We start from the raw sequence: 57671 nt of genomic DNA, 5'->3' as shown, positions 1-57671 counted from the left end.
GTACCGCAGCCCATCGTACGTCCGTCGACGGCCGCTGCCACCCGCCGGGTGGTGGTGGTTCGTCCCGGCCGGTGAAGTCTTGACCAACGCGGGACGTCCCGTCAACCATCTGCCGCAGGATCGTTCCTGCGTGAACCGGAGCGGTTCGCGCAGGAACCGGGCACCGATCGATCAACCGCCGCGTTTCGCCTTGATCACGGCCAGCCGCCGCTGGGTGGTGTCGAGCTGCTCCTGGAGAGCCTCCGCCCGCGCCTGGAGGGTCTCGGCGGTCTCCCGCAGCGCCTCCGCCTCGGTCGCCCGGCGTTGCAGGGCGACGGCCGCGCGACGCAGCCGGGGCAGCCGCGCCAGCACCGGCCGCAGGGCCAGGGCGAACACGACGAGCGCGAACAGCACCACCGCGAGCACGATCCACTTCACCACGGCGGCCAGCCTACTGCGTGCCCGCGGTGACCGCCGGGTCGGCCGGGGAGACCGCCCGCGCCGGGTCCGGCCCGCCGACGGGCACGGGTGGCGCGGCCGGCACCGGCGAGGCGTACGCGTCGAGGGCGGATACCGCCGCGGCCCGCACCTGCTCGGCCAGCTCGACCGGGGCGACCACCGCCACGTCCGGGCCCAGGCCCAGCACGAACCGGCGGGCCCAGCCCAGGTCGGTGACGCGCAACGACACCAGCCACTGGTCGCCGCCGCCGGCCTCGACCCGCTCGCACGGGTAGTACTCGGTCAGCCACCGCTCGCCCCGACCGATCCGCAGGGTGATCAGCGGCAGGTCCGGCGACGGGCGGAACACGCCCTCCGTGAGGTCGTGCGGGCGGGCCTGCGGCGGCACGACCGCCCGCTCCTCCAACTCGGCGACGGCATCGATGCGGTCGGCCCGGAACAGCCGCACCGCCTCCGCCCGGCGGCACCACGCCTCCACGTAGGCCCGCCCGCCGACCATCAGCATCCGCAGCGGGTCGACGACGCGGTCGGTGGTCTCGTCCCGCGCGGCCGTGTAGTAGGTGATGCGCAGTGCCCGACCGCTCTCCACGGCCGTCCGCAGCTCCGCCACCCGCCGGGTGTCGGCGGGCAGCCGGACCTCGACCGGCGCCGCCACCAGGTCGCCGGCAGCGTGCTCGATCTTCGCGAGGGCCCGCTCGACGGCCTCCCGGTTGGTCACTCCGGGCGTCTCGGCGAGCATCCGCAGCGCCACCACCAACGCGAGGGCCTCGTCGGGGGTGAGCCGCAGCGGCCGGTCGATGCCGGCGTCGTAGGTGATCGTCACCCGGTCGCCGTCGAAAGCCATGTCGATCAGGTCACCGGGGCCGTAACCGGGCAACCCGCACACCCACAGCAGCTCCAGGTCCTCGCGCAGCTGCCGCTCGGTGACGCCCAGGTCCCCGGCCGCCTCGGCGAGCTCGATGCCGGGCCGGGCCAGCAGGTAGGGCACCAGGTTCAGCAGCCGGGCCAGCCGGTCGGCCGACGCGCGGGAGCCGCCCCGGGCGGCGGGCCGGGTCACCGGACACCCCCGGCGACCGCGAGGTCGTCGTGCCGGGCGGCGATCTCCTTGAGCCGCTGGATCACCGCGTCGCGCACCTCCGGCGGATCGAGGACCCGCACGTCCGGGCCGTAGCCGACGAGCTGACCCGCGAGGACGTCCGCGTCGGCGTAGGGCAGGACGAGCCGGTCGCCCTCCGGGCAGGCGGTGACGTCGACGGCCCAGCGGCGCAGCCCGGCGGCGCGTCCGGCGGCGACCAGCACGGTGGCCCGCCCGGTGCGCTCCGCCGGCCCCGACCAGCGGGCCACGTGGCTGATCAGGTCGACCCCGGCCGGCGGCTCGTAACCTCCGGGAGCGCCGGTAGACCGGACCGCGCCGACCACCCGGGACAGCCGGAAGCAACGGGTCGCCTCACGGTCGAGGTCGTGCCCGACCACGTACCAGCGGCCCCGCCAGCAGACCACGCCCCACGGCTGCAGGCGGCGGCGGGTCGAGTCGTCGCGGTCGGGCACCCGGTAGTCGAAGCTGACCTCGCGCCGGTCCCGGGCCGCGGCGGTGAGCGGCGCGAACGCCGGGTCCACCGTGACCATCGGCTCCAGGCCCAGCGTGGCCTGCGGGTCCACGTCGACGCCGGCGGCGCGCAGCTTCGCCAGCCCGGAGGAGGCGGCGGCGGCCAGGCCCGCGTGCTGCCACAGCCGGGCGGCGATGCCGACCGCGGCGGCCTCGTCCGGTTCGAGGGGGATGTCGGGCAGCGCGTACTCCCGGTGGGCGATCCGGTAGCCGGGCTCCGCGTCGAAGACGCTCGCCGTCCCGGTCTCCAGCGGCACGCCCAGCTCGCGCAGCTCGGCCTTGTCCCGCTCGAACTTGCGCTGGAAGGCCTCGTGGTCACGCGCGTCGTCCGGATCGTGCTCGTAGCCGGGCACGGTCGCGGCGATCTGCGCGGCGGTCAGGAACCGCCGCGTGGACAGCAGGCAGATAACCAGGTTGACCAGGCGTTCGGTGCGGGTCCGCGACACGCGGTAGACGCTAGCAGCCCACCCGCCGCGCCCGTGCACCCACGCGGGCAGGACGTGCCCCGCGTCGCGCCCGGCCGGTTCACCGGTCGCCGGGCGGGCGGCCACCGACGACCCTACAGTGACGTGGTGGCCCAGCCGGAGGTCGGGACCGAGAGCGTCGCCACCGTCGTGGTGGCGGGGGCCGCCAACCTCGCCATCGCGGTGGCCAAGCTCATCGCCGGGGTGATCTCCGGGTCGGCGGCGATGCTCTCCGAGGCCGTGCACTCCGTCGCCGACACCACCACCGAGGTGCTGCTGTACCTCGCGTTGCGCCGCGGGGCGCGGCCCGCCGACGCCCGGCACCCGTTCGGGTACGGCAAGGAGAGCTACGTCTGGGCGTTCCTCGCGGCGCTGTTCACGTTCGTCGCCGGCGCCGGCTTCGCGATCACCCACGGCGTCACCACCATCCTGGTGCACGAGCACAGCGGCGAGTACCTGGTCACCTACATCGTGTTGGCGGTGTCGTTCGCCATCGAGTCGGTCTCCCTGGCCCGCGCCGTGCACCAGGTCCGCGCCGAGTCCCGGCGCTGGCGCACCACGCCGCGCCGGTTCCTGCACCTGACCTCCGACACCCCCCTGAAGGCGGTGTTCCTGGAGGACAGCGCCGCCCTGATCGGGCTGGTGCTGGCCGCCGCAGGGGTGGCCCTGTCCCAGCTCACCGGGGACGAGTTCTGGGACGGCGCCGCCTCCGTCCTGATCGGCGTGCTGCTGCTCGTGGTGGCCGCCGTCCTGGCACACAGCAACATCTCGCTGCTGGTCGGCCGCTCCGTACCGGAACGGCTGCGCGGCGAAATCACCGAGGCACTGGCCGCCCTGCCCGCCGTGCGGCGCATCGACACGCTGCTGACGATGCAGCTCGGCCCGAGCGACGTCCTGGTCGCCGCGAAGGTGGACTTCGACGACGACGCGAGCGGCGCGACCATCGAGGACGCCGCCGACCAGGCCGAGCGGCGCCTCACCGCCCGTTACCCACAGATCCGGTACGTCTTCCTCGACCCCACCCGCACCGGCGACGCCCCGCAACCCGGCGGCCCCGACGGCTGACCGCCGACCCGCCGCACCGCCCCGGGCGCGCCCGCCGCGGACGGCGACGCTAGCGTGCCGGGCATGGTGCGATGGCGGTCGGGAACGGTGACGGCGCTGCGGCGGCAGTGGACCGGGGCGGTGGAACTGGACGTCGACCTGCCCGACGGCGGCACCGTACGTGCCCTGGCCTATCCCGCGCTCGTCGGGCGGCCCGAGCCCGGCGACCGGGTGCTGCTCAACGCCGGCGCGCTGCTGATGGGCCTCGGCACCGGCGGATACGCCCTGGTCGTGGCGCTGCCCGACCGGCTGCCCCCGGACCCGCCGCAGGCCCTCGACAGCCGCGACGCCGGCCACCTCGTCAAGGCCCGCTACACCCCGCTGCAGCCGATCCTGCTCGGCGTCGACGAGGAGGCGTCCCCGCACCGGGCGGTCATGGAGGCCGCCGACGACCTGGCCGGCCTGCCCGTCGTCACCGCCGACCTGCACTCCGCGCTGCCGGCCGTCCTGGCCGGCATCCACGCCGACGCCCCCGCCACCCGGGTCGCGTACCTGCTGACCGACGGCGGGGCGCTGCCGGCCTGGTTCTCCCGCACCCTCGCCGCGCTGGGCGACCACCTCGTCGGCACGGTCACCGTCGGCCAGGCGTTCGGCGGGGACCTGGAGGCGAGCACCGTGCACAGCGGGCTGCTGGCCGCCCGGCACGTGCTGCGCGCCGACGTGGCGATCGTCGCCCAGGGACCGGGCAACCTGGGCACCGGCACCCGGTGGGGCTTCTCCGGGGTGGCCGTCGGGGAGGCCGTCAATGCCGTCGCCACGCTGGGCGGGCGCCCGGTCGGGTCGCTGCGGATCTCCGACGCCGACCCCCGGCCCCGCCACCGGGGCGTGTCGCACCACAGCCTCACCGCGTACGGCCGGGTGGCCCTCGCCCCCGCCGAGCTGGTCGTGCCCGACGGCCTGGCCCCGGCGCTGGCCGGCGAGGTGGACGCGGCGCTGGCGCCCCTCACGGCGCGGCACACCGTCGTCCGGGTCCCGACCGACGGGCTGGACGCCGCGCTGCGGGACACCCCGGTGACGCTGTCCACCATGGGTCGGGGCCTCGACGCCGACCACGCCTACTTCCTGGCCGCCGCCGCGGCCGGCCGGCACGCCGCGCGCCTGCTGTCCTGACCCGCCGGTCAGCTCGCCCCGTAGCCGTACCGCACGATGCGCTCCGCGGCCATCTCGTACACGGCCGGGTCCTCCGGGGCCAGCGTGCCCAGCCCGTCCACGTACCGGTTGAACATGCAGAACGCCGCCGCGATCAGGACCGTGTCGTGGATCTCCAGATCCGTCGCGCCGGCGCCCCGGGCGACCTTGACCAGGTCCGCCGTCACCTCCCGGCCACTGCGCTGCACGGCACCGGCGATGTCCAGCAACGCCCGCAGCTTCTCGCTGACCTCGGCGGCCGCCGGATCGGCACGGACCTGCTCCACCAGCCGCATGCCCGAGGGCAGCTGCGCCGCCGCGAACGCAGAGTGCGAGGCACAGCAGAAGTTGCAATCGTTGAGCCCCGACACGTACGCCGCGATCAGCTCCCGCTCCCCCGCCGTCAGCGTGGGGTGCGGAGCGCGCAGCAGCGCCTCCGCCAGCTCGCCGAGCGGCTTGGCCGTCTCGGGACGGAACCGCAGCGGGCCGTTGATGCCCGGATGCTCCCGCTCGTCGAGGCCGAGGTCGATGTGTGCCATACGGTCACCCTCCCTGCCGCGACCACGCAGCGCGCGTGGCCCGTCACCGACAATGCCGAACGGGCACGACGGTTCCAGCTCAGCCGGGACGGCACAACTTCCAGAGTGCGGCGTCGCCCATGGCCTCGGCGGCGGCCGGACGCACCGCTTCGTGGCCGCCGGGGAGACCCGGTTCGGTGTCCAGCGGGAAAGCCGACCCGGCTCGTGGCGTCCGTCCGCGCCGCCGGGCGAGGTCAGACCAGGAAGATGAGGGCGAGCCAGGCGCCCACGATCAGCACCAGCGCGAGCGCCAGCACCCAGGTGGGCACCGTGTACTCTCCGCGCCGGTTGCGCTCGATCTCGGCGCGGATCTTCTCGCGGCGGCGCTCGGCCCAGTTCTGTCGCTGCTGGCCGCGCTCGGGGGGTTCGGAAGTCGTCATGGCGCGGTCAGCCTACCGGCCCGGACGGCCCGGACGGCGATCGCCACCGCACCGGGCCGGCGTCACATGCTGGCGATCAGCCGTTCCACCCGCTCGTCGTACGCCCGGAACGGGTCCTTGCAGAGCACCGTGCGCTGCGCCTGGTCGTTGAGCTTGAGGTGCACCCAGTCGACGGTGAAGTCGCGCCGCTTCTCCTGGGCGTGCCGGATGAACTCCCCGCGCAGCCGGGCCCGGGTCGTCTGCGGCGGGGTCTCCTTGGCCTCGAAGATCTCCGGATCGGTCGCCACCCGGTCCACCTCGCCGCGCCGCTCCAGCAGCCCGTAGAGGCCCCGACCCCGGCGCAGGTCGTGGTAGGCCAGATCCATCTGGGCCACCCGCGGGTGCGACAGCGGCAGGTCGTGCTTGCGCTGGTAGCGCTCGATGAGCCGCAGCTTGGTCACCCAGTCGATCTCCCGCGACACCGGTTCCAGGTCGCCGGTCTCCACCGCGCGCAGCACCCGGCCCCACAGCTCCACCACCCGCTTGGCGGTCTGGTCGCCGCCGCGCCGCTCCACGAACTCGGTCGCCTTGGCCAGGTATTCCTGCTGGATCTCCAGCGCGCTGACCTCCTTGCCGGAGGAGAGCCGCACCTTGCGGCGGCCGGTGATGTCGTGCGACACCTCGCGGATCGCCCGGATCGGGTTCTCCAGCGTCAGGTCGCGCATCACCACCCCGGCCTCGATCATCCGCAGCACGATGTCGGCGGTGCCGACCTTCAGCAGGGTGGTGACCTCGTTCATGTTGGAGTCGCCGACGATGACGTGCAGCCGCCGGTAGCGCTCCGCGTCCGCGTGCGGCTCGTCGCGGGTGTTGATGATCGGCCGGCTCCGGGTCGTCGCCGACGAGACGCCCTCCCAGATGTGCTCGGCCCGCTGCGAGAGGCAGTAGACCGCCCCGCGCGGCGTCTGCAGCACCTTGCCCGCCCCGCAGATCAACTGCCGGGTGACCAGGAACGGGATCAGCACGTCGGCCAGCCGGCCGAACTCCCCGTGCCGCGACACCAGGTAGTTCTCGTGGCAGCCGTACGAGTTGCCGGCCGAGTCGGTGTTGTTCTTGAACAGGTAGATCTCGCCCGCGATGCCCTCGTCGTGCAGCCGCTTCTCCGCGTCGACGAGCAGACCCTCCAGGATCCGCTCGCCGGCCCGGTCGTGCGCGACCAGGTCCACCACCGAGTCGCACTCCGGGGTGGCGTACTCCGGGTGCGAGCCGACGTCCAGGTAGAGCCGGGCGCCGTTGCGCAGGAAAACGTTGCTCGACCGGCCCCACGACACCACACGGCGGAAGAGGTACCGGGCGACCTCGTCAGGGGACAGCCGCCGCTGCCCGCGATAGGTGCAGGTGACGCCGTACTCGGTCTCGAGGCCGAAGATTCGCCGCTCCATGATGAGACATTAGCCGCCCGAGGCCCCAGATGGGCAGCGCACACCGTGCCGGTCTCACACGGGATCGGTGACGGTCGACCCAGGGCACCGCAGCGCCGGTCCCGGCGGGCGCACGGCGGCCACGGCCGCTCGTCCGTACGCCTGCGGGTCGGATGCGGCGCGCCACCCACGCCGCACTTCCGCGCGAGGCGTCCCGGTTGGACGCTCCGCGCCATGGATCCGCGACGGGCGGGCAAGGTCCTGCACGGCGGCGGCGAAGGCCCCTGAGACGCCCGAGAGCGTGGGCGACGACCCTTGAGGCGGCCGGGAACAGTGGCGGCGGGCGCGGTGGGGTTGTACGACGGCTTCGGCGGCGCGCAGCCGTACGGCAACTCGGCGCGCGGGCCCCTGCCGACCCGCAGCCATAGCGGGCCCCGGGCTGGGCGGTCGGGCGTGTCCACGCCCGACCGCCCAGCCGGGACGTGCCCACTACGCCTCGGTGGTGTCCCGGCCCTCCAGGTCCGCCGAGCCGGCCGACGTGGTGGGCTTCTTCGCCTCCTCGGTCGGCGAGGTCGGCGTCTCCGGGCGGGCCGACACCGGCTCCTCGGCCTTGTCGCCGTCGAGCAGCGCGGTCAGCGCGGCCCCGGTGATCCGGCGGAACGTCCGCCCCACCCGGCGGCGGTCCAGGACCGCCACCTCCAACTGGTTGGCGGCGATGGTCCGGGCGGCGCCGCCCTCTCCCCCGACGCTGCTCAGGGCCTGCACCGCGACCTTGACCGCCTCGCCCAGCGACATGTCCGGACGGTGGTGGGACTTCAGCACGCCGGTGATGGCCTCGGCCTGCCCGCCCATCGCCATCCGGCCGGGCTCGTCGTTGACGGATCCGTCGTAGGTGAGCCGGTAGAGCTCGTCGTCCTCGGCGGTGGTGCCGACCTCGGCCACGCAGATCTCCACCTCGAACGGCTTCGACTGCTCGGTGAAGATGGCACCCAGGGTCTGCGCGAAGGCGTTCGCCAGGGCCCGGCCCGTGACGTCACGCCGGTCGTAGCTGAGGCCGTTCAGGTCGGCCATCCGCACGCCGGCGCGGCGCAGGTTCTCGAACTCGTTGTAGCGGCCGACGGCGGCGAAGCCGATCCGGTCGTAGATCTCACTGACCTTGTGCAGGGCGCTGGAGAGGTTCTCGGCGACGAAGAGCACCCCGCCCTCGTAGCTCAGGACCACCGCGCTGCGGCCCCGGGCGATGCCCTTGCGGGCCAGCTCGGAGCGGTCGCGCATGATCTGCTCGGGCGAGGCGTAGAACTGCATGGCCACGGCGGCGGTTCTCCTTAGGGCGCTGTGCTGACGGCTGCTGACTGGTACGGGCGGGAGCGGATCAACCGCCCGGGTTCTCCATGCGGCCGGAGACCACGCTCTCGGCGATCGCCGACATCTCCTCGTCGGTGAGCCGGTGGGTGCCCTCCGCCGTCGCCGTCATCACCACCGGGTAGATCCGCCGGATCAGGTCCGGGCCGCCGGTCGCGGTGTCGTCGTCGGCCGCGTCGTAGAGCGCCTCCACCGCGAGCCGGACCGCCTCGGCGACGGAGAGCCCCGGCTGGAAGCGCTTCTTCAGCGCGGACTTGGCGAAGAGCGAGCCGGAGCCGATCGCGTCGTAGCCGGTCTCCTCGTAGGGGCCGCCGGTGACGTCGAAGCTGAAGATGCGCCCGGCCCGCGCCGGGTCCTTCGCGGCCAGGTCGTAGCCGGCGAAGAGCGGGATCACCGCGAGGCCCTGCATCGCGGCGCCCAGGTTGCCGCGGATCATGGAGGCGAGCCGGTTGGCCTTGCCGTCGAGCGAGAGCATCGCGCCCTCGATCTTCTCGTAGTGCTCCAGCTCCACCTGGAACAGTCGCATCAGCTCGATGCCGATCCCCGCCGTGCCGGCGATGCCGACCAGGGAGTACGCGTCGGCCGGGTGGACCTTCTCGATGTCGCGCTGGGCGATCAGGTTGCCCATGGTGGCCCGCCGGTCGCCGGCCATCACGACACCGCCGGCGGCCGAGATGGCCACGATGGTGGTCGCGTGCGGCGCCATGTCGGCGGCCATACCCGGCGGCAGCGGCCGGCGGCCGGGCAACATCTCGGGGGCCACCCTGCTCAGGAACGAGGTGAAGGAGGACGTCCCCGCGTTGGTGAACACATCTGGTAGACGCCCGGATGGATCAAAACCCGCTGCCACGTGGTTCCTCTCAGATATGTGATCGCCCCGGCCAGCCGCGACCGATCGTCACGGAACTGGCCAAGGCCACCGTTGCAGTTGAAGCACAATATCCCGCGCACCCACCCGGTGCGATGATCGTGGTCGAGATGTTGGGGGTCCGGTGTGCCACAGATCGCGCACACCCCGCCCTGCTCGGCCAGGAGCTCCTGGAACTCCTTCTCGCCGATGCCGTAGCGCCGCCGCAGGTGGTACTCGCGACTGCCACCGTGGAGCCGTGTCCGCGACTCCTTGCCCTTCTCGTTGTGGCAGGGCTTGCAGTATCGGCCGTGGCCGCCTCGGCCGGATCGGTTACGAGGGAAGTCCGCCAGCACCTTCACCGCATCGCACGCCGGAGACCGGCGATACCCCTCCGGCACCGCCGGTAGCTGACGCACCTCACGCCCGCCACGTTCCCGGACGCGCTTCGCGTAGCTGGCCTTCGAACGCGCGTTGAAGCACGGTTTGCAGTAGCTGCCTCGACCGTCCGGTCGCCTGCTGTTGGCGCAGAAGTCCGCTAACGGCTTCCACACGCCGCAGTCGCGGCAAAGACGCTCACCGTTTCGGTCATCCCACCGTCGAGACATGTCCGAATCGCCGGATAGGCCCTATTCACCCCCTTTCTGGACATAGCCCCTGACGAACTCCTCGGCGTTCTCCTCGAGGACGGAGTCGATCTCGTCGAGCAGGTCGTCGACGTCCTCGGTGATCTCGGCGTGCCGCTCGGCGACCTCCGGGTTCGCCTCCGTGGTGACGTCCTCGATCTCCTCGCCCTGACGCGACTTGCCCGACTGCGACTGCCCGCCGCTGTCACGAGTGGCCATTGCTGCCTCCTCCACGATCGCCCTGCGATCAACTTACCTCGCGGAGGCGACGAAAAGCCCGCCGCGCGCCGCGTTCGGCACCCGACGGGCAATCGTCGACCCGGTCAGCCGCCGGTGAGGGTCTCCAGCAGGTCCTTGGCGCTCGCACAGCGGTCGAAGAGCGCCCCCACGTGCTTGCGGGTGCCGCGCTCCGGCTCCATCATCGGCACCCGCACCAGCGACTCCCGGCCCACGTCGAAGATGACCGAGTCCCAGCTGGCCGCGACGACCTCGGAGGCGTACTGGGCCAGGCAGCGGCCACGGAAGTAGGCCCGGGTGTCCTCCGGCGGCTCGGTCATCGCCGTACGCGTCTGCTCGTCGTCGAGCAGCGTCTTCATCGCGCCCCGGGAGACCAGCCGGTGGTAGAGGCCCTTCTCCGGGCGGACGTCGGAGTACTGGAGGTCGACCAGTTGCAGCTTGTGCGAGCCCCAGCCGAGCTGCTCGCGCTCCCGGTAGCCCTCCAGCAGCCGCAGCTTGGCCACCCAGTCCAGCTCGTCGGCGCAGAGCATGACGTCACGGCCCAGCCTGTCCAGCACGCGCTCCCAGCGGGCGAGCACGTCGAGGGTCTGCTCGTCGGCGTCGGTGCCGTACCGGTCGTCCACGAAGGACCGGACCCGCTCGTAGTAGGCCCACTGGAGGTCCAGGGCCGTCAGCCGCCGCCCGTCGCGCAGCCGCATCCGGTGCGTCAGGGACGGGTCGTGGCTGACGGCGCGCAGCTCGCTGACCGGGTCGGCGATGCCGAGATCGGGGCCGAGCGCCTTCTCCTCGATCATCGTGAGGATCAGCGCCGTGGTGCCGACCTTGAGGTAGGTGGAGATCTCCGACAGGTTCGCGTCGCCGATGATCACGTGCAGCCGGCGGTACTTGTCCGCGTCGGCGTGCGGCTCGTCGCGGGTGTTGATGATCGGCCGCTTGAGGGTGGTCTCCAGGCCGACCTCGACCTCGAAGAAGTCCGCACGCTGGGAGATCTGGAAGCCGCTCTGCCCGCCGTCCTGGCCGATGCCGACCCGGCCGGCGCCGCAGACGATCTGCCGGGTCACGAAGAACGGCGTCAGGTACGCGACGATGTCGGCGAACGGCGTCTGCCGGCGCATCAGGTAGTTCTCGTGCGAGCCGTAGCTGGCGCCCTTGTTGTCGGTGTTGTTCTTGTAGAGGTGGATCGGCTGGGTGCCGGGGATCGTGGCGGCGCGCCGGGCCGCCTCGGCCATCACCCGCTCCCCCGCCTTGTCCCAGCGCACCACGTCCAGCGGGTTGGTCACCTCTGGTGTGGAGTACTCCGGGTGGGCGTGGTCGACGTAGAGCCGTGCGCCGTTGGTGAGTATCACGTTGGCCAGCCCGAGGTCCTCGTCGGCGAGCGCCTCGGCCGGGTCGTACGCGGCGCCGGAGTAGGTGAAGCCGCGCGCGTCCCGCAGCGGCGACTCCTCCTCGTAGTCCCAGCGGGCGCGGCCGCCCCGGTTGAGTTCCGGGCGCGCCCCGTAGGCGTTGACCACCTGGGAGGAGGTGACCATGGGGTTGGCCCCGGCCTGGCCGGGAACGGAGATGCCGTACTCGACCTCGGTGCCCATGATCCGTCTTACGCTCATCGACCTACCCGCTTCGCTCGCCCGACCCGGTCCCCCGTCACGTCGAGCGTAGTCGGCCGCGCGGCGGATGGGGGCGCGGCGGACCGGGGCGGCGGGGGCGGAGAGGCGGGCACCAACGGGACGGGGCCCGTGGCGCGTCGCGCCACGGGCCCCGTGCGGGTGTCCGTCAGAGGTACTGGCCGGTGTTGCTGGCGGTCTCGATGGACCGGCCGGCCTCCGCGCCCTTGCCGCCGGAGACGAGCGTGCGGATGTAGACGATCCGCTCGCCCTTCTTGCCGGAGATCCGGGCCCAGTCGTCGGGGTTGGTGGTGTTGGGCAGGTCCTCGTTCTCCCGGAACTCGTCGACGCAGGCGTCGAGGAGGTGCTGCAGGCGCAGGCCCTTGCGTCCGGAGGTGAGGAACTCCTTGATGGCCATCTTCTTGCCCCGGTCGACGATGTTCTGGATCATCGCGCCGGAGTTGAAGTCCTTGAAGTAGAGGACTTCCTTGTCGCCGTTGGCGTAGGTGACCTCGAGGAAGCGGTTCTCCTCGGTCTCCGAGTACATCCGCAGCACGACCGCGTCGATCATCGCCGCGACGGTGGCCTGGGGGTCGCCGCCGTGCTCGGCCAGGTCGTCCGGGTGCAGCGGCAGCCCGGAGAGGATGTACTTGGAGAAGATGTCCTTGGCCGCCTCGGCGTCCGGCCGCTCAATCTTGATCTTGACGTCGAGTCGGCCCGGCCGGAGGATCGCCGGGTCGATCATGTCCTCCCGGTTGGAGGCGCCGATGACGATGACGTTCTCCAGCCCCTCCACGCCGTCGATCTCGCTGAGCAGCTGCGGGACGATGGTGTTCTCCACGTCGGAGGAGACGCCGGAACCTCGGGTCCGGAAGATCGAGTCCATCTCGTCGAAGAACACGATCACCGGGGTGCCCTCGCCGGCCTTCTCGCGGGCCCGCTGGAAGATCAGCCGGATGTGCCGCTCGGTCTCGCCGACGTACTTGTTGAGCAGCTCCGGGCCCTTGATGTTGAGGAAGAAGCTGGTGTGCTTCTCCTTGCCCTCCCGCTCGGCGATCTTCTTCGCGAGCGAGTTGGCCACCGCCTTGGCGATCAGCGTCTTGCCGCAGCCGGGCGGGCCGTAGAGCAGGATGCCCTTCGGCGGGCGGAGCTGGTGCTCGCGGAACAGGTCGGCGTGCAGGAAGGGCAGTTCCACCGCGTCGCGGATCTGCTCGATCTGCGAGTGGAGGCCACCGATGTCGGTGTAGTCGACGTCGGGCACCTCCTCCAGGACCAGTTCCTCGACCTCGCTCTTCGGGATCCGCTCGTACGCGTACGCCGAGCGGGGCTCGATCATGAGCGAGTCGCCGGCCCGGATCGGCGAACCGATCAGGGTGTCGGCGAGGTGCACGATGCGCTCCTCGTCGGAGTGCGAGACCACCAGGGCCCGGTCGCCCGGGCTACCGTCGGGACCCGCGAGGATCTCCTTGAGCATCGCCACTTCGCCGACCCGCTCGAAACCGAACGCGTCGACGATGTTGAGCGCGTCGTTGAGCAGGACCTCCTGGCCGCGCCGCAGCTCGGCGACGTCCAGCGAGGGCGAGACGGCGACACGGAGCTTGCGTCCGCCGGTGAAGACGTCCACCGTGCCGTCGTCGTGCCGCGCAAGGAAGACGCCGTAACCACTCGGCGGTTGCGCGAGGCGGTCGATCTCCTCCTTGAGCGTCACGATCTGCGAGCGAGCCTCCTTGAGGGTGCTCACGAGCCGGTCGTTGTTCTCGGTCAGCCGCGCCAACTGTGCCTGGGTGGCCGCCAGCCGCTCTTCGAGCTGCCGGACGTGTCGGGGGCTTTCGGTCAACTTGCGCCGCACCAGAGCGAGTTCCTCTTGAAGGAACGCGACCTGCGTGGAGAGATCGTGGGCCTCCTTCTCCCACCGTGCGGCGCGCGAGTCCGCGTCGTCGCTGCGTGCCACGTCCCACCTCCCCGGGGGGCTTGAACGTTCTGCCCTAACACTAGCCGCTATGAGGCCGATTCGGTCCCACGCAACGCGCTCGTCACCGAACCTTGATCGCGAAGGGTGGCCCGGGGGGCCGGTACGGGCGTTCGGGTACCGTCGGGGCGTGGGACGGGAGAACATGGGGGGTGCGCCGTGGCGGAGGTCGTGACGGACGAGTTGCAGGTCTGGGTTGACCAGGATCTCTGCACGGGCGACGGGCTCTGCGTGCAGTACGCGCCCGAGGTCTTCGAGTTCGACGTCGACGGGCTGGCGTACGTCAAGGGCCCCGACGGCGAGCTGCGGATGGCGCCGGGCAGTCGGGTCGACGTGCCGGAGCACCTGCGCCTCGAGGTGATCGACTCGGCGAAGGAGTGCCCGGGCGAGTGCATCCACGTGGTGCGCGGCAGCGACGGCGTCGAGGTGGCCGGCCCGGAGGCCGAGGAGGACTGACGGCCCGGCCCTCCCGCGCCGTGGCGCGGGAGGATCGAGACGTCCGGGAACGCCGCCTGCGCGGCCCACCCGGGCGTACGGCTCAGAGCATCGGTCGGCCAACCACCGAGGCGACCAGGCGGGCGAACTCCTCCAGCCGGGCGATCTGTCCGGCGCCGCCGTCGTCGAGGGTCTTGCCGAAGCGCAGCGCGTCGTGCCGGGGCCCGCCCACCGCCTCGTCGCTGGGCGGCGCCTCGTCCAGCGAGGTGAGCAGCAGGTAGACGTCGATGCTGTCGACCCGGATCCCGCCGTCCTCGGCACGGGTGAGCCGGCGCCGGCAGCCGACCTCGGTCACCGTGGAGACCGGCACCACCCGCAACGACGAGGTCATCGAGCCCGGCGGCCCGTCCTCCGGCGGCACGTCCTCGCCGTGCCAGAGGACGAGGCGGCTGCCGTCGCAGACCACGACCTCCTGCCACACCCCGTTGACCTCGTTGACGAAGCGTTCCAGGGTGAAGCCGAGCACCGAAGCGCCGCGCAGCACCCCACCGAGCGCCTCGAGCGCGACGTCGGGGTCGCGCAGGTACGCCCGGGCCGCCGATTCGAGGTCCTGGTAGGGCGACCAGTCCGGAAACACCGCCGGCAGGTCACCCCCGCCGAAGCCGGGCCGGCTCATGCCACCTCCCCGTGCCCGGCCCGCCGGCACGCACCGACGGGCGGGATCCGTCCGTTCACTCCTCGTCGCCCCGCTGCGCCGTCACGGTCGTTCCGTGTCCTCGGCCGCCTGCTGCGCCGAGGCGGCCGCCGCCTGCCTGGCGGCCTCGGCCTCGCGCAGCGCCTGGCGGCGTTCGGCGTACGCCTCGGCGCCCTTGCTGGGCTTGCGGCGCCGCGGTGGTGCGGTGACGCCGGGGGCGAGCTTACGCGCGGAGACGAGGAACGCGGTGTGCGCGATCATGCGGTGGTCCGGGCGCACGGCCAGCCCCTCGGCGTGCCAGTCGCGCACCAGCGACTCCCAGGCCCGCGGCTCGGTCCAGCCGCCGCGCTCCCGCAGCGCCTCGACCAGCTCGGACAGCTGCGGGGTGGTGGCGACGTAGCCGATGAACACGCCACCGGGCACCAGCGCCCGCTCGACCATGTCGAGGGTCTCCCACGGGGTGAGCATGTCGAGGATGATCCGGTCGAAGCCGGTCTCGGCGCACCCGGCGACGTCGCCGACGTGCAGGTGCCACGCCGGGTGCGGCCCGTTGAAGAACGCCTCGACGTTGCGCCGGGCGATCTGGGCGAAGTCGTCGCGCACCTCGAACGAGTGCAGCTCGCCCCCCGTGCCGACCGCGCGCAGCAGGGAGCAGGACAGCGCGCCGGAGCCGGCGCCGGCCTCCAGGACCTTGGCGCCCGGGAAGATGTCGCCCATGGCGACGATCTGGGCGGAGTCCTTCGGGTAGATCACCTGGGCGCCGCGCGGCATCGAGAGCACGTAGTCCGACAGCAGCGGTCGCAGGGCCAGGAACGCGGTGCCGCCGCCGGTGGTGGTGACCACGCTGCCGTCGGGCAGGCCGATCAGCGCGTCGTGCTCCAGGATGCCGCGGTGGGTGTGGAACGCCTTGCCCGGCTCCAGGGTGACCGTGTGCATCCGCCCCTTGGGGTCGGTCAGCTGCACCCGGTCGCCGATCCGGAACGGGCCGCGGTGCACGGGAGGCAGCGCCGGGGTGTCGGCGGGCACCGGGGTGCCCGGGTCTGCCGGGGCGACGGGGGGAGTTGCGGTCACGTGTTCATCTTCCGTTGAGGTTCGAGGAGCTGAGCCAGATCCGCGATGTGCAGAATGCCCACGACATCTTCGCCTGAGGTCACCACGTACTGCGCGCCCGGGTGGGTCTGCACGGTCTCCATCACGCGTTCCCCGTCGAGTCCCACCGGCATCGTGGGCAGGTCCGGCAGGGATCGGGCGACCGCGTCGACGGCCAGCCAGGGGCGGCGTTCCACGGGCACGGCGTCCGCCGCCGCCGGATCGACCAGGGCGACCGGCCGGCCGGCGGTGTCGGTGACCACGAGGGCGGCGCCCGGGGTGCTCCCGTCGGCGCGCCGGCGCTGCGCCTCGGCCAGCGGCGTGCCGGTGGGCACGGCGAGCACGGGCCGGGCCAGCCGGGACAGGTCGATCAGCGGGAAGCGGCGACTGATCCGGGCCATCCGGATCGACTGCCCGGCGCCGCGCCACAGGGTGAACGCGACGAGCAGCATCAGCGGCAGCGCCAGCGGCGCCAGGTCGCGGGAGAAGGTGAGCAGGGCGACCAGCGCGGCGGTGCCGACGGCGACGACGCGTCCGACCCAGCCGGCGACCTCGGTGCCGCGGTGCCGGTCGCGGGTCACCGCCCAGACCGCCGCCCGCAGCGCCCGGCCGCCGTCGAGCGGCAGGCCGGGCAACATGTTGAACAGCGCGACGATGACGTTGCTCACGGCCAGTTGGAAGGCGAGCTGGTTGGCCAGGGTGCGGTCGGGCAGGGCGAGGGTGGCGGCGACCGCGAGCACGCCGAGCACGGCGGAGACGGCCGGGCCGGCGAGCGACACCAGCAGGTCGATCCGGGGCGTCGGGGCGTCGCGGTCCATCTCGGTGTAGCCGCCGAGCAGTTCCAGGGTGATCCCGCGCACACCGATGCCGTAGCGGCGGGCGGTGAGGGCGTGGCCAAGCTCGTGCAGGAGCACCGAGCCGAGCAGGGAGACCACGAAGCCGAAGCCGATCAGGTAGCCGGCGAGTTGGGACAGCTCGAGCTGGCGGCGGGCGAACTCGGCGTAGAGCACGGTCACCAGCAGGGTGAGCAGCACCATCGAGCCGTTGAGGTGCAGCGGCACCCCGAACACCCGGCCCACGGTCAGGCCGCCCCGCGCGTCGGGCCGGCGGCGCGGTCGCCTCGTCTGCTCCATCGGATCGATGCTACGCGGCGGAGATCATGCGCCGGCGTGGCGACGGGGACCGGACGCCGGCGCGGCGCGGCGGTCGTACACCGTCCGGGCGACGCGATCATGCACCGGTGCGGCGACGGCGGTGGTGTCACACCGGTGCCCTAACCTTCCGGGCATGACGGCGGAACCGGTGACCACGCAGCACTCCCCGACCCCGGCCGAGGTCCCGGCGACGGTGCGGGCCTCGCTGTCGCCGTCACGGGCGGCGGATTTCAAGACCTGCCCGCTGCTCTACCGGTTCCGCAGCATCGACCGGCTGCCCGAGCGGCCGACCGTCGAGCAGGCCCGGGGCACGCTCGTGCACGCGGTGCTGGAGCGGCTGTTCGACCTGCCGGCCGCCGGGCGCACCCCGACGGCCGCCGGCGACCTGGTGGTCCCGCAGTGGGACCGGCTCGTCACCGAGCAGCCCGAGCTGGCGGCGCTGTTCGCCGACGGCGACCCGGCGGCGACCGAGTTCCTCCGCTCCGCCGCCGGGCTGCTGGAGGGCTACTTCGCGGTGGAGGACCCGCGCCGGCTGGAGCCGGCCGAGCGGGAGAGCCTGATCTCGGCGGTGGTCGACGAGGAGCTGCTGATCCGGGGCTACGTCGACCGGCTCGACGTGGCACCCGACGGGGCGCTGCGAGTGGTCGACTACAAGACCGGCGGCGCGCCGCGCGAGGCGTTCGAGGCCCGGGCGTTGTTCCAGCTCAAGTTCTACGCGCTGGTGCTCTGGCGCACCCGGGGCGTGGTCCCCCGGGTGCTGCGGCTGCTCTACCTCAAGGACGCGGAGGTCTGCGACTACGCCCCGGACGCCGACGAGCTGCTGCGCTTCGAGCGCACCGTGGTGGCGTTGTGGCGGGCGATCGAGCAGGCGACCGCCCAGCAGGATTTCCGTCCCCGCCCGAGCCGGCTCTGCGACTGGTGCAGCCACCAGGCGCTCTGCCCGACCTTCGGGGGCACCCCGCCGCCGTTCCCGACGCAGGCGGCACCGGATCCGCTGCGCGACGCCCGGTCCCGCCCGACGCCTCCCGGCGCCGACGAGTGACCGGCTGACCGGCGCACCATCCCGTCGGCCGCCCCGACGGGACGAGCTGCTCTCCTCCTGAGGGATGAGGCCGGGCTCACCGCCGGCGACGATCAATCGGCCGCCACGGCGGATAGCGTCGCGGGTATGACTTCGGGCCCCCGGGAGTGGCTGCGCCGGCACCCCCTCGCCGCCGACGTGCTGCTCGCCGGCGGGCTCGTCGTGGCGGAGGTGGTGCTCACCGCGTTGACCCCCCGCGAATACTGGCCGGGGCGCCTGCTGGCGGCGCTGGGCTGGAGCGTGGTCTGCGCCGCCCCGGTGGCGTGGCGGCGGGTGGCGCCGTGGGCGGCGGTCGCGCTGGCGGTGGCGACGCTGGCGGTGCCCCTGCTGCTCGGCCCCGCGCCGACCACGCAGGGCATGACCTTCATGGTGCTCACCTACACGGCGGCCGCCGCCGGGCCACCGCGTACGGCGGTCGTGGCGGCGCTGGTGCTGTGGATACCGGTCGCCGCCACCAGCGCCCTCGCGCCGCCGCCCGACGAGCTGCTGGCGAACGTCAGTCCCGCCTACCTGGTGCTGAACAACCTGCTGGTGGGGGCGGTGTCGTACTCGGTGGGACGTGCGGTGCACGCCCGTCGGGCCTCCACCGAGGCGCTGCGGGAGCGGGCCCGGGCGGCCGAGGAGAACCAGCGTTCGCTGGCCGAGCGGGCGGTCGCCGACGAACGCCGCCGCATCGCCCGCGAGCTGCACGACGTGGTCGCGCACCACGTCAGCGTGATGGGGGTGCTGGCCACGGGGGCCCGCCGCGTGCTGCCGAAGGATCCGGGCGCGGCCGACGGGGCCATCGCCACCATCGAGGAGACCAGCCGGGCGACGCTGCGGGAGATGCGCCGGCTGCTCGACGTGCTGCGTACCGACGCCGAGCCGGCCGCCGAGCTGGCTCCGCAGCCGGGGCTCGCCGGCATCGAGGCGCTGGTGGAGCAGGTGCGTGACGCCGGCCTGCCGGTGACCCTGCGGGTCGAGGGCACCCCGGCGGCGCTGGAGGAGGGGGTGGCGCTGACCCTCTACCGGATCACCCAGGAGGCGCTGACCAACGCGCTCAAGCACGCCGGCGCGGCCACCGCCCAGGTGCTGCTGAGCTTCGACGGGGACACGGTCGACGTGGAGATCGCCGACACCGGGCGCGGCCCCGGGCCCGACGGCGACCGCGTCGGGCACGGCCTCGTCGGGATGCGGGAGCGGGTCGCCCTCTACGGTGGTGTCCTGCGTACCGGGGCGCGCCCGGGCGGGGGCTTCCGGGTGTCGGCGAGGATCCCGGTGGAACCCCGGGACGCGGCGGCGTGACCGGGGATCGGAACGGGGGAATCAGGTGACCGACGCGACGGTGCCGGCACGGCCGGTACGCATCCTGCTCGCCGACGACCAGCCGCTGCTGCGTACCGGCTTCCGGATGGTGCTGGGCACGGAGGACGACCTGGACATCGTCGCCGAGGCCGCCGACGGCCTGGAGGCGGTGGAGCTGTCCCGCCGGCTGCTGCCCGACGTGGTGCTGATGGACATCCGGATGCCACGGATGGACGGGGTCGCCGCGACCCGGGCGATCGTCGACGCCCGGCTGCCGGTGCGGGTGCTGATCCTGACCACCTTCGACCTGGACGAGTACGTGGTCGGGGCGCTGCGGGCCGGGGCGAGCGGCTTCCTGGCCAAGGACGTGCCGGCCGACGACCTGGTGGCGGCGATCCGCACGGTGGCCGCCGGGGACGCGGTGGTCGCGCCACGCATCCTGCGGCGCCTGCTGGACCGCTTCGCCGACGCGCTGCCCGATCCCGCGGCCGCGCCGCCCCGCACGCTGAGCGCGCTGACCGAGCGGGAGCGGGAGGTGCTCGTGCACGTGGCCCGGGGGCTGTCCAACGCCGAGATCGCCCGGGCGTTGTCGGTCAGCGAGACCACCATCAAGACCCACGTCGGGCACGTGCTGACGAAGCTGGGGCTGCGCGACCGGGTGCAGGCCGTGGTGCTGGCGTACGAGTCGGGTCTGGTCCGCCCGCGGGCGTAGCGCCTCGTCGCCGGCCGGCGCGGCCCGCGTACCCGGGGATGCGCCACGGCACGCGGCGCGGTTGCCGCCGTCACCTACCGTGACCGGTGACGTCGCCGCGCGGTTGACCCTGACGCGGCGTCACTGTGCAGGATCGGTCCCGGCCGGCGGAACGCCTCCGACCGGCCGCACTCAGGGGCAACCCTGAGTCGGCATTGGGGGGCACCCGCAGCGCGAAATCCGCCACGGCTCCGACCGGAGTCGGAGGGATCGGGGCCGGCGAGCACAGATGATGGGACTGCCGTGCCGGACCAGCGGGGGCGGCGCGGAGACGAAGACAGACGGAAGAGGTAGATGACGTGACCGCGACGGTAGGCCAGCAGGCGCAGGCCGCGGCCCGGGCGAGCGACGTGTGGAAGGTGTACGGCAGCGGCGAGGCGCAGGTCGTCGCGCTGCGGGGGGTCAGCGCGGAGTTCGAGCGGGGCCGGTTCACGGCGATCATGGGGCCGTCGGGCTCGGGCAAGTCGACGTTGATGCACTGCCTCGCGGGCCTGGACTCGGTGACCCGGGGCACGGTGTCGATCGGCGACACGAAGGTCACCGGCCTGGGCGACGCGGGCCTGACGAAGCTGCGCCGCGACAAGGTCGGCTTCATCTTCCAGCAGTTCAACCTGCTGCCGACGTTGACGGCCAAGGAGAACATCCTGCTGCCGCTGTCGATCGCCGGACGCAAGCCGGATCCGGCCTGGTACGACACGGTGATCGCCACGGTCGGGCTGCGGGACCGGCTGGACCATCGGCCGGCGCAGCTCTCCGGCGGCCAGCAGCAGCGGGTGGCGTGCGCCCGGGCGCTGGTCGCCCGACCCGAGGTGATCTTCGCCGACGAGCCGACCGGCAACCTGGACTCGCGGGCCGGCGCGGAGGTGCTGAACTTCCTGCGCAACTCGGTGCGCGAGCACGGGCAGACCATCGTGATGGTCACCCACGACCCGACCGCCGCCGCGTACGCCGACCGGGTGGTCTTCCTCGCCGACGGGCAGATCGTCTCCGAGCTGATCGAGCCGACCGCCGACACGGTGCTGGACACCATGAAGAAGCTGGACACCCCCGCCGAGGTGACGCGCTGATGTTCCGCGCGACCCTGAAGAGCCTGCTGGCGCGCAAGGTCCGGCTGATCCTCTCCGGCCTGGCCGTGGTGCTGGGCGTCATGTTCGTCTCCGGCGCGTTCGTGCTCACCGACACCCTCGGCCGCTCGTTCGACGCGATCTTCGCCGACGCGTACGAGGGCGTGGACGTCAACGTCGCCGCCAAGCCGAAGATCGACATCGGCGAGACGGAGGGCATGCCGGTGGCGGCGCCGGTGCCGGCGGCCACCCTCGACAAGGTCCGGGCGGTGCCCGGTGTCGCCGAGGCCACCGGCGTGGTCGGCGTCGACGGGGCCCGGCTGATCGGCGCCAACGGCAAGGTGGTCGCCTCGTTCGGCCCGCCGCAACTCGGCGAGAACTGGACCGGCGAGAGCGACCTGGTGCGGCTTCGCGAGGGGCGGGCCCCGCAGGCCGACGACGAGATCGTCATCAACAAGGCGCTCGCGACGGCCGGCAAGGTGAAGGTCGGCGACCGGGTCGGCGTGCTGACCCTGCAGCCGAAGCAGGAGTTCACCATCGTCGGCGTGTTCGGCTACAGCGGCGGCCGGGACTCCATCGGTGGTGCCAACGAGATCATGTTCACCACGCCGGTCGCGCAGAAGCTGATGCTCGGCGCGCCGGACACCTTCAGCAACCTCTCGGTCACCGCCGCCGACGGGGTGTCCGACGAGGCGCTGCGCGACGCCGTGGCCGCCGCGGTGGGCGCCGACTTCGAGGTCAAGACCGGTACGCAGCTGTCCGAGGACGCGGCGGCGGGCATGAAGGAGGCGCTGTCCTTCTTCAACCGGATCCTGCTCGGCTTCGCCGCGGTGGCGCTGCTGGTGGGCACCTTCCTGATCCTCAACACCTTCTCGATCATCGTGGCGCAGCGCACCCGCGAACTGGCGCTGATGCGCGCCGTGGGGGCCAGCGGCCGGCAGATCATCGGCTCGGTGGTGCTGGAGGCCATCGCGGTGGGCCTGGTCGCCTCCGTGCTGGGCCTCGGCGCGGGCATCGGCATCGGCGCGCTGCTGGCGTACCTGTTCAGCACGTTCGCCGGCGGGCTGACCCTGGCCGGGATCGGCGTGCCGCTCTCCGCCGTGGTCGGCGCGTTCTCCGTCGGTCTCGTGATCACCGTGGTGGCGGCGCTGCTGCCGGCGCTGCGGGCGTCGCGGATCCCGCCGATCGCGGCGATGCAGGACGTGGCCACCCCCGACCGCCCGCTGACCAAGGTCACCGTGGCCGGCGCGATCGTCACGGCCGTGGGCGGCGCGCTGCTGGCGCTGGGGCTCACCGTCAACGCCGGGGGCAACACCCTGGCCACCATCCTCGGCGGGGTGCTGTTCGCCTTCATCGGCGTGGCCCTGCTGACGCCACTGATCAGCCGGCCGGTGGTGAGCCTGCTCGGCGCGCTCTTCGCCTGGTCGGTGCCGGGCAAGCTGGGCCGGCTCAACTCGGGGCGCAATCCGCGCCGCACCGCCATCACCGCCGCCGCGCTGATGGTCGGCATCGCGCTGGTCACCGGCGTGACGGTGATCCTCGACTCGGCGAAGAGCAGCATCGGCGGGCTCGCCCAGGACAGCCTGAAGGCGGAGCTGGTGATCGCCGGGGCGCAGAGCGGCCCCCGGCCGCCGAGCTTCGACCCGGCGGTGCTGGAGAAGGCCGCCGCGATCCCGGGGGTGCGCCTGGCCGACGGCGAGTACGGCGACCTGGCGATGGTCGGCGGCGAGCGCACCTGGGTGGCGGCGAGCAGTGACGTCGCCGCGCTGCGACAGATCTTCGGGGCCGAGCCGACCGCCGGCGACATCGACCGGTTGGCGCCCGACGGGATGCTGGTCAGCTCCGACACCGCGACGGCGCGCGGCCTCTCCGTGGGCTCGAAGGTGCCGGTGCAGACGTCCCGGGGCGAGGCGCGCACGTACACCGTGACCGGCATCTACGCCAGTTCCCAGCTGACCAACCCGGTGGTGCTGCCGGCGGAGGCGGCGAGCGGCTTCGCCATCCCGCAGCCCATCCAGGGCTTCATCCAGCTGGCGCCGGGCACCCGGGTGGCCGACGTGCAGCCGCAGATCGAGGCGCTGCTGGCCGACTCCCCCGAGGTGTCGGTGGCCGACCGGGAGGCGTTCATCGAGCAGCAGACCGGTCAGCTCGACGGGCTGCTCATGATGATCCAGATCCTGCTGGCGCTGGCCATCGTGATCGCCGTGCTCGGCATCATCAACACCCTGGCGCTGTCGGTGCTGGAGCGCACCCGGGAGCTGGGGCTGCTGCGGGCCATCGGCCTGCGCCGGGCGCAGACCATGCGGATGATCACCGTGGAGGCGGTGGTGATCTCGGTGTTCGGCGCGCTGCTCGGCGTCGTCGTCGGCGCCGGCCTGGGGGCGGCCGTGGTCGAGGCGCTGCGCGACGAGGGCATCACCGACCTGGTGCTGCCCTGGACCCAGATGGGGATCTTCCTCGGCCTCGCCGCGGTCGTCGGGGTGGTCGCGGCGGCGCTCCCGGCGGTGCGGGCCGCCCGGATCAACGTGCTCGGCGCCATCGCCCACGACTGATCCCGCCGCACGACGAGGGCCCCGCCGACCGGCGGGGCCCTCGTCCGTCCTGCGCCCCTCGTCGCCTCAGGCGCCGGGCGGCGGCGCGCCGAGCAGGGCGGCCAGCAGCTCCAGGTCCGCGCCGGTCAGGCTCTCCAGCTGGTGTACGCCGTCCAGCGGCCCGATCGGCACCTCCGCCGGTACGGCCAGCACCGCCGCGCCGGCGGCGAGCGCGCTGGCCACCCCCGTGGGCGAGTCCTCGATCGCCACGCAGCGGGCGATCGGCACGCCGAGCAGCCGGGCGGCGGTCAGGTACGGCTCCGGGTGCGGCTTGGCCGCCTCGACCTCGTCGCCGCAGACGACCGCGTCGAAGCTGTCGCGCCCGAGGGTGTCCAGCGCCACCTCCACCAGGGGCCGGCCACTGGAGGTCACCAGGGCCGTCGGGATGCCCGCCGCCCGGACGGCCCGCAGCAGGTTCAGCGCGCCGGGGCGCCAGCGCAGCCCGGTGCGGAACAGCTCCAGGATCCGGGCGTTGATCCACGCCGCGCTGGCCTGCGGGTCACGCCCCGGCTGGTCCAGGTCGTCGTGCAGGAGGCGCATCGACGCGGCCATGCTGGAGCCGATCATCGCCTTGCGGGCCGGATCGGAGAGGGTGCCGCCGTACTCCGCCGCCAGCTCGTGCAGCGCGACGTCCCACAGCTTCTCACTGTCGACCAGGGTGCCGTCCATGTCGAAGAGCACGGCGGCGGGATGGTGGCTGTTCAGGGGATCCTCCCTCGGTTGCGTACCCGGGGATCCTCTCAGCCGCCACGCCGCCCGCGCGTGCCCAGTGCCGCGGGGTGACCTGGCCGACGGGTGGCGCGCGGGCGCGAGACTCGGGACGACCGGCCCCGGTCCCGTGGTGGTCGGGTTCCGAGCGGCCCGCTCAGCTGAGGCCGCAGGCGGACAGGGACCGTTCGTAGCCGCGGAAGAACGACTCGGTGCGCTGCTCGGCGGTGCCGTGCGAGCCCTCGGCGAACCACGGCTGGTCGGGGTCGTCCCCGACGGCCAGCAGCCCCTCGCGGAACTCCTCCAGGTCGCCGTCGTCGAGCCGTAGCGCCTCCGAGCGCACCGAGTCGCCGAGGTACGCCCCGGCCATGCAGTCGGCCTGCAACTCCTGCTGGATGGTGTAGGAGTGGCGGATGCCGAGCCGGGCCTGGATGCCGTGCGCGTACTCGTGGCCGAGCAGGTAGAACACGAACGCGTCGCCGACCTGGCGGAACGCGCCCACCGACCATCTCACGTCGTAGGCGATGAAGTCGCCGGCCGAGCAGTAGACGGCGTTGTTGCGCGGCAGCGACTGCCCGCCGCAGGACACCTCGCCGGCCCGCTGGTAGGGGATGACGCGGCGGATCGGGCGGAACCGCTCCCCCGAGGCCCGGAACTGGGCGGCCCAATACCGCTCGGCGATGGTCTTCGCGTCGGAGACGTCCTGCTGGAACTCCGCGACGCTGGTGGTGCCGTCGGCCCGGTCCTGCCCGGCGCCCGGCGAGGCCGGGGTGTCGGGCCGCGGCGGGGCCGGCTCCTGCCCCTCGGGGTCGGACACCCCGCCGACCACGCAGCCGGCCGCCGCGACGAGGGCCACCACGAGGCCGGCCAGCGGGCTTCGCGGCCGGCGTCCCACGCGCGTCGTCACAGTGCCCTCCCCGGCGTCGGCGTTGCGGCGTCCAGTACCCCGGCGGTGGGCCCGTCATGCGACCGGCGGACGGTCAGGGGCTGGCGGCCAGGAAGACGAAGGCGGCGAGCAGCACCAGGTGCACGCCGCCCTGGAGCACGGTGGCCCGCCCCGGCACCACGGTCAGCACGCCGGTGACGACGGTGAGGGCGAGCAGGGTCACCTGGGTGCCGCCGAGGCCCAGCAGCAACGGGCCCTCCAACCAGATCGAGGCGAGCGCTATCGCCGGGATGGTCAGCCCGATGCTGGCCATGGCCGAGCCCAGGGCCAGGTTCAGGCTGATCTGCACCCGGTCGCGGCGGGCGGCCCGGGCGGCGGCGATCGTCTCGGGCAACAGCACCAGCAGCGCGATGATCACGCCGACGAACGACGGGGGCAGGTTCGCCCCGGCGACTGCGGACTCGATCGCCGGGGACACCGACTTGGCGTCGCCCACCACGGCGACCAGCGCCACCAGCAGCAGACCGAGGCTGAGCAGGGCGGCCCGGGCCGACGGCGGCTCGGCGTGTCCCTCCGCGTCGAGAGCCCGGCCCTGGCTGTTGACCGGCAGGAAGTAGTCGCGGTGGCGGCCGGTCTGCACCATGACGAACAGGCCGTAGAGGGCGAGCGAGACCACGGCGGCGAAGGCGAGCTGCGCCGGGGTGAACTGCGGGCCCGGCCGGCTGGTGGTGAAGGTCGGCACGACGAGGCTCAGGGCGGCGAGGGTGGTCACGGTCGCCAGCGCGCCGCCGGTGCCCTCGGAGTTGAAGACCGCCACCCGGCGGCGCAGCGCCCCGAGCAGCAGCGACAACCCGAGGATCCCGTTGCAGGTGATCATGACGGCGGCGAAGACGGTGTCGCGGGCGAGGGACTGCGTCTTCTCGCCGCCGCTGATCATGAGCGTGACGATCAGGGCGACCTCGATGACCGTGACGGCCACGGCGAGCACGAGCGAGCCGTACGGCTCCCCCACCCTGTGGGCCACCACCTCGGCGTGGTGCACGGCGGCCAGGACCGCACCGGCCAGCAGCACGGCCACCACGACCACGACGGGGCCGGACAGGTCGCGGCCCCAGGTCAGGATCAACACCAGGATCGCCAGCAGCGGCGTGACGACGGTCCAGTCGGTCAGACGGGTGCGGGACAGCGCGGCCATGCCCCCACCCTCGCAGAGGCGACGATCATCCGGCCCCGGACCGTCAGTCCGGGGCCGGCAACCACGGTTCGAGCACGGCGGGATCGGCGACCGCCTGGCGTACCCGCGCCCGCTCCGGTGCGGTCAGCGAAAGGGTCGCGAGCCGGCCGCCCCAGTCGGGCACCAGCTCCGGCTTGCCCAGCGCGAGCGACAGCTCGATCAACCCGGCCAGCGCCAACGCCTGTTCGACGGCCGGCGCCGCCTCGCCGTGCCGGCGCAGCCCCGAGTTGAGCGCCCGGAAGGCGGCCAGGTCGTCGGTCTTGAACTCGCGCAGGATCCGCGCGTTGTCGAGGACGCGGGCCAGCCCCTGCAACCGCTTCGAGCCGCCGTACTCCAGCTCCGCCGGCTCGTCGCGCCGGATGAAGACGATGGTGTTCCCCGACGGATCGACGACGCTGAACCGCGACGCACCGGCACGGTAGCGGGTCATCCGGGGGCGTCCCGTGGCGAGCACCCTGCCGTAGGCGCGGCGCATCGCCTCGCTGAACGCCGCGTGGTAGGGCGCGACCTCGTCGACCATCACCAGGCAACCGCCGGTGTTCTCGGCCGACGGGTCCACGCCGCTCGGCGCGCCACCGTAGTGCAGCTCGAACCCGCTCCACCGGAACGCCAGGTAGACGTACGGCTTCGTCTGCTCGTACGTGACCTCGAAGTCGAGCGCACGCCAGAACGCCAGGGTCTCCTCCGCCGACACGCAGTGCAGCAGCGGCACCGTGGTCTCGTTCGGCTGGACGTGGTTCTCGGTCATCGTCGGCACCCACTCCCCGTCCGGGTCGACAGCCCGGCCATTGTGCCAACCTGCGTGGCGCCGCGCACACCCCCCGGGCGGGGCGAGGGCGGGCGTGACCGGCCCCGCCCGACAAATGACGCGGAGGGTCGGGGTGCGGGCTCAGTGCGCCGACGTGGCGCCGAGTTCGACGAGGAGCACACCGGCGGCGATGAGACCGATGCCGAGCATCATGACCTTGGTGAGCGGGTCGTTGAAGGCGAGCCGCGCGATGATCGCGGTCAGGGCGATGCCGGCAGCGGCCCAGACGCCGTAGGCGACGCCGACGGCCATGCCGGCGCGCAGGGCCAGGCTGAGGAAGACGAAGCACGTCACGTAGCCGCCGACGACGACGGGTGCCCATGCCTTCCTGCGCAGCCCCTCGGAGGCGCGCAGCGCCATGGTGGCGGTGACCTCGAAGGCGATCGCGGCGGCCAGGAAGACCCAGCTCATCGTGCCCCCTCGGGCTCGTGGTGGACGTCGTGGGGGGCGGTGTGCCCCGGTGCCGCCTGGTGGGAGCCGAGTTCGACGAGCAGGACCCCGGCGACGATGACGGCGAAGCCGAGTCCCATCACCCAGGTCAGGGCGTCGCCGAACAGCAGCGCGGCCAGCAGCGCGGTGAGGGTGACCCCGCTGGCGGCCCAGATGCCGTACGCGACGCCGATCGGCATGCCCTCGCGCAGGACCAGCGAGATGAGGACGAAGGAGAGGGTGTAGCCGACGACGACCAGCGCGATCCACGCGGGGTGGTCGTTGGCCGCGCGCAGCGCGAGGGTCCCGCTCACTTCCAGGCCGATGGCTCCGGCGAGGTACAGCCACTGCTTCACGGTCGTCGCCTTCCACGGTCAGGTCTTCGCAGGCGACAGCATGACCCGACCGTGTCGATTGCAGCGAATCGCCCCTCGCCGCGGCCGCGGTGTCTCCACGATGTGACCAAGGTCGGACTCGATACTGAGAGGGGTAGTGCCCATGAGGCGTCGACGCAGCAGGAGGGTACCGCTGCTACAGGCGGCAGCGATGTCCCTGGCGGCGATGGTGGCGGCGGCAGCCGTCGTACGGGCCCGTCGCCGCCGCGCCGCGAACAACGCGGCGGTCGCCGGTGTTCCGGGCCTCGGGGACAGCGCGTTCGCCGATGCGGGCACCGGCGGGGTACCGGTCCCCGGCGGCGCGGTTGCCCGGGACAAGCGGACGGCGTCGCCGGCGGCCGCGACGCGGTGAGGACGGGGAGCGCCGCCCCACGCCCGGGCCGGCACGTCGCCGGCCCGGCGTGACCAGGCGGCGCCCGCCCGCCGGCGTCGAAGACGAGCGCCCGTCCCGGGCGTGGGCTGCGCCGGCAGCCGGGCGGTGACGTACAGTTCCGGGTCGGACTTGGCGTGGGCCGGGAATACACGGCGCGGAAACGGGACGAGACAGCAGCGGCATGACGGCGGACAACATCACCGAAACCGGCCACGACGGCATCGACCGGAGCCAGCTGGAGACCTGTCTCAGTGTCTTCGAGGCGCTGGAGGACCTGCCCCCCGATCACCCCGACGTGGTACGCGTGCAGCGGGCCACCGCGCGGCTCTACAAGGTGATCAAGCAGCGCCGGCGCGAGGAGCGGCGGGACGCGATCGCGGCGGCCGACCGCGCGGTGACGGCGGCCACCGCCACCGGCGCGCCGGGCCGGATCGACGACGAGACCCAGGGGATCCCGCTCGCCTCCCCCACCGAGGGCACGACGGCCGGCTTCCTGCACAACCCGCGCGGCTGCTACGTCTGCAAGCAGCGCTACCGCGAGGTGGACGCCTTCTACCACCAGCTCTGCCCGTCCTGCGCGGCGCTGAACCGGGAGCGCCGCGACGCCCGTACCGACCTGACCGGCCGGCGCGCGCTGCTCACCGGCGGCCGGGCGAAGATCGGCATGTACATCGCGTTGCGGCTGCTGCGCGACGGCGCGCACACCACGATCACCACGCGGTTCCCGCACGACGCGGTGCGCCGGTTCGCGGCGATGCCCGACAGCGGGGAGTGGCTGCACCGCCTGCGGATCGTCGGGATCGACCTGCGCGACCCCGCCCAGGTGATCGCGCTCGCCGACTCGGTCAGCGACCAGGGCCCCCTCGACATCCTGATCAACAACGCGGCGCAGACCGTACGGCGCAGCCCCGGGGCGTACGCGCAGCTCGTCGCCGCGGAGGCGGCGGCCCTGCCGGAGGGCCCTCTGCCGGAGATCGTCACGTTCGTCAAGCCGGCCGGGCGGGGCGAGACGGCGGGCGGCCTGACCGCCTCACCGCAGTCGACCCCGCTCACCCCGCACGCGCTCACCGCCCTCGCGCTGACCAGCGGCTCCGCCTCGCCGGAGCGGATCGCGGCGGCCACCGCCATCGACGCCGGCGGCCTGGTGCCGGACCTCGACCCGGTCAACAGCTGGGTGCAGCGGGTGCAGGAGGTCGACCCGGTCGAGCTGCTGGAAGTGCAACTGTGCAACGTGACGGCGCCGTTCGTACTGGTCAGTCGGCTGCGGCCGGCGATGGCCGCGGCGAAGGCCCGCCGCAAGTACGTGGTGAACGTGTCGGCGATGGAGGGCCAGTTCGGCCGCGGCTACAAGGGGCCGGGGCACCCGCACACCAACATGGCCAAGGCCGCGCTGAACATGCTGACGCGCACCAGCGCCCAGGAGATGCTGACCGACGGCATCCTGATGACCAGCGTGGACACCGGCTGGATCACCGACGAGCGGCCCCACCCGACGAAGATGCGGCTCGCGGATGCCGGCTTCCACGCCCCGCTGGACCTGGTCGACGGCGCGGCCCGGGTGTACGACCCGATCGTCCGTGGTGAGCAGGGCGAGGACCTGTACGGCTGCTTCCTCAAGGACTACGCGCCCTGCGCCTGGTAACCGACGCGTCACCAATCTGACACTATTGCCAACCTTCAATGGGTGTGTAAAAGTTCTTCACTGACTTCAACCTCGTGCAAGAAAACCTTCGAGGGAGACCGGATGAGAAGGACCACCACCTGGCTGCTGGGCCTCGCCACCACGGCGGGGCTCACCGTCACCCTCGGCTCGGCGGCCGTGGCCGAGTCGACGCCGGCCCCGCAGCCACAGCCGCAGTCCGTGGCGGTGTCCGCCGTCGGTCCGCAGCCCGGCACCTTCGTCGGTAAGGGCTTCGACACCTGCACCGCCCCGTCGCAGTCCGCGATGAACGCCTGGCGGGCCAGCTCGCCGTACCGCGCGGTGGGCATCTACATCAGCGGGGCCAGCCGCACCTGTGCGCAGCCCAACCTGACGGCGACCTGGGTCGCCAACCAGGTCGCCAACGGCTGGCGGCTCATCCCCATCGAACTCGGCTACCAGGCGCCCTGCGGCACCCGCGCGCCGAAGATGTCCGCCGACCCCGCCACCGCGCGCTCGCAGGGCCGCACCGCCGCCGACAGCGCCGCCAACGCCGCGCAGGCGCTGGGCATCGGCGCCGGCAGCACCATCTACAACGACATCGAGCACTACCCGACGACCGCGTCCTGCCGCGCCGCCGTGCTGTCGTTCCTGTCCGGCTGGGTCGAGCGGCTGCACACCAAGGGCTACCTGGCCGGCATGTACTCCAGCGGATCCTCCGGCATCAAGGACGTCTGCCTGGAGTACAACAACGCGAGCTACACCAGGCTGGACCAGATCTGGATCGCCTGGTGGAACGGCGTGGCCGACACCGACGCCGGGAGCTACTGCTCCGACGCCTACTACGCGAACCACCAGCGGCTGCACCAGTACGCCGGGGACGTGACGGAGACCTGGGGCGGCGTCACGATGAAGATCGACCGCAACTACCTGGACGTGAGCACGTCGCAGCAGCCGCCCCCGCAGCAGTGGACCACCACTGTCGACAACACCACGTCCGGCCGGTTCACGGCGGGCGCCAACTGGAGCACGTCGGCGTACTCCGGGCAGCGCTTCGGCACCGACTACCGGTTCGCGAACCCGACCTCGGCCAGCGACGTCGCCTGGTACCGGGCGAACATCCCCGAGACGGGGACCTACGAGGTCTCGGTCTGGTACCCCGCCGACCCCGGCTACAACGCCCAGACGCCGTACGTCGTCGCCACCGCCTCGGGCAACCGGTCGGTGTCGGTCGACCAGCGCGTCAACGGTGGACGGTGGGTGTCGATCGGCGTCTTCACGCTCGCCGCCGGCGACGGCAACAAGGTCGGGGTGAGCCGCTGGACCAGCGGCAGCGGTTACGTGGTCGCCGACGCCGTACGCATCACCCGCGCCTGACCCGTACGCCAACCGGGTCGACGTGGGCGTCGGCGGGAAGCCGTAGACTCCCGCGATGGCCGTCGGTCGATGGACGCTGCTGATCTCGATGGTGCTGGTCGCTCCGCTGCTGTGGTGGAGCGGAGTGGCCAGCGCCGCCTATGCCGCGAACGGGGCCCTCGGGCCCGGCGACTCGACCCTGCCGTACGCCGTCGCCAACTACCGTAGCGGCGGGCTGAGCATGACCGCCGTCTTCGCCGCCCTCAACCTGCTGCTGATCACGGTCGTGCTGCCGACGGACCGACGGCTGCGCGAGGGCCGCACCGGCACGCGCGTCCGCGCGGTCGTCGCGGCGCTGCTCGTCACCGGCGTCGCCTGGTGCGAATACCGGTTCAATCCGATGACCTACAACTGGAGCGGCGACCCGGACGCCTGGGACGTCGTGGAGGGTCACGTGCGGCCCTGGCACCCGGTGGCCGGGGCACTGTGGATCGTCCTGAACGCGGTGGCCGCCGCCTCGCTCGCCGTACGGGCCAGGGCGAGGACCCCGTCGGCCGGCTGACCGCCCGTCCGCCGCGCGACGCCGGCGTGCTGCCGGACCAGCCCCGCCAGTTCACCGCTAGCGCCACCACGACCGTCGGTGCGGTGTGCGGGTGCGCGGCGCGCACGAGAAATCGATTCCCTGGCATAGGATCTCAGGGCCGGCCACTCTCGGGCGGCGGGCCGCAACGGACGGTGGTGCTCGTGCGGTCGCAACCGGGGGTCCGGTGCGGGACCGGGCGCGAGACACCGACAGGGGACGACCGCATGACGACCATCTACGACGTGGCCCGGGTGGCCGAGGTCTCGGCGTCGACGGTGTCCCGGGTGCTCAACGGGCACTCGTCGGTGGATCCGGACCTGGCCGCGCGGGTACGCCAGGTGGTGCTCGACCTGGACTACCGGCCCAACGCGGTGGCCCGCAGCCTGCGCCGGCAACGCACCAGCCTCTGGGCGGTGATCATCTCCGACATCGGCAACCCGTTCTTCACCTCGCTGGTGCGCGGCATCGAGGACGTGGCGCAGGAGGCGGGCTTCTCCGTGGTCCTGTGCAACGGCGACGAGGATCCCGAGAAGGAGACCCGCTACGTGACGGCGGCCCTGGCCGAGCGGATGGCCGGCGTGATCATCTCGCCGTCGGGACGACCGGCCCTGATCAACCGGCTCACCGAGGCCGGGATGCCGGTCGTGGCCATCGACCGGCAGCCGCACGGGGTGGCCGTGGACACCGTGCTCGTGGACAACGTCCACGGCGCCGAGACGGCCACCGCCCACCTGATCGACAGCGGCTACCGCCGGATCGCCTGCGTCACGGGACCACGGCGGATCTCCACCGCCGTCCAGCGGCTACGCGGATACCAGCAGGCCCTGCGCGCCGCCGGCCGGAGCGCGCCGGAGGACCTCATCCGGTACGCCGACTTCCGGGAGGACGGCGGCTACCGGGCCATGGCATCCCTGCTGAACGCGGCCGAGCCGCCGGACGCGGTCTTCGTCACCAACAACCTGATGACGGTGGGCGCGGTGGAGTGCCTGGTCGACCGGGGCGTCGCCGTGCCCGCCCGGTGCGGCGTGGTCGGTTTCGACGACATTCCCTGGGCCCACCTGGTGCGGCCCTCGCTGAGCACCGTCGCGCAGCCCACGTACGACCTGGGGCGGGCCGCGGCGTCGCTGCTCACCGAGCGGATCGCCAACCCCGCGAAGGCGTCCTCGACCGTCACCCTGCGGACGACCCTGCGGGTCCGCGAGAGTTCGGTCCGCTCCCTGCCGGACGGACAGCCCGCGGCCGGCGCGGGTGGGCCCGCCCCGGCCCGGTGAGCCGGCGGCGGGACACCCGCCGGGGTCACAGCGCCACGTCGCCGCACAGGTGCACCCGCACCCCCATCGCGTCGAGCATCGCGGCCTTGACCCGCAGGGCACGGTCGGCGGCGTCGGCGTCGTCGGCGTAGACCACGTTGACGTGGTTGGCCTTGTGCCGTGCCATCAACTGGTCGCGGCCCACGCCGTGCAGCACGGCGTGCATGATCGGCCACTGCGGCGTGGTGGCCCGCAGCCGACGCTGCGTCTCGGCGGCCGGCAGCTCGACCACGGTGCCCCGGCCCAGGTCGGCGTGCAGCACCCCGTCCATGATGAAGATCCGCGACCAGACGATCTCGCCCGGCCGGGAGACGCCGCTGAGGGTGCCGCCGCCCAGCGGGAAGTACATCGGCGGCTGCCGCATGCTGTACGACCGGTCGTAGCCGCCGTTGTGGGACGCGGGCACCGAGCCGGAGATCTCGAACACCCAGACGAAGTCCGGCCCGTACGACTCCCCCCAGCGGATGTCGTGCAGGGTGGTGGCCGGGTCCATCCCCATCGCGGTCCAGATCCGGTTGGTGACCAGCGAGTCCACCGCCACGCCCTCGTCGACCTCGTTGAAGTGCGGCAGGGCCCGCCCCGCGTAGAGCTCGCGCGTGCCGTCCCGGCTGGTGACCGGCGGCCGGGACACGTCGTTGAGCAGCCCCTCGGCCAGGTCGCTCGCCGGCACGGTGTCCTTGAGGCCCTGCTGGTACTGGATGCCGACGGCGTCCAGGCCGAAGTCGTCGGCGATGCGCAGCGCCGCGACGTACATCTTGAACTGGCTGTGCAGTTGGGCGTCGGTCAGTTCGGTGGCCTCGTCCGTGCCGGTGTGGAAGGTCATCCCGGCGGCATCGAGCCACGCCCGCACCGCGTGCGCCTCCGCGTCGGGCACCCGCGACATCTCCGCGACCAGCGCGCTCTGCGACAGCCGCTCCTTGTAGATGCCGAGCGGGTTGAGCAGTTCGTCGTCGATGATCGCGTTGTACATGCCCATGCAGCCCTCGTCGAAGACGCCGACGACGGCCGGCCGGCGCCGCAGCTGCCGGGCCAGCGCCACGCCGAGCGCGACCTCGGGGTCGGACGGCAACGGCGGCAGGTCCCGCACGTGGCTCTCGTCGTGGACCACCTCGCCGGTCTCCAGCCAGGCCTTCAGCCCGTCGCGCGCCCACTCGTCGGTGAAGTCCTCGCTCCACAGCGCCGAGTACCGCACCCGCGCCTTGGTGAGGCTGCCGGCGAGGTTCAGCAGGCCGACCAGGCCGGGGAACTCCCCGCTCCAGTTCGCCACGAGCAGGATCGGGCCCCGGTGCGCGCGCAGCCCGGCCAGCACGTGGTGGCTGTACTGCCACACCGCCTCCACGACGACGAGCGGGGCGTCGACCGGGATCCCCTGGAAGACCTCGATGCCGGCGCGCTGGCTGTCGATGAAGCCGTGGCCCGCGCCGGCGTCCACCGGATGGGCCCGCCGGGTCCGCCAGCCCAGTGCCGTCACCGCGTCGGCGAGGTCCGCCTCCAGGCGTTGCTGGGTCGGCCAGCCGGTGACGTTGGCGGCCGGCCGCAGGTCACCGCTGGCGACCGTGTAGACCGTCCGGGGGGCGGCGGCCGGCGGGTCGACCAGCACCGGCATGGTGTAGTTGCTCACGGGTTGACTTCCTCCACTGGCTCGTCGGTACCTGGCTGGGGCGGGGCCGCGAGGCGCGTCTGCCGGGCGGCCAACGCGTGGGCGACGGACTTCGAGCCGGCGTAGAGCTGCCGGTACAGCCCGTACAGCTCCGCGTAGTCGGCGGCGAGCGCCGGGCGCGGCTCGCGGACCTCCCGGATCGGGTTCCACCGGTGGATGTCGACCCGCCGCACCGCGCCGGCGGCGAGGAAGGCGGCGCCGTAGCTCGCACCGATGGTGACCGACGGGATGTGCTGCGCCCGGCCGGTGACGTCCGAGACGATCTGCGTCCAGAGGTCGCCCCGGGTGCCGCCGCCCACCGCCACGACGCGACGGATGTCGCCGCCGGCCGCCTCGATCGTCTCGATGTTGTGGCGCACGGCCAGCCCGGTCGCCTCCAGCGCCGCGCGGTAGATGTCGCCGCGCCCGTGGGAGAGCGTCAGGCCGGCGATGACGCCCCGGGCGTCGGGATCGAGGATGGGGGTCCGCTCGCCGGCGAAGAACGGCAGCATGAGTAGCCCCCGCGCGCCCGGCCCGGACCGCTCGGCCAGGCGCAGCAGCTCGGGGTAGTCGGCGGCGTCGAACAGCTCCCGCAGCCACCCGGTGATCGCCCCGGAGGTCGCCATGCCGCCGGCCAGGTTGCGGGTGCCCGGCAGCGCGCCGACGGTGCCCCACAGCGACGGGCTGGTCAGCGGCTGCGGCACCGTGTGCACGAGGAACATCGTGGTGCCGTACATGAGCATCAGGTCGCCGACGCCCTGGGCGCCCACGCTGAGCGCCTCCGACCAGGCGTCGATCGTCCCGGTCACGACCGGGGTGCCGGGCGCCAGCCCGGTGGTCGCGGCGGCCCCGGCGGTCACCGTCCCCGCCACGTCGCCGGGCCACCGCAGCTCGGGCAGCTCCAGCCCGGGGGCGATCTCGTCGGCCCAGGGGCGGTACCAGGTCTGCGCCGCGCTGTCGTACAGCGGCGTGCACTGGCTGGCCGAGTGCTGGTCGAGCAGGTACCGGCCGGTCAGCTGCCAGAGCAGCCAGGAGCTCGGCATGAACAGCCGCCGGGCCCTGGCGAACAGCTCCGGCTCGGCGTCGGCGACCCAGGCGACCTTCGCCCCCGCCGCCTGGGTCGACAGCGTCGAGCCGCACCGGCGCAGGATCTCGTCCGCGCCGAAGCGCTCGGTCAGCCGGGCGATCTGCGGCGTGGACCGGGTGTCGACGCCGTAGAGGACGGCCGGGCGCAGGGGCGTGCCGGCGGCGTCGGTGAGCAGCACGCACGGCCCCATCCCGCTGACCCCGACCGACACCACGTGGGCGTCGCCCGGGGCCAGCAGCTCACGGGTGAGGGCGACGAACTCGTCCCACCAGACGCGGCCGTCCATCTCCACCCAGCCGGGTCGCGGCCGGTCCACCCGGTGCTCCCGGACGCGGGAGCGCAGCACGCGCCCGGACAGGTCGACGAGGACGCCCTTGCTGCTGGACGTGCCGATGTCGACCCCGAGCACCGCGGCCACCGTCATGCCAGGTCTCCCCCGCTCCTCCAGGTCCGGGTCGCGGCCCGCCGGGCCGCGCCGGCTCGGCGCTCAGGCGACGCCACCGAGCTTCGCGTACGTCTCGGCGGCGTTCTCCTTCGTGACGCGCATCGTGTCGAGGGTGGTGGTACGCGGGACGTCCTCGGCGCAGTCGACAAGGATCCGGCGGGCCAGGTCGACGGCCTCCCGGCCGCCCGTGGCGTACTGGAAGGTCGCCGCCAGCCGGCCCTGCTCGACGGCCTTGATCCCGCCCGACGGCACCGGCAGGGCGTCGATGCCGGTGAACTTCACCTTGGTGTGCAGCCCGGCCGCCTTCGCGGCCAGGTACGCGCCCTCGGCCATCGGGTCGTTGTGGGCGTACACGGCGGCGGCGTCCGGGTGGGCCTTGAGCAGCGCGTCGGCCACCGACTGACCCTTCTCCCGCAGCCAGTCCCCCGGCTGGGAGGCGACGACGTCGATCTTCGGGTTGGCGGCGATGCCCTCCCGGAAGCCCTGGGCGCGTTCGGCCGCCGGCGTGGAGCCGGGCAACCCGGCGATCTCGATGACCTTGCCGCCGGCCGGCAGCAGCGTCGTGGCGTAGAACTCGCCGGCCGCCCTGCCGATGGCGACGTTGTCCCCGCCGATGAAGGCCGTGTACGCCTCGCCCTCGACCTTGCGGTCGAGCACGATCACCGGGACCCCCCGGTCGTACGCCTTGCGCACCACCGCGGTCAGCGGCTTGGCCTCGTTCGGCGAGATGACCAGCAGGTCGATCTTCTGGGTGAGGAAGTTCTCCACGTCGGCGACCTGCTTGCTGTTGTCCTGCGCCGCGTCGGCGACCACCACGGTGAACCCGGGGACGGCCTTCGCCGCCGTCTGCACGTCGTTGTTCATGACCTGCCGGTAGGGCTCGGCGTTGTTGGCCTGCGACATGCCGATGAGGAAGTCCTTGCCGGCGCCGCACTTCGCGGCCGTGGCGTCGCCGCCGTCGGACGGCTTCTCCACGCTGCACGCGGTGGAGGTGACGAGCGCGCCGGTGCACAGCAGCGCGAGAAGGACGGTACGGGTGCGCATGATGACGCTCCTTGTTCGGTGGCGGTTCAGACGATGCTGCGGCGGAGCTTCTGCAGCCCGGCGGCGGCCACGATCACCAGCCCCTTGATCAGTAGCTGCACGTTGGCGTCGATGTTGTTGAGCGCGAGGATGTTGTTGAGGATGCCGAGCAGCAGCGCCCCGGCGAGGGTGCCGCCCATCGAGCCGGTGCCCCCGGCGAGGCTGGTGCCGCCGATGACCACTGCGGCGATGGCGTCGAGTTCGTAGCCGGCGCCGTCGTTGGGGCTGCCCTGGTTGAGCTGTCCGGCGTGGATGATGCCGGCCACGGCGGCGAGCAGGCCCGCGATCGCGAAGACCGCGACCTTGACCCGCAGCACGGGCACGCCCGAGAGGCGGGCGGCCTTCTCGTTGCCGCCGATGGCGTAGACGTGGCGGGCGAACGCGGTCTTGCGCAGCACGACGATCGCGGCCACCCCGATGCCGATGAACAGCACGGCCGGGACGGGCAGCACCCCGTTGATCGTGCCGTTGAGGATCTCGAACGCCGGGGGCGCCTCCTGCGGGCCGTCGCCGTAGGCGATCGGGATGCCGAGCCCGCCCGACCAGATCCGGGCGAGGCCGCGCGCGACCTGGAGTCCCGCGAGGGTGACGATGAACGACTGGATGCCGAGCCGGGCCGTCGCGTAGCCCTGCAACGCGCCGAAGAGGGCGCCGATCAGCAACACGACGGTGACGGCGGGCAGGATGCCGAGCCCGGAGTCGACCATCAGCGTGGCGGTGCCGACGGCGGAGAGGCCGAGGATGGCGCCGACGGAGAGGTCGATGCCGCCGAGCAGGACGACGAACGTCATGCCGATGGCGATGATCCCGATCTCGGACACCGCGCGGACGATGTTGCCGAGGTTCTCCGTGGACAAGAAGAGGATCTCACCGTCGCGGCGGGGCGAGACGGCGATGGCCAGCACGAACACCAGCAGCAGCGCGAAGAGGCTCTGCACGGCGAAGAGCCGCTCGACGAGGTCGCCCCGGCCGCCGGCCCGGCGCCACCGGCCGGCGCCGGCCGCCGGGTCGCCGCCGGCCGGCGCCAGCGGCGTGCCGGGCCCCTGGTCCGGTGCGCGCAGGTGGGTCATCGGTCGTCCCCTCCGGCGGCCGTGCCGCCCATGGCCGCGGTCAGGATGTCCTCGCCGGTGCACCCGTCGGCCGCGAGTTCCGCGACGGCCCGTCCGCGCCGCAGGACCACGATCCGGTCGCAGACGCCGGTCAGCTCGGGCAGCTCCGACGAGGCGAGCAGGATGCCCATGCCGTCGTCGGCGAGGCGGCGCAGCAGCCGGTAGATCTCCGCCTTGGCGCCCACGTCGACGCCCCGGGTCGGCTCGTCGAGCAGCAGCAGGCGGGGACGGGTGAGCAGGTGCCGGGCGAAGACGACCTTCTGCTGGTTGCCGCCGGAGAGCGAGCCGACCGGCGCGGCCGACGACGACGTCTTGATCGCCAGGGCGGCGACCTGCCGGCGCACCGCGTCGCGCTCGCGTCCGGCGCGGACGACTCCGGCGGTGCTGAGCCGGCGCAGGGCGGCCAGGACGATGCTGCGGCCGACGGGGTGCTCCAGCACCAGGGCGGAGCGGCGGCGGTCCTCCGGCACGAAGCCGACGCCGGCGCGCAGGGCGGCACGGGGGCCACGCGGTGCGTACGGGCGGCCGGCCAGCAGGACCTGGCCGCTGCGGCGACCGGGCGGGCCGGCGCCGTACAGGGTCTCCAGCAGTTCGGTGCGTCCCGCCCCCATCAGGCCGGCCAGACCGACGATCTCCCCGGCGCGCACGGTCAGGCTGACGCCGGCGGGTTCGCAGCGCCCGGGCCGGGTGCCCCGGGGTCGTACGGCGAGGTCGTCGACCTCCAGCACCGGGGGCCCCGCGGGGCGGGCGGGCCCGGCGGATCCCGCGCTGAACAGCGCCTCCGCCGGACGTCCCACCATCAGCGTGATGATCCGCTGCCGGTCGGCGGGGCCCGGGCGCAGCGTGCCGGCCACCTCGCCGTTGCGCAGGACGGTGGCCCGGTCGGCGATGTGCTCGATCTCCTCGAGCCGGTGGGAGATGTAGACGACGGCCACGCCGCGCTCGCGCAGCGCGCGGATGGTGGACATCAGCCGCCGCACCTCGGCGTCGGCGAGCGCGGCGGTCGGCTCGTCCATGACGAGGACGCGGGCGTCGAGGGAGAGCGCCTTGGCGATCTCGACGAGCTGCTGCTCACCGACGCGCAGCGAACCGACGGGCCGGCGCGGATCGATCTGGCCGCCGAGCGGGCCCAGCCAGTCCCGGGCGGCGCGGGTCATCGCCCGCCGGTCGAGCGTCCGCAGCCGGGTGCGCGGTTCCCGGCCGAGCACCAGGTTCTCGGCCACGGAGAGCGCCGGCACCAGGTCGAGTTCCTGGTGGATCGTGGCGATGCCGGCGGCCTGGGCGGCGGCCGGGCCGGCGAAGCGCGCGGGCCGGCCGCCGATCGAGATCTCCCCGTCGTAGTCGGTGACGACGCCGGAGAGGATGTTGATCAGGGTGGACTTCCCGGCCCCGTTCTCCCCCAGCAGGGCGTGGACCTCGCCGGCGCGCAGGGTGAGGTCCACGCCGCGCAGGGCGTGGACGCCGCCGAAGCGCTTGGTGATGCCGGACATGGCGACGGTCACCTGGTCGCTCACGCGGGCCTCCGGGAAGATCGGAAATCGATTTCTGGCAACATAGACGGGCATCGAAGTGATGTCAACGCCCCCGGTGCGGGCCGGGCCGCCACCCCGCGCTGCCCGACCCGCACCGGCGGCCCTCAGGGCACCGCGTTGACCGCCGCGTGCACGGTCTCGGCGAACGCGGTGTCCCGCCCCACCCCGCTGGCGGCGAACCGCCACGTCCCGCCCGGGTACTGCCCCGGCGGCCACGCGGCGCCCCCGTTGCGCCACAGCGGCTGCCAGGCCGCCATCGCGTGGCCGGCGTCGTACCAGGTGTTGTCGCCGCGCCACGCCGAGGCCCAGCGGTGGGCGGCCACGAGGGACAGATCCGCGCCGGAGGTCATCGTCCAGGTCGGCATCCCCGGCACGTCCCCGGTCGGCCGGGCCGCCACGGCGGGATCGCCGACCGACGGCAGGGCGCCGTCGACGTTGAACGCCACCTCCCACACCGGCGCCGTCGTCTGGCCGGTCACCGACCAGGTGACGTCGCTCTGCAGCGCCGGCCCGGCCCAGCGGGGCGCCACGGTCAGCAGCCAGTCGGCGGTGACCGGCTCGTCGCCCATCCGCATGCCGACCAGGTTGATCCGGGAACCGTCGGCGGAGACGTCCACCCGTGCCGGCGGGCCCGCCCGGTCCGTGACGTCGAAGCGGCCGACCGCCAGGTAGGGACCGGTGCCCCGGTGCGACGAGTCCAACGCCGGCCGGTACGCCCCCGCGCCGGCCGGGTCGACCGCCAGGGACGCGATCCGGGTGTGCGGCCAGGTGCGCACGTCGGCGCGCAGGAAGCCGGTGCTCACCTGGTAGCCGCGGGCGACCACCTGGGGGGACCAGGTCAGCGGGGCGAGCCACAGCCCGCCCTGGCCCCAGCCGGCGTGGCTCAGGTACCAGTTGTCTCCGTCCACCACCACCTCGGCGGCGTGCGCGTCGAGCACGGTCACCTTCTCCGCCCCCTCGAAGCGCAGCGGGTCGCGGCTGCGGTAGACGGCGGTGCGCCGGTACGCCGCGCCGTAGTCCGTGCCGTCGCAGCAGACGAAGAGGTACCACCAGTCCCCCCGGCGCACCACGAACGGCGACTCCGTCTGCCCGGCGGCCCGGCCGGTGTGCGGCGACGCGTACGCGACGCCCCGGCCGCTCCACGTCCGCAGGTCGGTGCTGGTGCGGTACGCGACCACGTGGTTGCCGCCCTGCGGGTTCGAGGTCGCCGTGTAGTACATGACCCAGCGGTCACCGACCCGGGTCACCATCGGGTCGCGCGCCTCCCAGCCGTCGGTGAACAGCGGGTTGGCGGGGCTGCGGGTCCAGGTGAACAGGTCGGTCGAGGTGGCCAGGTGCATCCGGTAGTTCGCGTAGTCGGGGCTGCCGGCCGCGTAGAACATGTAGTAGGTGCCCTGGTCGTGGACGACGTGGGGCGCCCAGATCCACTGTTCGCCCCTCGCCGGATCGGCCGTCAACGTCGGTCGTTGCTTCGTCCACGGGCCGGTGGGGGTGGGCGCCGTGGCGTGGCCGAAGCTCTTCTCGTCCTGCGGCGCGCCGGGCTCGGCGTGGGTGATGGCGAAGGCGTGCCACAGTCCGGTCCGCTGGTCGCGCACGATCGTGTGGTCGTTGTAGTACCACGCCGTCGGCTCCCCCGCGCCCGGGTCGAAGACCCGGGTCAGCGGCCCCCGCGCCGGCGTCTCGGCCACCGTCTCGTACGCCGTCGTGGTGACCGCCGCCAGCGGGCCGACGCGGCGCAGGGTGAGCGTGTCCAGGCCCGCGAAGAACCCCGTCGAGGAGGCGGAGCGGCCGGTCACCGTCACCGTCAGCCGGTGGCTGCCGGCGGCGAGCGAGGCCGATCCCAGCGGTACGGCCTCGACGCGCCGCACGGTCGGGGCGTAGCCGTCGAAGAGCTGGCCGACGGCGACCCCGTCGACGGCGAAGCGCAGGGTGCCGTAGTCGGCGGCGCGGGTGAGCACGGCGCCGATGTCGTACTGCCCGGCCGGCACCGGCGGCAGCGACACGGTGACCGAGTCGCCCGCCCGGGCGGCCCGCAGCCAGAGCTGGCGGCCCGCCGACCAGGCGACGCCGCAGCAGTTGGCCTGCGCCTCGACCGGGGCGGTCGACGAGGTCACCGTCAGCGACTCCGCCTCGGCCCGCACGACGTCCTCGGCGGCGGCCGGCGCGGCCGGGACGGTCAGCAGGGCGGCGCCGAGCAGGAGCACCGCGAGCATCCGGGGCGCGCGCATCACGACACGCTCGGGCGGGGCAGGTCGGTGCCGGGCGCGAACTGGTCGTGCCACCTGACGCCCGTGCCGAAGCCGCCGCCGGTCGACAGCGCCACGTACGTGTCCGCACTGGTTCCCCGCGTGTACGTCACGAGGTCCGCCCTTCCGTCGCCGTTGAAGTCGCCGATGCCGGGCAGCTCGTCGCCCACCGCGAACCAGTCGTGCCACCTGCCGGCCTGCGCGACGAAGCGCGTGCCGTCGGAGAGCGCCACGAACACGTCGCCGGCGGTCCCCCGGGTGAACGTCACCACGTCGTCGCGCCCGTCGCCGTCGACGTCGCCCAGCGCCGGCAGTTGGTCGCCGAGGGCGAGCGAGTCGTGCCACTTCCAGCCGTCCTCGACGAACCGCGTCCCGTCGGAGCGGGAGACGAACACGTCGCCGGTGGCGCCCCGGGTGAACGTCACGATGTCGTCGCGCCCGTCGCCGTCGACGTCGCCCACCGCCGGCAGCTCGTCGCCGAGCGCGAAGTGGTCGTGCCACTTGACGCCGGGGCCGAAGCCGCTGCCGGTCGACAGCGCCACGTACACGTCGGCGGCGGCGCCCCGGGTGAAGGTGATGATGTCGGTGCGCCCATCGCCGTTGACGTCGCCGACGGCGGGGATCTCCGTGCCCGTGGCGAAGAAGTCGTGCCACTTGACCCCGGCGGCGTACGTCGTGCCGGTGGAGAGCCCCACGTAGACGTCGGCGCTGTCGCCCCGGGTGAAGGTGATGACGTCGGCCCGTCCGTCGCCGTCGACGTCGCCGGTGAACGGGGTCTCCTCGCCGACGGCGAAGAAGTCGTTCCACCTCCGGCCGTCCGGGACGAACCGGGTGCCGTCCGACACCGACGTGGTCACGTCCGCGGTGGCGCCCCGGGTGAACGCGACGGCGTCGTCGCGGCGGTCGCCGTTGGCGTCGCTGGTGTTGCGGGTGCGGGTGGTGGCCGACACCTCGGCCGAGGGCGCGGAGGCGTTGCCGGCGCCGTCGACCGCGACGACCCGGTAGTGACGGGTCTGTCCGGCCGGCAGCGGGCCGTGCCGGAACGTGGTCGTCCGGGTCGTGCCGACCAGGTTGGCGGGGGTGGTCGCGACGCCGGGGTTGCGCGAGGCGTAGACCCGGTAGCCGGCGACGCCCACGTCGTCCGGCGACGCCGACCAGGACAGGCCGAGGGCGTGCACCCGACCGCCGGCCAGGCCGAGGCCGGCGACCGCGCCCGGCGCGGTGACGTCGAGGAACGGGGTGACCATGCTGTCGGCCTCGTAGCGGGCCGCCGTCCAGGCCGGGGCGCCGGCCGCCGGGGTGAGGGTGACGGTGACCGCCGAGCGGCCGGCGGTCAGCGCGGCCGGGAGGACGAACTCGTCGGCCAGCCAGCGTTGCCGGTCGTTGCCCAGCGGCTGCCGCCACACGCCGGCCGGCCGGCCGTCGACCGACACGGCGACCTGCTGGTACGCGCCGGCCTGGTCGCCGTGCCGGCGCAGCCGTACGCCCTGGTTGGCGGGGTCCACGGCGAGCCGGAAGCTGGCGGCGCCGCTGGTGGCGCGCATCTGGCCGGCGACGGGAGCGTTGTCGTCGTCGCCCTCGTACGCGGCGGTCAGCGGGTACTGGCTCCCGGAGTCGGTGTAGGCGTGCCCGGCGCGGCTGGCGGCGTCGCCGGTGACCAGCGTGTCGGTGCGGCGCAGGGCGACGGTCGGCTGGGTGTAGAGGAAGGCGGTCGAGGCGTAGTTCGCCGGCATGTCGTTGGCGGGGCCGTGCTCGATGCCGAAACGCAGCGCCGTGGCGTAGGGCACCGCGTCGCCGATCATCAGCCGGTACATGGCGTCGCACTCGTCGGCACAGCCGCCGGAGCGCAGCAGGTGGGCGGTGTTACCGGTGAAGACGCCGCTGTACTCGCCGCGGTTGAAGTACCAACCGGACTCGTAGAAGTCCTCGGTCCCGGTGCCGTAGATCTGCGGCGTGGGCGAGCCGTCGACGTGGACGCGCTCGTCGCCCTCCAGGTAGTTGCGGGTGTTGCCGCCGACGATGTGACCGCGGGCGGTCTGGGACACGCCGACGAACCGTCCCCGGCCGGCCTGGTCGGCGACGATCCAGTCGTCGCCCCCGACCGTCTCGGCGCGGCGGGACTGGGTGGTGAAGTAGCCGGCGGCGCCGTCGGGGGCGAGGGCGCCGTTCCAGGCGGTGCCCGGCGCGGTGGTCACCTCCGCCTGGACGCCGGCGACGGGGGCGCCGGTGGTGTTGGCGACCGAGATCGTCGCGGTGGAGCGGTACGGCATCGGCCACCAGGCGCTGTACCAGCCGCCGGGTGCGGAGTCCATGGCGAACATCAGCGAGCGGACGGAGCGCTCGCCGAGTCCGGCGCCGAAGAACTCGCCCACGGGGCTGTCGACCGTGCTCCGCCCGTCGAAGGTGATCCGCAGCCGCAGGCCCGACAGCGTCGGCGCGGTGGCGGCGGCGTCGGGCAGCCGCAGCCGCAGCGCCGTGACCGCGGCGGGGCCGGTGAGCGTGGCGAGTGTCGACTGCCCGCCCGCCGGAACGTCGACGCGGGCGGTCCTGGTGCTCGCGCCCGGCTGGCTCGGCTTCGGGTCGCGCTGGCCGGCGGCGCGCAGCTTCTCGACCACGTCGGCGGCGGGGTCGGCGGGGTCGAACCTGGACACCCCGACCGCGTCCGCGAACGTGCGGTAGGTGACGTGGTGGAACAGCGGGTTGAACTGGGTGGTGATCCGCATGGACTCGCGGTACGGCATGGGGACCTTGACGGTGACCCCGCCGGAGGTCTGGTCGGCGTTGGTGACCAGCGGGAACACGAACGGGGAGCCGAGACCGCCGTCGACGAGGCGCTGGAGGCTGGTGTCGACCACCGTGACGCCGTCGAGCTCGACGCGGATCCAGCCGGTGGCGGTGACGTTGCCCTCGTCGCGGGTGAACCAGATCGACTGGACCTCGCCGGCTCCGCGGTCCTCGGCGATGACGCAGCCGCCGGCCTGGCGCAGGCACGAGTAGGTGCCGACGAAGCCGTCGTCGTTGGAGCCGTCCCGGGCGAAGCTGGAGAACTGCCGGGTGCGGCTGCCGGCCGCCAGCTCGGGCAGCCGGTCGAGGCGGCGGTAGACGTCCCAGCCGACCGGGCCCTTGTCGTCGACGACGGCGAGCGCCCCGACACCGTACGGGGCCGGGGCGGGCTCGGCGGCGTGCGCCGCCGTCGGGGGGATCATGCTCGCCAGCGCCGCGGCCAGAGCCAGCCAGCGGCGGAGGTGGGGCTTCATGGATGTCCCTCCAGGATGACCGTCGGAGCGGCGAGAAATCGATTGCTCGGGAGTTAACCGGGGGGCATCGCGAGATGTCAATACTTTACCGCCACCGCTCAGTTGCCGAAGGAAGATTCCAGGACGCATTGACAGCCGTCGGGGTCCTGGTGATACTCCTCGGCAATCGATTTCCCACCGACGGGGAGGTGTCGACGCGGCGACGCACCCGTCAGCCCGGGCGGCCCTCCTGGCGGCGGCGCGCCTCCGTGGCGGGACCGCTCGCCGCACCGCTGACACCCCTCAGAGGAGCATCGTGAGACGTACCCCCCTCGCCCTGCTGGTCGGCCTCTGCACCGCGCTGGCGTCGGTCGTGGCGACCGCGCCGGCGCAGGCCGACGCCCCGATCGGCACGCTGGCCTGCACCTCCATCCCCGCCAACCACGACCCCGCGATCAGCGTGATCGTCTACCGGGTCGCCCGCGCCCACAACGTCAACGACAAGGTCATGCTGTCCGCGTTCGAGGCCGGCTGGGTCGAGTCGCACATGAACAACCTGCCGTGCGGCGACAAGTCCTCGCTCGGGGTGTTCCAGCAGCGGTGGGACTACGGCTGGGGCACGCCGGAGCAGATCATGGACCCGGTCTACGCCACAGCCCAGTACGTCACCCGCGCGATCGTCTGCGACCGCAACAACCCCCGCTACACCCCCGGGCAGGTCGCCCAGTGCGTGCAGCGCTCCGGCTTCCCCGACCGCTACGACCAGGTGGCGACGAAGGCGCGGACCCTGCTCGACGAGGCGGCACGGACCCACGCCATCGCCGGCGGGTCCGCCACCGACGTCAGCGGCGACGGACGCGACGACATCGTCAGCTTCACCCAGAACGCCCTCGCCGACGTCTACGTGAGCACCTCCACGGGCGCCGGCTTCGCCGGGACCTCGGTGAAGTGGAACGACTTCTTCTCCATCGGCGGCGAGACCGCCTCGACCGGCGACGTCGACGGCGACGGACGCGACGACGTCGTCACCTTCGCGCACGGCAACACCGGCGACGTGTACGTGGCGCTGTCGAACGGCACCAGCTTCGGCGGCGGCCAGAAGTGGCACGACTGGTTCGCCCCCGGCGCGGAGATCGGCGCGGTCGGCGACGTCAACGGCGACGGCCGCGCCGACATCGTCGCCTTCACCCACAACGCGGCCGGCGACGTGTACGTGGCGCTGTCCACCGGGTCATCGTTCGCCGGCACCGCCGTGAAGTGGCACGAGTACTTCTCCATCGCCGGCGAGTACCCCGCCCTGGGCGACGTCAACGGCGACGGCCGAGACGACATCATCACCTTCACCCAGGGCCCCGCCACCGCCTCCGACGTCATCGTCGCCCTCTCCACCGGCAGCGCCTTCGGCACCCCCCAGAAGTGGCACGACCTGTTCGCCGTGGGCGCCGAACTCCCCCGGGTCGGCGACATCAACGGCGACGGACGAGACGACATCGTCACCTTCACCTGCAACACCAACGCCGACGTCTACGCCGCCACCTCCACCGGCACGTCGTTCGCCGGCACCACCGTCAAGTGGCACGACTTCTTCTGCCTCGGCGGCGAGTTCCCCTACCTCGCCGACGTCAACGGCGACGGCAAGGACGACATCGTCGTCTTCACCAAGGGCGCCACCAACGACGTCCACGTCGCGCTCTCCACCGGCACCACCTTCGGCGCCAGCGCCAAGTGGCACGACTTCTTCGGCCTCAACGGCGAGACCACCCTGTGACCCGCGGACGGGAGACCACCATGAGACCCGACAGACTCTCCTGGCGCGGGGGTGCCGCCGTCGTCCTCGCGGCGGCGCTACTGAGCCCCGTCGCGCCGGCCGCCGCCGCGCCGGCCAGGCCCGCCGCCGGCCCGCTCGACACGGCCTTCACGCGGGCGGCCGGCGAGTTCGACGTACCCAGGGACCTGCTGGTCGCCGTCGGCTACGGCGAGACCCGGCTCGACGGACACGAGGGGCAGCCCAGCCAGGCCAACGGCTACGGCGTCATGCACCTGGTCAGCAACCCCCGCCAGCGCACGCTGGAACGGGCGGCCGAACTGACCGGGCAACCGGTGGCCGCCCTGAAGTCGGTGACCTCGGCCAACATCAGGGGCGGCGCGGCCCTCCTGCGGGACCTCGCCGACGCCGAGCGGCTCACGGCCGCCGACCGGGACCGGATCTCCGCCTGGTACCCGGTGGTCGCGCGGTACGCGTACGCCGCCGACGACGCGACGGCCCGCCTGTACGCCGACCACGTCTACGACCTGCTGCGGGCCGGCATCAGCGCGCCCTCCGTGCGGGTCACGCCCCAGCGGGTGCAGCCGGAACTCGGCAGGTACGCCCGCGTCGCCCCCGCCGGGGCGGCGGCACCGGGTGCGCTCGCCGCGGCAGTGCCCGAGTACGCGCCGGCCCGGTGGATCCCGGCGTACGGCGGCAACTACGCGGCGGGTCGCTCCTCGCGGATCACCACTGTCGTGGTGCACGTGACCCAGGGCTCGTACGCCGGCACGGTGAGCTGGTTCCAGAACCCGTCGGCGGGAGTGAGCGCCCACTACGTGGTGAAGTCGAGCAACGGCGAGATCACCCAGATGGTGCGCGAGGGCGACACCGCCTACCACGCGCGGTCGGCCAACCCGTACTCGGTGGGCATCGAGCACGAGGGCTTCGTCGACAACCCGAGCTGGTTCACCGAGTCCATGTACCGCTCGTCGGCCGCGCTGACCCGCTATCTCTGCGACAAGTACGGCCTGCCGAAGAACCGTACGGCGATCAGGGGGCACCACGAGCTGCCGGGCAACGACCACACCGACCCGGGTCCGCACTGGAACTGGAACCACTACATCTCCCTGGTCAACGCGGGCGGCGGGTCCGGTGGCCGGTATCTGGCGGGTTCGCCCACGGACTTCACCGGCGACGGACGCGACGACATCGTCGCCTTCACCCACGGCACCCTCAACGACGTCTACGTCTCCACCTCCACCGGCACCACCTTCGCCGGCACCTCCCACAAATGGAACGACTTCTTCGGCCTCAACGGCGAAACCCTGCTCACCGGAGACTTCAACGGCGACAACCGCGACGACATCGTCGCCTTCACCCACGGCACCCTCGCCGACGTCCACGTCTCACTCTCCACCGGCACCACCTTCAACCCCAGCACCAAATGGCACGACTGGTTCGCCCCCCACACCGAAGTCGCCGCAGTCGGCGACGTCAACGGCGACGGCAAAGACGACATCATCACCTTCACCCACGACACCAACGCCGACGTCTACGTCGCCCTCTCCACCGGCACCTCATTCACCGGCACCGCCATCAAATGGCACGAATACTTCTCCATCGCCGGCGAACACCCCGCCATCGGCGACGTCAACGGCGACGGACGAGACGACATCATCACCTTCACCCAAGGCCCCGCCACCGCCTCCGACGTCATCGTCGCCCTCTCCACCGGCACCACCTTCGGCCCACCCCAAAAATGGCACGACCTCTTCGCCGTCGGCACCGAACAACCCCGCGTCGGCGACATCAACGGCGACGGACGAGACGACATCGTCACCTTCACCTGCAACACCAACGCCGACGTCTACGCCGCCACCTCCACCGGCACCAGCTTCGCCGGCACCACCGTCAAATGGCACGACTTCTTCTGCCTCGGCGGCGAGTTCCCCTACCTCGCCGACGCCAACGGCGACGGCAAAGACGACATCATCGTCTTCACCAAAGGCACCACCAACGACGTCCACGTCGCACTCTCCACCGGCACCACCTTCCACCCCACCACCAAATGGCACGACTTCTTCGGCCTCAACGGCGAAACCACCCTCTGAGCCCGTCGTGCGCACGTCGAAAGCCCCGCGCCGCGCGGCCGTCACGGCGCGATTCCATCCCCAATGGAGGTACTCATGGACAACGTCCCTGCCACCCGCCGGCCCGTCAGCCGCCGACGCCTGCTGACCGGCGCCGCGGGAGTCGCCGCCGCAGGCGCGTTCGCCGGTGCCCTCGCCGCGCCGCTGCCCGCGTCCGCCGCCGCCCGCGACGGCCACGGCCTGCGCATCGTCGACCGCAACGAGAACGGTGGCCGGTTGCAGTACTACCGGTTCGCCACCGACGCCATCGGGTGGGACCCGGGCGTCAACGTCCTGCTCCCCGACGGCTACCACACCAGCGGCAAGCGCTACCCGGTGCTGTACCTGCTGCACGGGGGCGCCTCCGACTTCCGGGAATTCCACATGCACCACAACATCATCAACCTGACCGCAGGCAGGCAACTCATCGTCGTCATGCCGGACGCCGCCACCGGGTGGTACTCGAACCCGGTGAGCAGCAACGTCGGGCCGCGCAACTGGGAGACGTTCCACATGGCACAGCTGCTGCCATGGATCGAGTCGAACTTCCGCACCTTCCCCGAGTACAACGGCCGCGCCGTCGCCGGCTTCTCGATGGGTGGGTTCGGTGCCCTCAAGTACACCGCCAAGTACTACGGCCACTTCTGCTCGGTCAGTTCCCACTCCGGCCCCGCCAGCCTGCGCCGGGACTTCGGGCTCGTCGTGCACTGGGCCAACGCGACCTCCGCCGCCCTGGACCTCGGCGGCGGCACGGTCTACGGCGTGCCGCTCTGGGACGAGGCGCGGGTCAGCGCCGACAACCCGATCCAGCGCATCGAGAGCTACCGCAACAAGCGCATCTTCCTGGTCGCCGGCACCTCGCCGAATCCGGTCAACTGGTTCGACACCGTGAACGAGACCCAGGTGCTCGCCGGCCAGCGTGAGTTCCGCGCCGCCCTCGGCCGCGCGGGCATCCCCCACGAGTGGCGTGAGGTGGACGGCGGCCACGTCTTCCGGCAGACCATCTTCACCCAGGATCTCAACGGGATGATGGCGCGCCTGCGCCGCGCCGGCTGATCCCCGGCTGACGACGCGCCGCCGTCGTACCACGGCGGCGCGTCGTCGCCCCTGCCCCACCGCTGCCGGGTCGCGCATTCCGGCCCGCCAGCAGGTCCTCTTCCGCGCGCGACGAGCCCCGCCCGGGCCATGGCGGTGCGCGCCCCACCCTGTCCGACACTTCCCTGACCGGAGTCACCCATGTCACGGCATCCGAGGAGCAGGGTGCGTCGCATCCTGGTCGCCCTACTTACCCTGACGGTCGGCGCACTGATCGGCGCGGTGGGGACGTCGTCCCCCGCGCTCGCCGCGCCGAACTTCAAGGCCCCGTTCCCGTGCGGGCAGCGGTGGACGTACGACCACCACAGCGCCGAGGTCCGGCAGGCCCTGGACTTCGTGCGGGCCGACGGGGGTGCCACGGCCGGCACGCCGCAGGTCGCCTCGGCGGCGGGCGTCGCCCGGCGGTACTCGCAGCCCAGCGGCGCCGGTAACTACATCGTCATCGACCACGGCGGCGGTTGGACCACCTACTACTTCCACCTCAGTTCCTACTCCGTGCCCGACGGGGCGTACGTGCAGCAGGGCCAGCAGATCGGCACCACGGGCAGCACCGGCAACTCGTCGGGGCCGCACATCCACTACGAGCAGCTCTACAACGGCGTGGGGCAGACGATCGTGATCAACGGGACGTCGCTGGCGCCCTACCCCGGCCAGTACCACCAGAAGTACCTGGTCAGCGACAACTGCGGTACGTCGCCGACGGGTGGCCGGTATCTGGCGGGTTCGCCCACGGACTTCACCGGCGACGGACGCGACGACATCGTCGCCTTCACCCACGGCACCCTCAACGACGTCTACGTCTCCACCTCCACCGGCACCACCTTCGCCGGCACCTCCCACAAATGGAACGACTTCTTCGGCCTCAACGGCGAAACCCTGCTCACCGGAGACTTCAACGGCGACAACCGCGACGACATCGTCGCCTTCACCCACGGCACCCTCGCCGACGTCCACGTCTCACTCTCCACCGGCACCACCTTCAACCCCAGCACCAAATGGCACGACTGGTTCGCCCCCCACACCGAAGTCGCCGCAGTCGGCGACGTCAACGGCGACGGCAAAGACGACATCATCACCTTCACCCACGACACCAACGCCGACGTCTACGTCGCCCTCTCCACCGGCACCTCATTCACCGGCACCGCCATCAAATGGCACGAATACTTCTCCATCGCCGGCGAACACCCCGCCATCGGCGACGTCAACGGCGACGGACGAGACGACATCATCACCTTCACCCAAGGCCCCGCCACCGCCTCCGACGTCATCGTCGCCCTCTCCACCGGCACCACCTTCGGCCCACCCCAAAAATGGCACGACCTCTTCGCCGTCGGCACCGAACAACCCCGCGTCGGCGACATCAACGGCGACGGACGAGACGACATCGTCACCTTCACCTGCAACACCAACGCCGACGTCTACGCCGCCACCTCCACCGGCACCAGCTTCGCCGGCACCACCGTCAAATGGCACGACTTCTTCTGCCTCGGCGGCGAGTTCCCCTACCTCGCCGACGCCAACGGCGACGGCAAAGACGACATCATCGTCTTCACCAAAGGCACCACCAACGACGTCCACGTCGCACTCTCCACCGGCACCACCTTCCACCCCACCACCAAATGGCACGACTTCTTCGGCCTCAACGGCGAAACCACCCTCTGAGGGTGGCTCGGTTCCTGGGTAGCGGCTCCGGGTCCCGGACGGCCGTGGATCTGGCGGGCCGACCGTGGCGGGGCCTGCCGAGGCGACGTCGCCTCGGCAGGCCCCGCGCTGCGGATCAGATGCCGCACGCGACCCTGGAGCCCCCACCGGAGAGCAGGTCGCTTCGGGACCAGCCCGACACGCCGGTCGCGCGGTTGTGCAGGTAGGTCCAGCGGGCGCCGTCGTGCCCTGTCTCCCAGCAGCGGAACGTCGCGGTCTGGCCGGGCTGGCCCTGTCCGCGTGAGGTGCAGTCGGGGCCGGGCCCGGTGCGGATGTTGATGCCGGTCCCGGCGAACGTGCCGTTGACCTGCGGCTCGAAGCTGGCGATGCCCTGTGGGCAGGACGCCTGGGCCGGAGCGGCGACCACCAGCACGGCGGCGCTGCCCAGCAGAACGGCGGCCATCGACATTCGTGCGAGTCTCATGCGGATCTCCCTTGACGATGTGACGGGACTGTCAGCTCAGCCGGTGGACGCGGTGTCAGAAGTGGGGTCGAGACCGCTGCCACAGGTCCACGAACCGGTGACGGACAACTGCTGTCGCTCCGGATGAGCCGACTACCTGAGACGAGACTGCCCGCTGCATCCACAGCTGTCGTTGCGGCGGGGCGCACAGGTGTTTAGTCTCCGTGCACGGTCGGGAGACGCTGGCGGAACTCGGTGGGCGATCGGCCGTAACGGGCGCGGAAAGCCTGGCTGAAGTGCGCGGCGCTGGTGAAGCCCCACCGGGCGGCGATCGCGTTGATCGTGCGGGCGGCGAGCCGGGGCTCGGCGAGGTCGCGTCGGCACCGTTCGAGGCGCTGTTCGCGGATCCAGCCGGCGACGGTGTGCTCCTCCTGCTGGAACAGCTTGTGCAGGTAGCGCACGGAGATGTGGTGCGCTGCGGCGATCACGTCCGGGCTCAGGTCCGGGTCGCCGAGATGGTCGTGGATGAAGGCGCGGATGCCGGCGGTCAGCGCCCGCCGGCGCGTGTCCGTGGGGACGATCTTCCGGGCGTCCAGGGCGTCGGCCAACGCCGCGATCAGCACGTCGAGCGTCAGGGTGGCCAGCCGCGCCGTCTCGGCCGGGGTCAGCTCGTCCATCTGGTCGGCGAGCTGCAGCAGGAAGCGCGACGACAGGGCGCCGACGCCGCGGGCACCGGACATGCGGACGGCGCTCAGTTCACGCAGTTCCCGGGGAGGAAACGGCAGCAGCGCCCGTGGGAAACGCAGGAGCAGCATCCGGCTCGTCGAATCGTCCGGCCGGAGCTCGGCCACGTACGGGCGCGAGGTGTCGTAGAGCACGAGATCCCCGGCGCCGAACTCCGCGCGTCTGCCGTCCTGTGTCAGGATGCCGCTGCCACTGACCAGGCAGCTCACCTTGAACACCTCCGGGTCGGCCTGCCGGATCAGCCGGGGCGTGCGGCGCACCGAGTGCGCCGTCGTCGTCATCAGGGTCGCCTGCACCGCGCCGAACTCGCTGATGCCGACGCGTGCCTCGAAGCCGGTCTCCGCCTGCCGCTCCCGGGCCAGGTCGTACGGCACCCAGAGCTTCCCGCTGACCTCGCGCCAGAAGGCGAACCGGTCACCCGGTGAGACGTCGGCAGTGCTGACAACGTCCATCGACCAACCATAGTGACCGACCCGGCCGGGTCCATCCGATTAACCCGTCCAGCGGCCATCCCCGACGCGCCAAGGAATCCCGGCCGGACGCGCGGCGCCGCCCCGGACGCGGGCGGCCGGGGCGGCGGACGGCTCGGTCAGCGGGCCCGTCGGTTGGCGCGCAGCGCGCCCAGGAGCACGCCGGGGGTGGCCAGCGAGCGCGGGTGCGCGAGCATGGAGACGACCTCGTTGAAGCGTCGGGCGGTCGGCACGTCGGTGACGGTCGCCGTGACGATCTGCCTGCTGGCCCAACTGGAGAGCCGGTAGCCGCGTGGGTAGGGCCCGTCGACGTGCGGCAGCGCCAGGTCGGCGGAGGTCGACATCGACCAGGCGACGTCGACCACGACCTTCTGCAGGGCGAAGAACCGGCGCGCGGGCGCGCCCAGGTCCGGGCCCGACCGCAGGTACGTCGACAGGCAGGCCGCGTGCAGCGCCGCCGCCGTCATCCCCTGCCCGTACACCGGGTTGAACGACGCGACCGCGTCGCCGACGCTGACGAGCCCGGCCGGGAGCCGCCTCAGCCCGTGGAAGTCCCGTCGCCGGCTGTCGGCGTGGCGGTAGGTCCGGACCTCGCCGAGCATCTCGTTCGCGGCGAGCGCGCCGAACTCCGGCGGGAACTGCTCGCGCAGCCGGCGCACGAAGTCGTCCGCGGTGCGCCCCGGACGGTTGGCGCCGTAGCCGGCCATCATGGCCATCCACCGGCCATCCTCGACGGCGAAGAACGCGGCGCCGGCCACGTCCGAGGACATCCTCGGGGTGTGCAGTGCCATGACCACCGTCGCCTGCGGATCCACCTCCCGGCGGCGGAACAGCGCGGTGGCGTAGTTGAGGTCCACGGTCATCCGCCGCAGGGCGGGCCGCTCCCAGCCGGCCTGCTCCAACCACTCGGAGAGCCTGCTCGAGCGTCCCATCGCGTCCACCACGAGGTCACCCGACTCGACGCCCGTCGCCCCGCCGGCCTCGCAGCGGACGCCGGTGACGGCGGCGCCGTCGCACACCAGACCCGTGGCGCGGGCGGTGACCGTCTTGACGTTGGGCAGCCGAAGCACCTGCTCGCGGATCAGCCCCTCCAGGAGGGGCCGGGTGCCCGCCAGGCTGTCGGCGTCGTCGGGTACGACGACCTTCAGACGCCCGTCGAGATAGCTCCGCCTGGCCGCCGGTGGAGCCTCGACCGCCCCCTGGGCAACGGCCCACTCGCGGAAGCCGGGGAACAGGCGTTCGAGCTGGAGGAAGCCGCCGGGCAGCAGCGCGTGCAGCTGCGTCCCCTGTGGCACGCCCGGGCGCCCGCCGGTCGCGTCTGGATCGTCGCGGTCGACGATGACGACGCTCTCGGCGTAGTCGGACAACACGCGGGCCGCCAGCAATCCGGCGACGCTGCCCCCGACCACGACGGCCCTGCCGATGACCGGGGACGCCTGGTCGGGTGGCCGCACCGCGTTCAGCGCGGCGAGGACCCGGGCCGGGGACGAGGACATCAAGCTCTCCAAGGGGTACGAGGTGGGAGGTGCCTTCCCGCATGCCTGCCGGAGACCGGTGCGTGGGCGGACCGGCGGGACGGACCGGTCGGCACGACGCCCGACGATCGTCGCACAGACATCGGCCCCGAGCGGGGACGCGCAGGCGTCCGCCCCCGAGCCGGGACGCGGCGGGTGCCGGCGTCACGGCCCGGCTCCGCGCACCGCAGCAGTTCAGCACTCGATCACGTTGACGGCCAGTCCGCCGCGCGCCGTCTCCTTGTACTTCACCTTCATGTCCGCGCCGGTCTCGCGCATGGTCTTGATGACCTTGTCCAGCGAGACGTGGTGCACCCCGTCGCCGCGCAGCGCCAGCCGGGCGGCCGTGATCGCCTTGATGCTAGCCACCGCGTTCCGCTCGATGCAGGGGATCTGCACCAGACCACCGACCGGATCGCAGGTCAGACCCAGGTTGTGCTCCATGCCGATCTCCGCGGCGTTCTCCACCTGCGCCGGGGTGCCGCCCAACGCCTCGGCCAGCCCGGCCGCGGCCATCGAACAGGCCGAACCCACCTCACCCTGGCAGCCCACCTCCGCACCGGAGATCGAGGCGTTCTCCTTGAACAACACACCGATCGCGCCCGCCGCCAACAGGAACCGCACCACCCCCTCCTCGCAGGCGCCCGGGCAGAACCGGGTGTAGTAGTGCAGCACCGCCGGAATGATGCCGGCAGCCCCGTTGGTCGGCGCGGTGACGACCCGGCCGCCGGCGGCGTTCTCCTCGTTGACAGCGAGGGCGAACAGCGTCACCCAGTCCATCGCCCGCAGCGGATCGGCGGGGTCGGACCCCGTCTCCAGGCTGCGGCGCAGCTCGGCGGCGCGGCGGCGGACCTTCAGCCCGCCGGGCAGCACCCCGTCGCGCGAGCAGCCCCGCTCCACGCACTCCCGCATCACCCGCCAGATCTCCAACAGACCCGCGCGCACCTCACCCTCACCACGCCAGGACAGCTCGTTGGCGAGCATCACCTCACTGATCGACAACCCCGTCGACGCGGTCACGCCGAGCAACTGCGCGCCGGTGAGGAACGGATGCCGCACCCGCGTGGCGTCCGGCCTGACCCGGTCCGCTCCGGCCGCCGCCTCGTCTACCACGAAACCACCACCGACCGAGTAGTACGTCCGTGCCCGCAGCTGAGCGCCCCGGTCGTCGTACGCGACGAACGTCATCCCGTTCGGGTGGTACGGCAACGACCGACGCCGGTGCAACACCAGGTCCCGATCCGGGTCGAAGTCGACCTCATGCACGTCGAGCAGGCCCAACCGGCGCCCGCCACGGATCCGCGCGACCCGCGCGTCGACCGTGTCCGTGTCGACCGTCTCCGGGGCCTCACCGGCCAACCCGAGCAACACCGCCCGGTCGCTGCCGTGGCCGTGCCCCGTCGCGCCCAGCGAGCCGAAAAGCTCCGCCCGCACCCGCGCCGTGCCCGACAGCAACCCGTCGGCCTTCAGGCCCGCGACGAACGTACGGGCGGCCCGCATCGGCCCCACCGTGTGAGAGCTGGACGGCCCGATACCGACACTGAAGAGATCGAAAACGCTGATCATGGCCGTACTTCCTGTCGCGTCGGCCGCACCCGGCGGCGTTGACTCAATTGGCGGAACCGGGCGTGAACGAGCGGGCGAGCAGCAACAGGTTCGCCGGCTTCTCGGCGAGCCGCCGCATGAAGTACGCGTACCAGTCGCGGCCGTACGGCAGGTAGACCCGCATCCGGTTCCCGCCCGAGGCCAGTCGCAGTTGCTCGTTCTCGCGGATCCCGTACAGCATCTGGAACTCGAAGTCCTCGACGCTCCGCCCGCCCTGCCGCGCCAGGTGCAGGGTGTGATCGATGAGCTTCGGGTCGTGGGTGGCGACCATCGGATACCCCT

At 72.8% G+C, this 57671-nt stretch carries 49 protein-coding genes and 1 pseudogene (1 of these 50 cut by a window edge); 17 read left to right on the top strand and 33 right to left on the bottom strand.

The window, feature by feature from the left end; all coding sequences use genetic code 11:
• Positions 1-171: 171 nt before the first annotated feature.
• From ACN27A_RS03335 to ACN27A_RS03325, 3 genes are read right to left on the bottom strand one after another with little or no spacing between them, the layout of a single operon-like run.
• Positions 172-420 (bottom strand): DUF5320 domain-containing protein, encoded by a 249-nt coding sequence (locus ACN27A_RS03335; RefSeq protein ID WP_121398246.1) that lies wholly within the window; start codon positions 418-420, stop codon positions 172-174.
• A gap of 10 nt (positions 421-430) precedes the next feature.
• Positions 431-1495, bottom strand: coding sequence for a helix-turn-helix transcriptional regulator (locus ACN27A_RS03330; RefSeq protein ID WP_421449712.1), 1065 nt, complete (start codon positions 1493-1495; stop codon positions 431-433).
• A complete protein-coding gene (locus ACN27A_RS03325) occupies positions 1492-2490 on the bottom strand; it encodes a helix-turn-helix transcriptional regulator (RefSeq protein WP_421449710.1) in 999 nt (332 codons plus the stop codon). The genes ACN27A_RS03330 and ACN27A_RS03325 overlap by 4 nt, the downstream gene beginning before the upstream one ends.
• Positions 2491-2616: 126 nt before the next feature.
• Between ACN27A_RS03325 and ACN27A_RS03320 the strand changes: the two genes are divergently transcribed.
• Together ACN27A_RS03320 and ACN27A_RS03315 are read left to right on the top strand one after the other, a co-directional pair.
• Complete coding sequence (locus tag ACN27A_RS03320) at positions 2617-3573, top strand: cation diffusion facilitator family transporter (RefSeq protein WP_421449708.1); 957 nt, start codon at positions 2617-2619, stop codon at positions 3571-3573.
• Between the two features lie 63 nt (positions 3574-3636).
• Positions 3637-4722 carry a DUF3866 family protein gene (locus ACN27A_RS03315; RefSeq protein ID WP_421449706.1) on the top strand — a complete coding sequence of 362 codons (1086 nt, stop codon included), beginning with the start codon at positions 3637-3639 and terminating at the stop codon, positions 4720-4722.
• Between the two features lie 8 nt (positions 4723-4730).
• Here the strand turns inward: ACN27A_RS03315 and ACN27A_RS03310 are convergent, their stop codons facing one another.
• From ACN27A_RS03310 to arc, 9 genes are all read right to left on the bottom strand, one after another.
• Entirely contained in the window at positions 4731-5279 is a 549-nt protein-coding gene (locus ACN27A_RS03310; protein WP_327028278.1) for a carboxymuconolactone decarboxylase family protein, read from the bottom strand.
• A gap of 233 nt (positions 5280-5512) precedes the next feature.
• Entirely contained in the window at positions 5513-5698 is a 186-nt protein-coding gene (locus tag ACN27A_RS03305; RefSeq protein ID WP_151455848.1) for a hypothetical protein, read from the bottom strand.
• A gap of 62 nt (positions 5699-5760) precedes the next feature.
• Positions 5761-7119, bottom strand: coding sequence for a Pup--protein ligase (gene pafA, locus ACN27A_RS03300; RefSeq protein ID WP_357881540.1), 1359 nt, complete (start codon positions 7117-7119; stop codon positions 5761-5763).
• Between the two features lie 468 nt (positions 7120-7587).
• Positions 7588-8409 carry a proteasome subunit alpha gene (gene prcA, locus ACN27A_RS03295; protein WP_421449704.1) on the bottom strand — a complete coding sequence of 274 codons (822 nt, stop codon included), beginning with the start codon at positions 8407-8409 and terminating at the stop codon, positions 7588-7590.
• A gap of 61 nt (positions 8410-8470) precedes the next feature.
• Positions 8471-9310 (bottom strand): proteasome subunit beta, encoded by an 840-nt coding sequence (gene prcB / locus ACN27A_RS03290; protein WP_421449703.1) that lies wholly within the window; start codon positions 9308-9310, stop codon positions 8471-8473.
• The gene (locus ACN27A_RS03285) at positions 9229-9915 is read right to left on the bottom strand and encodes an endonuclease VII domain-containing protein (protein ID WP_421449702.1); all 687 of its coding nucleotides are present in this window, start codon (positions 9913-9915) and stop codon (positions 9229-9231) included. Before ACN27A_RS03285 ends, prcB begins: the two co-directional genes overlap by 82 nt.
• A gap of 21 nt (positions 9916-9936) precedes the next feature.
• Positions 9937-10152 carry a ubiquitin-like protein Pup gene (locus ACN27A_RS03280; protein ID WP_088993750.1) on the bottom strand — a complete coding sequence of 72 codons (216 nt, stop codon included), beginning with the start codon at positions 10150-10152 and terminating at the stop codon, positions 9937-9939.
• A 104-nt stretch (positions 10153-10256) separates the two neighbouring features.
• Complete coding sequence (gene dop / locus ACN27A_RS03275) at positions 10257-11774, bottom strand: depupylase/deamidase Dop (protein ID WP_151455852.1); 1518 nt, start codon at positions 11772-11774, stop codon at positions 10257-10259.
• Positions 11775-11940: 166 nt separating this feature from the next.
• On the bottom strand, positions 11941-13722 hold the full coding sequence (gene arc / locus ACN27A_RS03270) for a proteasome ATPase (RefSeq protein WP_421449700.1): 1782 nt from the start codon (positions 13720-13722) through the stop codon (positions 11941-11943).
• A gap of 177 nt (positions 13723-13899) precedes the next feature.
• Between arc and ACN27A_RS03265 the strand changes: the two genes are divergently transcribed.
• On the top strand, positions 13900-14196 hold the full coding sequence (locus ACN27A_RS03265) for a ferredoxin (protein WP_366643547.1): 297 nt from the start codon (positions 13900-13902) through the stop codon (positions 14194-14196).
• Between the two features lie 82 nt (positions 14197-14278).
• Here the strand turns inward: ACN27A_RS03265 and ACN27A_RS03260 are convergent, their stop codons facing one another.
• The 3 genes from ACN27A_RS03260 to ACN27A_RS03250 form a co-directional block, all read right to left on the bottom strand.
• The gene (locus ACN27A_RS03260; protein WP_421449699.1) at positions 14279-14851 is read right to left on the bottom strand and encodes a hypothetical protein; all 573 of its coding nucleotides are present in this window, start codon (positions 14849-14851) and stop codon (positions 14279-14281) included.
• Positions 14852-14932: 81 nt separating this feature from the next.
• Entirely contained in the window at positions 14933-15940 is a 1008-nt protein-coding gene (locus ACN27A_RS03255) for a tRNA (adenine-N1)-methyltransferase (RefSeq protein ID WP_421449698.1), read from the bottom strand.
• The gene (locus tag ACN27A_RS03250) at positions 15937-17028 is read right to left on the bottom strand and encodes a site-2 protease family protein (protein ID WP_421458360.1); all 1092 of its coding nucleotides are present in this window, start codon (positions 17026-17028) and stop codon (positions 15937-15939) included. Before ACN27A_RS03250 ends, ACN27A_RS03255 begins: the two co-directional genes overlap by 4 nt.
• A gap of 217 nt (positions 17029-17245) precedes the next feature.
• Here ACN27A_RS03250 and ACN27A_RS03245 point away from each other — a divergent pair, with 217 nt between their 5' ends.
• The 5 genes from ACN27A_RS03245 to ACN27A_RS03225 all read left to right on the top strand — a co-directional run bounded on the left by ACN27A_RS03245 (position 17246) and on the right by ACN27A_RS03225 (position 23844).
• Positions 17246-18154 (top strand): RecB family exonuclease, encoded by a 909-nt coding sequence (locus ACN27A_RS03245; protein WP_421449696.1) that lies wholly within the window; start codon positions 17246-17248, stop codon positions 18152-18154.
• A gap of 126 nt (positions 18155-18280) precedes the next feature.
• Complete coding sequence (locus ACN27A_RS03240) at positions 18281-19477, top strand: sensor histidine kinase (protein ID WP_421449694.1); 1197 nt, start codon at positions 18281-18283, stop codon at positions 19475-19477.
• Positions 19478-19502: 25 nt separating this feature from the next.
• Positions 19503-20189 carry a response regulator gene (locus ACN27A_RS03235; protein ID WP_132237447.1) on the top strand — a complete coding sequence of 229 codons (687 nt, stop codon included), beginning with the start codon at positions 19503-19505 and terminating at the stop codon, positions 20187-20189.
• Between the two features lie 338 nt (positions 20190-20527).
• Positions 20528-21295: an ABC transporter ATP-binding protein gene (locus ACN27A_RS03230; RefSeq protein WP_421449693.1), complete on the top strand. Its 768-nt coding sequence runs from the start codon at positions 20528-20530 to the stop codon at positions 21293-21295.
• The gene (locus ACN27A_RS03225; protein WP_421449691.1) at positions 21295-23844 is read left to right on the top strand and encodes an ABC transporter permease; all 2550 of its coding nucleotides are present in this window, start codon (positions 21295-21297) and stop codon (positions 23842-23844) included. The genes ACN27A_RS03230 and ACN27A_RS03225 overlap by 1 nt, the downstream gene beginning before the upstream one ends.
• A 66-nt stretch (positions 23845-23910) precedes the next feature.
• On the opposite strand, the gene ACN27A_RS03220 is transcribed toward ACN27A_RS03225, so the two are convergent.
• From ACN27A_RS03220 to ACN27A_RS03195, 6 genes and pseudogenes are all read right to left on the bottom strand, one after another.
• Positions 23911-24564 (bottom strand): HAD family hydrolase, encoded by a 654-nt coding sequence (locus ACN27A_RS03220; protein ID WP_421449690.1) that lies wholly within the window; start codon positions 24562-24564, stop codon positions 23911-23913.
• 184 nt (positions 24565-24748) lie between these two features.
• A pseudogene (locus ACN27A_RS03215) lies at positions 24749-25516 on the bottom strand (neutral zinc metallopeptidase); the annotation flags it as partial.
• Between the two features lie 55 nt (positions 25517-25571).
• A complete protein-coding gene (locus ACN27A_RS03210; RefSeq protein WP_421449688.1) occupies positions 25572-26672 on the bottom strand; it encodes a calcium:proton antiporter in 1101 nt (366 codons plus the stop codon).
• Between the two features lie 43 nt (positions 26673-26715).
• A complete protein-coding gene (locus ACN27A_RS03205; RefSeq protein WP_421449686.1) occupies positions 26716-27459 on the bottom strand; it encodes a glyoxalase in 744 nt (247 codons plus the stop codon).
• A gap of 141 nt (positions 27460-27600) precedes the next feature.
• Entirely contained in the window at positions 27601-27930 is a 330-nt protein-coding gene (locus ACN27A_RS03200; RefSeq protein ID WP_421449684.1) for a DMT family transporter, read from the bottom strand.
• Positions 27927-28304 (bottom strand): DMT family transporter, encoded by a 378-nt coding sequence (locus ACN27A_RS03195; protein WP_421449682.1) that lies wholly within the window; start codon positions 28302-28304, stop codon positions 27927-27929. Before ACN27A_RS03195 ends, ACN27A_RS03200 begins: the two co-directional genes overlap by 4 nt.
• Positions 28305-28494: 190 nt before the next feature.
• On the opposite strand from ACN27A_RS03195, the gene ACN27A_RS03190 reads away from it, so the two are divergent.
• From ACN27A_RS03190 to ACN27A_RS03170, 5 genes are all read left to right on the top strand, one after another.
• The gene (locus ACN27A_RS03190; protein WP_421449680.1) at positions 28495-28695 is read left to right on the top strand and encodes a hypothetical protein; all 201 of its coding nucleotides are present in this window, start codon (positions 28495-28497) and stop codon (positions 28693-28695) included.
• Between the two features lie 202 nt (positions 28696-28897).
• Entirely contained in the window at positions 28898-30358 is a 1461-nt protein-coding gene (locus ACN27A_RS03185; protein WP_421449678.1) for an SDR family NAD(P)-dependent oxidoreductase, read from the top strand.
• A gap of 102 nt (positions 30359-30460) precedes the next feature.
• A complete protein-coding gene (locus tag ACN27A_RS03180) occupies positions 30461-31732 on the top strand; it encodes a glycoside hydrolase domain-containing protein (protein WP_421449676.1) in 1272 nt (423 codons plus the stop codon).
• Between the two features lie 55 nt (positions 31733-31787).
• Complete coding sequence (locus tag ACN27A_RS03175) at positions 31788-32273, top strand: hypothetical protein (protein ID WP_421449675.1); 486 nt, start codon at positions 31788-31790, stop codon at positions 32271-32273.
• A gap of 245 nt (positions 32274-32518) precedes the next feature.
• On the top strand, positions 32519-33565 hold the full coding sequence (locus ACN27A_RS03170) for a LacI family DNA-binding transcriptional regulator (RefSeq protein WP_421449673.1): 1047 nt from the start codon (positions 32519-32521) through the stop codon (positions 33563-33565).
• Between the two features lie 25 nt (positions 33566-33590).
• Here ACN27A_RS03170 and ACN27A_RS03165 read toward each other — a convergent pair whose 3' ends face one another.
• The 7 genes from ACN27A_RS03165 to ACN27A_RS03135 form a co-directional block, all read right to left on the bottom strand.
• Positions 33591-35225: a fucose isomerase gene (locus ACN27A_RS03165; RefSeq protein ID WP_421449672.1), complete on the bottom strand. Its 1635-nt coding sequence runs from the start codon at positions 35223-35225 to the stop codon at positions 33591-33593.
• Positions 35222-36754 carry an FGGY-family carbohydrate kinase gene (locus ACN27A_RS03160; protein ID WP_421449670.1) on the bottom strand — a complete coding sequence of 511 codons (1533 nt, stop codon included), beginning with the start codon at positions 36752-36754 and terminating at the stop codon, positions 35222-35224. Before ACN27A_RS03160 ends, ACN27A_RS03165 begins: the two co-directional genes overlap by 4 nt.
• A gap of 63 nt (positions 36755-36817) precedes the next feature.
• Complete coding sequence (locus ACN27A_RS03155) at positions 36818-37819, bottom strand: substrate-binding domain-containing protein (protein WP_421449668.1); 1002 nt, start codon at positions 37817-37819, stop codon at positions 36818-36820.
• Positions 37820-37845: 26 nt separating this feature from the next.
• Positions 37846-38928 carry an ABC transporter permease gene (locus tag ACN27A_RS03150; protein WP_421449666.1) on the bottom strand — a complete coding sequence of 361 codons (1083 nt, stop codon included), beginning with the start codon at positions 38926-38928 and terminating at the stop codon, positions 37846-37848.
• Positions 38925-40481: a sugar ABC transporter ATP-binding protein gene (locus tag ACN27A_RS03145; RefSeq protein WP_421449664.1), complete on the bottom strand. Its 1557-nt coding sequence runs from the start codon at positions 40479-40481 to the stop codon at positions 38925-38927. The genes ACN27A_RS03150 and ACN27A_RS03145 overlap by 4 nt, the downstream gene beginning before the upstream one ends.
• A 122-nt stretch (positions 40482-40603) precedes the next feature.
• The gene (locus ACN27A_RS03140; protein ID WP_421449662.1) at positions 40604-42727 is read right to left on the bottom strand and encodes a family 43 glycosylhydrolase; all 2124 of its coding nucleotides are present in this window, start codon (positions 42725-42727) and stop codon (positions 40604-40606) included.
• Positions 42727-46002: a DUF2961 domain-containing protein gene (locus ACN27A_RS03135; RefSeq protein WP_421449660.1), complete on the bottom strand. Its 3276-nt coding sequence runs from the start codon at positions 46000-46002 to the stop codon at positions 42727-42729. The genes ACN27A_RS03140 and ACN27A_RS03135 overlap by 1 nt, the downstream gene beginning before the upstream one ends.
• Positions 46003-46297: 295 nt before the next feature.
• On the opposite strand from ACN27A_RS03135, the gene ACN27A_RS03130 reads away from it, so the two are divergent.
• From ACN27A_RS03130 to ACN27A_RS03115, 4 genes are all read left to right on the top strand, one after another.
• Positions 46298-47749, top strand: a complete 1452-nt coding sequence (locus tag ACN27A_RS03130) for an FG-GAP repeat domain-containing protein (protein WP_421449658.1) — start codon at positions 46298-46300, stop codon at positions 47747-47749.
• A 20-nt stretch (positions 47750-47769) separates the two neighbouring features.
• Positions 47770-49839 carry an N-acetylmuramoyl-L-alanine amidase gene (locus ACN27A_RS03125; protein ID WP_421449657.1) on the top strand — a complete coding sequence of 690 codons (2070 nt, stop codon included), beginning with the start codon at positions 47770-47772 and terminating at the stop codon, positions 49837-49839.
• Positions 49840-49914: 75 nt separating this feature from the next.
• Positions 49915-50913, top strand: a complete 999-nt coding sequence (locus tag ACN27A_RS03120; protein ID WP_421449655.1) for an alpha/beta hydrolase — start codon at positions 49915-49917, stop codon at positions 50911-50913.
• Between the two features lie 180 nt (positions 50914-51093).
• On the top strand, positions 51094-52614 hold the full coding sequence (locus tag ACN27A_RS03115) for an FG-GAP-like repeat-containing protein (protein WP_421449653.1): 1521 nt from the start codon (positions 51094-51096) through the stop codon (positions 52612-52614).
• 115 nt (positions 52615-52729) lie between these two features.
• Here the strand turns inward: ACN27A_RS03115 and ACN27A_RS03110 are convergent, their stop codons facing one another.
• The 5 genes from ACN27A_RS03110 to ACN27A_RS03090 all read right to left on the bottom strand — a co-directional run.
• Positions 52730-53077: a hypothetical protein gene (locus ACN27A_RS03110; protein WP_421449652.1), complete on the bottom strand. Its 348-nt coding sequence runs from the start codon at positions 53075-53077 to the stop codon at positions 52730-52732.
• 194 nt (positions 53078-53271) lie between these two features.
• Positions 53272-54252, bottom strand: a complete 981-nt coding sequence (locus tag ACN27A_RS03105) for a helix-turn-helix domain-containing protein (protein WP_421449650.1) — start codon at positions 54250-54252, stop codon at positions 53272-53274.
• A 137-nt stretch (positions 54253-54389) separates the two neighbouring features.
• Positions 54390-55766, bottom strand: a complete 1377-nt coding sequence (locus tag ACN27A_RS03100) for an FAD-dependent oxidoreductase (protein ID WP_421449648.1) — start codon at positions 55764-55766, stop codon at positions 54390-54392.
• A gap of 213 nt (positions 55767-55979) precedes the next feature.
• On the bottom strand, positions 55980-57350 hold the full coding sequence (locus ACN27A_RS03095) for an L-serine ammonia-lyase (protein ID WP_421449647.1): 1371 nt from the start codon (positions 57348-57350) through the stop codon (positions 55980-55982).
• Positions 57351-57393: 43 nt separating this feature from the next.
• Positions 57394-57671 carry the final stretch of a proline dehydrogenase family protein gene (locus tag ACN27A_RS03090; protein WP_421449645.1) on the bottom strand. Its footprint extends 658 nt past the window's final position, so the window shows 278 of its 936 coding nt (coding positions 659-936); its start codon lies off the right edge, out of view — the gene reads right to left on this strand; the stop codon is at positions 57394-57396.

The organism is Micromonospora sp. WMMD737 (genome assembly GCF_049179055.1).
GTDB lineage: Bacteria > Actinomycetota > Actinomycetes > Mycobacteriales > Micromonosporaceae > Micromonospora > Micromonospora reichwaldensis.
The sequence above is the reverse complement of the archived record's forward strand: the minus strand, read 5'-3'. Positions and strand labels throughout refer to the sequence as shown.

Bases quoted from the DNA above. Each gene is read 5' to 3' on its own strand.
- ACN27A_RS03315 (WP_421449706.1), top strand. From the start codon at position 3,637: ATGGTGCGATGGCGGTCGGGAACGGTGACGGCGCTGCGGCGGCAGTGG.
- ACN27A_RS03310 (WP_327028278.1), bottom strand. From the start codon at position 5,279: ATGGCACACATCGACCTCGGCCTCGACGAGCGGGAGCATCCGGGCATC.
- ACN27A_RS03305 (WP_151455848.1), bottom strand. From the start codon at position 5,698: ATGACGACTTCCGAACCCCCCGAGCGCGGCCAGCAGCGACAGAACTGG.
- pafA (WP_357881540.1), bottom strand. From the start codon at position 7,119: ATGGAGCGGCGAATCTTCGGCCTCGAGACCGAGTACGGCGTCACCTGC.
- ACN27A_RS03285 (WP_421449702.1), bottom strand. From the start codon at position 9,915: ATGTCTCGACGGTGGGATGACCGAAACGGTGAGCGTCTTTGCCGCGAC.
- ACN27A_RS03280 (WP_088993750.1), bottom strand. From the start codon at position 10,152: ATGGCCACTCGTGACAGCGGCGGGCAGTCGCAGTCGGGCAAGTCGCGT.
- dop (WP_151455852.1), bottom strand. From the start codon at position 11,774: ATGAGCGTAAGACGGATCATGGGCACCGAGGTCGAGTACGGCATCTCC.
- ACN27A_RS03260 (WP_421449699.1), bottom strand. From the start codon at position 14,851: ATGAGCCGGCCCGGCTTCGGCGGGGGTGACCTGCCGGCGGTGTTTCCG.
- ACN27A_RS03245 (WP_421449696.1), top strand. From the start codon at position 17,246: ATGACGGCGGAACCGGTGACCACGCAGCACTCCCCGACCCCGGCCGAG.
- ACN27A_RS03240 (WP_421449694.1), top strand. From the start codon at position 18,281: ATGACTTCGGGCCCCCGGGAGTGGCTGCGCCGGCACCCCCTCGCCGCC.
- ACN27A_RS03225 (WP_421449691.1), top strand. From the start codon at position 21,295: ATGTTCCGCGCGACCCTGAAGAGCCTGCTGGCGCGCAAGGTCCGGCTG.
- ACN27A_RS03210 (WP_421449688.1), bottom strand. From the start codon at position 26,672: ATGGCCGCGCTGTCCCGCACCCGTCTGACCGACTGGACCGTCGTCACG.
- ACN27A_RS03205 (WP_421449686.1), bottom strand. From the start codon at position 27,459: ATGACCGAGAACCACGTCCAGCCGAACGAGACCACGGTGCCGCTGCTG.
- ACN27A_RS03200 (WP_421449684.1), bottom strand. From the start codon at position 27,930: ATGAGCTGGGTCTTCCTGGCCGCCGCGATCGCCTTCGAGGTCACCGCC.
- ACN27A_RS03190 (WP_421449680.1), top strand. From the start codon at position 28,495: ATGTCCCTGGCGGCGATGGTGGCGGCGGCAGCCGTCGTACGGGCCCGT.
- ACN27A_RS03185 (WP_421449678.1), top strand. From the start codon at position 28,898: ATGACGGCGGACAACATCACCGAAACCGGCCACGACGGCATCGACCGG.
- ACN27A_RS03180 (WP_421449676.1), top strand. From the start codon at position 30,461: ATGAGAAGGACCACCACCTGGCTGCTGGGCCTCGCCACCACGGCGGGG.
- ACN27A_RS03175 (WP_421449675.1), top strand. From the start codon at position 31,788: ATGGCCGTCGGTCGATGGACGCTGCTGATCTCGATGGTGCTGGTCGCT.
- ACN27A_RS03170 (WP_421449673.1), top strand. From the start codon at position 32,519: ATGACGACCATCTACGACGTGGCCCGGGTGGCCGAGGTCTCGGCGTCG.
- ACN27A_RS03160 (WP_421449670.1), bottom strand. From the start codon at position 36,754: ATGACGGTGGCCGCGGTGCTCGGGGTCGACATCGGCACGTCCAGCAGC.
- ACN27A_RS03155 (WP_421449668.1), bottom strand. From the start codon at position 37,819: ATGCGCACCCGTACCGTCCTTCTCGCGCTGCTGTGCACCGGCGCGCTC.
- ACN27A_RS03150 (WP_421449666.1), bottom strand. From the start codon at position 38,928: ATGACCCACCTGCGCGCACCGGACCAGGGGCCCGGCACGCCGCTGGCG.
- ACN27A_RS03140 (WP_421449662.1), bottom strand. From the start codon at position 42,727: ATGCGCGCGCCCCGGATGCTCGCGGTGCTCCTGCTCGGCGCCGCCCTG.
- ACN27A_RS03135 (WP_421449660.1), bottom strand. From the start codon at position 46,002: ATGAAGCCCCACCTCCGCCGCTGGCTGGCTCTGGCCGCGGCGCTGGCG.
- ACN27A_RS03125 (WP_421449657.1), top strand. From the start codon at position 47,770: ATGAGACCCGACAGACTCTCCTGGCGCGGGGGTGCCGCCGTCGTCCTC.
- ACN27A_RS03120 (WP_421449655.1), top strand. From the start codon at position 49,915: ATGGACAACGTCCCTGCCACCCGCCGGCCCGTCAGCCGCCGACGCCTG.
- ACN27A_RS03115 (WP_421449653.1), top strand. From the start codon at position 51,094: ATGTCACGGCATCCGAGGAGCAGGGTGCGTCGCATCCTGGTCGCCCTA.
- ACN27A_RS03110 (WP_421449652.1), bottom strand. From the start codon at position 53,077: ATGAGACTCGCACGAATGTCGATGGCCGCCGTTCTGCTGGGCAGCGCC.
- ACN27A_RS03105 (WP_421449650.1), bottom strand. From the start codon at position 54,252: ATGGACGTTGTCAGCACTGCCGACGTCTCACCGGGTGACCGGTTCGCC.
- ACN27A_RS03100 (WP_421449648.1), bottom strand. From the start codon at position 55,766: ATGTCCTCGTCCCCGGCCCGGGTCCTCGCCGCGCTGAACGCGGTGCGG.
- ACN27A_RS03095 (WP_421449647.1), bottom strand. From the start codon at position 57,350: ATGATCAGCGTTTTCGATCTCTTCAGTGTCGGTATCGGGCCGTCCAGC.